General features: G+C 62.0%; 57 protein-coding genes, 1 tRNA gene and 2 pseudogenes (2 of these 60 running past the window's edge). 25 read left to right on the top strand and 35 right to left on the bottom strand.

The genetic code is table 11. From position 1 onward, the window contains the following. Positions 1-138, bottom strand: the 5' portion of a protein-coding gene (locus OKW43_RS25595; protein ID WP_429450504.1) for a S49 family peptidase. The gene continues 744 nt to the left of window position 1, outside the view; only the first 138 of its 882 coding nucleotides appear in the window; the start codon lies at positions 136-138; its stop codon lies beyond the left edge, outside the window. A gap of 347 nt (positions 139-485) precedes the next feature. Here OKW43_RS25595 and OKW43_RS25600 point away from each other — a divergent pair, with 347 nt between their 5' ends. After that, positions 486-623 (top strand): hypothetical protein, encoded by a 138-nt coding sequence (locus OKW43_RS25600; RefSeq protein WP_429450506.1) that lies wholly within the window; start codon positions 486-488, stop codon positions 621-623. Positions 624-655: 32 nt separating this feature from the next. Here the strand turns inward: OKW43_RS25600 and OKW43_RS25605 are convergent, their stop codons facing one another. Genes OKW43_RS25605 through OKW43_RS25620 form a run of 4 tightly spaced genes read right to left on the bottom strand, consistent with a single transcriptional unit; the run spans position 656 to position 5,215 of the window. Further along, positions 656-2,350 (bottom strand): phage portal protein, encoded by a 1,695-nt coding sequence (locus tag OKW43_RS25605; protein WP_429450508.1) that lies wholly within the window; start codon positions 2,348-2,350, stop codon positions 656-658. A 7-nt stretch (positions 2,351-2,357) separates the two neighbouring features. Continuing rightward, entirely contained in the window at positions 2,358-2,630 is a 273-nt protein-coding gene (gene gpW, locus OKW43_RS25610) for a gpW family head-tail joining protein (RefSeq protein WP_429450510.1), read from the bottom strand. A gap of 19 nt (positions 2,631-2,649) precedes the next feature. After that, positions 2,650-4,758 (bottom strand): phage terminase large subunit family protein, encoded by a 2,109-nt coding sequence (locus OKW43_RS25615; RefSeq protein WP_429450512.1) that lies wholly within the window; start codon positions 4,756-4,758, stop codon positions 2,650-2,652. After that, entirely contained in the window at positions 4,691-5,215 is a 525-nt protein-coding gene (locus tag OKW43_RS25620) for a hypothetical protein (RefSeq protein ID WP_429450514.1), read from the bottom strand. The genes OKW43_RS25615 and OKW43_RS25620 overlap by 68 nt, the downstream gene beginning before the upstream one ends. Before the next feature lie 227 nt (positions 5,216-5,442). On the opposite strand from OKW43_RS25620, the gene OKW43_RS25625 reads away from it, so the two are divergent. From OKW43_RS25625 to OKW43_RS25635, 3 genes are all read left to right on the top strand, one after another. Continuing rightward, on the top strand, positions 5,443-6,150 hold the full coding sequence (locus tag OKW43_RS25625; RefSeq protein ID WP_429450516.1) for a lipase family protein: 708 nt from the start codon (positions 5,443-5,445) through the stop codon (positions 6,148-6,150). Between the two features lie 92 nt (positions 6,151-6,242). Next, complete coding sequence (locus tag OKW43_RS25630; protein WP_429450518.1) at positions 6,243-7,124, top strand: DUF2971 domain-containing protein; 882 nt, start codon at positions 6,243-6,245, stop codon at positions 7,122-7,124. A gap of 301 nt (positions 7,125-7,425) precedes the next feature. Beyond that, positions 7,426-9,147 carry an SIR2 family protein gene (locus OKW43_RS25635; RefSeq protein ID WP_429450520.1) on the top strand — a complete coding sequence of 574 codons (1,722 nt, stop codon included), beginning with the start codon at positions 7,426-7,428 and terminating at the stop codon, positions 9,145-9,147. A 62-nt stretch (positions 9,148-9,209) separates the two neighbouring features. On the opposite strand, the gene OKW43_RS25640 is transcribed toward OKW43_RS25635, so the two are convergent. From OKW43_RS25640 to OKW43_RS25710, 15 genes are all read right to left on the bottom strand, one after another. Beyond that, positions 9,210-9,941, bottom strand: a complete 732-nt coding sequence (locus tag OKW43_RS25640) for a hypothetical protein (RefSeq protein WP_429450522.1) — start codon at positions 9,939-9,941, stop codon at positions 9,210-9,212. Continuing rightward, positions 9,926-10,492 (bottom strand): IbrB-like domain-containing protein, encoded by a 567-nt coding sequence (locus tag OKW43_RS25645; protein ID WP_429450524.1) that lies wholly within the window; start codon positions 10,490-10,492, stop codon positions 9,926-9,928. The genes OKW43_RS25640 and OKW43_RS25645 overlap by 16 nt, the downstream gene beginning before the upstream one ends. Next, the gene (locus tag OKW43_RS25650) at positions 10,476-11,678 is read right to left on the bottom strand and encodes a phosphoadenosine phosphosulfate reductase family protein (RefSeq protein ID WP_429450527.1); all 1,203 of its coding nucleotides are present in this window, start codon (positions 11,676-11,678) and stop codon (positions 10,476-10,478) included. The genes OKW43_RS25645 and OKW43_RS25650 overlap by 17 nt, the downstream gene beginning before the upstream one ends. Next, positions 11,675-12,406, bottom strand: coding sequence for a cupin domain-containing protein (locus OKW43_RS25655; RefSeq protein WP_429450529.1), 732 nt, complete (start codon positions 12,404-12,406; stop codon positions 11,675-11,677). The genes OKW43_RS25650 and OKW43_RS25655 overlap by 4 nt, the downstream gene beginning before the upstream one ends. Continuing rightward, the gene (locus OKW43_RS25660; RefSeq protein WP_429450531.1) at positions 12,403-13,137 is read right to left on the bottom strand and encodes a ParB/Srx family N-terminal domain-containing protein; all 735 of its coding nucleotides are present in this window, start codon (positions 13,135-13,137) and stop codon (positions 12,403-12,405) included. The genes OKW43_RS25655 and OKW43_RS25660 overlap by 4 nt, the downstream gene beginning before the upstream one ends. After that, positions 13,106-13,846, bottom strand: coding sequence for a hypothetical protein (locus OKW43_RS25665; protein WP_429450533.1), 741 nt, complete (start codon positions 13,844-13,846; stop codon positions 13,106-13,108). The genes OKW43_RS25660 and OKW43_RS25665 overlap by 32 nt, the downstream gene beginning before the upstream one ends. A gap of 86 nt (positions 13,847-13,932) precedes the next feature. Beyond that, positions 13,933-14,367 carry an antirestriction protein gene (locus OKW43_RS25670; RefSeq protein WP_429450535.1) on the bottom strand — a complete coding sequence of 145 codons (435 nt, stop codon included), beginning with the start codon at positions 14,365-14,367 and terminating at the stop codon, positions 13,933-13,935. A gap of 1 nt (position 14,368) precedes the next feature. Further along, entirely contained in the window at positions 14,369-14,875 is a 507-nt protein-coding gene (locus OKW43_RS25675; RefSeq protein WP_429450537.1) for a HigA family addiction module antitoxin, read from the bottom strand. A 544-nt stretch (positions 14,876-15,419) separates the two neighbouring features. After that, on the bottom strand, positions 15,420-15,632 hold the full coding sequence (locus OKW43_RS25680) for a hypothetical protein (RefSeq protein ID WP_429450539.1): 213 nt from the start codon (positions 15,630-15,632) through the stop codon (positions 15,420-15,422). A 10-nt stretch (positions 15,633-15,642) separates the two neighbouring features. Next, a complete protein-coding gene (locus tag OKW43_RS25685) occupies positions 15,643-15,870 on the bottom strand; it encodes a hypothetical protein (protein WP_184063986.1) in 228 nt (75 codons plus the stop codon). Next, complete coding sequence (locus tag OKW43_RS25690; RefSeq protein ID WP_429450541.1) at positions 15,867-16,358, bottom strand: RusA family crossover junction endodeoxyribonuclease; 492 nt, start codon at positions 16,356-16,358, stop codon at positions 15,867-15,869. Before OKW43_RS25690 ends, OKW43_RS25685 begins: the two co-directional genes overlap by 4 nt. Beyond that, a complete protein-coding gene (locus OKW43_RS25695) occupies positions 16,355-17,134 on the bottom strand; it encodes a hypothetical protein (protein WP_429450543.1) in 780 nt (259 codons plus the stop codon). Before OKW43_RS25695 ends, OKW43_RS25690 begins: the two co-directional genes overlap by 4 nt. 14 nt (positions 17,135-17,148) lie before the next feature. Then, positions 17,149-18,018 carry a hypothetical protein gene (locus OKW43_RS25700; RefSeq protein WP_429450545.1) on the bottom strand — a complete coding sequence of 290 codons (870 nt, stop codon included), beginning with the start codon at positions 18,016-18,018 and terminating at the stop codon, positions 17,149-17,151. Positions 18,019-18,058: 40 nt separating this feature from the next. Further along, a complete protein-coding gene (locus OKW43_RS25705) occupies positions 18,059-18,313 on the bottom strand; it encodes a hypothetical protein (RefSeq protein ID WP_429450547.1) in 255 nt (84 codons plus the stop codon). After that, the gene (locus OKW43_RS25710) at positions 18,306-19,157 is read right to left on the bottom strand and encodes a hypothetical protein (protein WP_429450549.1); all 852 of its coding nucleotides are present in this window, start codon (positions 19,155-19,157) and stop codon (positions 18,306-18,308) included. Before OKW43_RS25710 ends, OKW43_RS25705 begins: the two co-directional genes overlap by 8 nt. A 215-nt stretch (positions 19,158-19,372) precedes the next feature. Here OKW43_RS25710 and OKW43_RS25715 point away from each other — a divergent pair, with 215 nt between their 5' ends. From OKW43_RS25715 to OKW43_RS25745, 7 genes are all read left to right on the top strand, one after another. Further along, positions 19,373-19,525 (top strand): hypothetical protein, encoded by a 153-nt coding sequence (locus OKW43_RS25715; RefSeq protein WP_429450551.1) that lies wholly within the window; start codon positions 19,373-19,375, stop codon positions 19,523-19,525. A 58-nt stretch (positions 19,526-19,583) separates the two neighbouring features. Continuing rightward, entirely contained in the window at positions 19,584-19,805 is a 222-nt protein-coding gene (locus OKW43_RS25720) for a hypothetical protein (protein ID WP_429450553.1), read from the top strand. After that, complete coding sequence (locus OKW43_RS25725) at positions 19,802-20,032, top strand: DNA-directed RNA polymerase subunit alpha C-terminal domain-containing protein (RefSeq protein ID WP_429450555.1); 231 nt, start codon at positions 19,802-19,804, stop codon at positions 20,030-20,032. Before OKW43_RS25720 ends, OKW43_RS25725 begins: the two co-directional genes overlap by 4 nt. Next, the gene (locus OKW43_RS25730) at positions 20,029-20,937 is read left to right on the top strand and encodes a YqaJ viral recombinase family protein (protein WP_429450557.1); all 909 of its coding nucleotides are present in this window, start codon (positions 20,029-20,031) and stop codon (positions 20,935-20,937) included. Before OKW43_RS25725 ends, OKW43_RS25730 begins: the two co-directional genes overlap by 4 nt. Next, the gene (locus tag OKW43_RS25735) at positions 20,934-22,094 is read left to right on the top strand and encodes a RecT family recombinase (RefSeq protein ID WP_429450559.1); all 1,161 of its coding nucleotides are present in this window, start codon (positions 20,934-20,936) and stop codon (positions 22,092-22,094) included. The genes OKW43_RS25730 and OKW43_RS25735 overlap by 4 nt, the downstream gene beginning before the upstream one ends. After that, positions 22,091-22,597, top strand: coding sequence for a hypothetical protein (locus OKW43_RS25740; RefSeq protein ID WP_429450561.1), 507 nt, complete (start codon positions 22,091-22,093; stop codon positions 22,595-22,597). The genes OKW43_RS25735 and OKW43_RS25740 overlap by 4 nt, the downstream gene beginning before the upstream one ends. Before the next feature lie 179 nt (positions 22,598-22,776). Continuing rightward, positions 22,777-24,375: a recombinase family protein gene (locus tag OKW43_RS25745; protein ID WP_429451786.1), complete on the top strand. Its 1,599-nt coding sequence runs from the start codon at positions 22,777-22,779 to the stop codon at positions 24,373-24,375. Here the strand turns inward: OKW43_RS25745 and OKW43_RS25750 are convergent. Beyond that, positions 24,332-24,408: transfer RNA gene (locus OKW43_RS25750), tRNA-Met, on the bottom strand. The two genes, OKW43_RS25745 and OKW43_RS25750, sit on opposite strands and share 44 nt — an antisense overlap. Before the next feature lie 450 nt (positions 24,409-24,858). Here OKW43_RS25750 and OKW43_RS25755 point away from each other — a divergent pair. Then, positions 24,859-26,058: a tyrosine-type recombinase/integrase gene (locus OKW43_RS25755; RefSeq protein WP_429450563.1), complete on the top strand. Its 1,200-nt coding sequence runs from the start codon at positions 24,859-24,861 to the stop codon at positions 26,056-26,058. Positions 26,059-26,083: 25 nt separating this feature from the next. On the opposite strand, the gene OKW43_RS25760 is transcribed toward OKW43_RS25755, so the two are convergent. After that, positions 26,084-26,446, bottom strand: coding sequence for a hypothetical protein (locus OKW43_RS25760; protein ID WP_429450565.1), 363 nt, complete (start codon positions 26,444-26,446; stop codon positions 26,084-26,086). An 879-nt stretch (positions 26,447-27,325) separates the two neighbouring features. After that, positions 27,326-28,159, bottom strand: coding sequence for a GntR family transcriptional regulator (locus OKW43_RS25765; protein WP_312893027.1), 834 nt, complete (start codon positions 28,157-28,159; stop codon positions 27,326-27,328). A 291-nt stretch (positions 28,160-28,450) separates the two neighbouring features. On the opposite strand from OKW43_RS25765, the gene OKW43_RS25770 reads away from it, so the two are divergent. The 3 genes from OKW43_RS25770 to OKW43_RS25780 all read left to right on the top strand — a co-directional run bounded on the left by OKW43_RS25770 (position 28,451) and on the right by OKW43_RS25780 (position 31,338). Then, a complete protein-coding gene (locus tag OKW43_RS25770) occupies positions 28,451-28,732 on the top strand; it encodes a DUF4148 domain-containing protein (RefSeq protein WP_429450567.1) in 282 nt (93 codons plus the stop codon). 374 nt (positions 28,733-29,106) lie between these two features. Beyond that, positions 29,107-30,090: a LysR family transcriptional regulator gene (locus OKW43_RS25775; RefSeq protein ID WP_429450569.1), complete on the top strand. Its 984-nt coding sequence runs from the start codon at positions 29,107-29,109 to the stop codon at positions 30,088-30,090. A gap of 102 nt (positions 30,091-30,192) precedes the next feature. Next, positions 30,193-31,338, top strand: coding sequence for a porin (locus tag OKW43_RS25780; protein WP_429450571.1), 1,146 nt, complete (start codon positions 30,193-30,195; stop codon positions 31,336-31,338). 80 nt (positions 31,339-31,418) lie between these two features. Here OKW43_RS25780 and OKW43_RS25785 read toward each other — a convergent pair whose 3' ends face one another. The 3 genes and pseudogenes from OKW43_RS25785 to OKW43_RS25795 form a co-directional block, all read right to left on the bottom strand. Continuing rightward, positions 31,419-31,622, bottom strand: coding sequence for a DUF4148 domain-containing protein (locus OKW43_RS25785; RefSeq protein WP_187638835.1), 204 nt, complete (start codon positions 31,620-31,622; stop codon positions 31,419-31,421). A gap of 57 nt (positions 31,623-31,679) precedes the next feature. Then, positions 31,680-32,937: pseudogene (pyk, locus tag OKW43_RS25790) on the bottom strand (pyruvate kinase); the annotation flags it as partial. A 240-nt stretch (positions 32,938-33,177) separates the two neighbouring features. After that, positions 33,178-33,450 carry a hypothetical protein gene (locus OKW43_RS25795; protein WP_187638836.1) on the bottom strand — a complete coding sequence of 91 codons (273 nt, stop codon included), beginning with the start codon at positions 33,448-33,450 and terminating at the stop codon, positions 33,178-33,180. A gap of 265 nt (positions 33,451-33,715) precedes the next feature. On the opposite strand from OKW43_RS25795, the gene OKW43_RS25800 reads away from it, so the two are divergent. Then, positions 33,716-34,597: an ATP-binding protein gene (locus OKW43_RS25800; RefSeq protein ID WP_429450574.1), complete on the top strand. Its 882-nt coding sequence runs from the start codon at positions 33,716-33,718 to the stop codon at positions 34,595-34,597. 11 nt (positions 34,598-34,608) lie between these two features. On the opposite strand, the gene OKW43_RS25805 is transcribed toward OKW43_RS25800, so the two are convergent. From OKW43_RS25805 to OKW43_RS25820, 4 genes are all read right to left on the bottom strand, one after another. Beyond that, a complete protein-coding gene (locus OKW43_RS25805; RefSeq protein ID WP_429450576.1) occupies positions 34,609-35,637 on the bottom strand; it encodes an ABC transporter substrate-binding protein in 1,029 nt (342 codons plus the stop codon). A gap of 25 nt (positions 35,638-35,662) precedes the next feature. Then, a complete protein-coding gene (locus OKW43_RS25810; protein WP_187638838.1) occupies positions 35,663-36,457 on the bottom strand; it encodes a hypothetical protein in 795 nt (264 codons plus the stop codon). Between the two features lie 44 nt (positions 36,458-36,501). Beyond that, positions 36,502-39,408 carry a TonB-dependent siderophore receptor gene (locus OKW43_RS25815; protein ID WP_429450578.1) on the bottom strand — a complete coding sequence of 969 codons (2,907 nt, stop codon included), beginning with the start codon at positions 39,406-39,408 and terminating at the stop codon, positions 36,502-36,504. Positions 39,409-39,508: 100 nt separating this feature from the next. Next, a complete protein-coding gene (locus OKW43_RS25820) occupies positions 39,509-41,569 on the bottom strand; it encodes a PepSY domain-containing protein (protein ID WP_187638839.1) in 2,061 nt (686 codons plus the stop codon). 273 nt (positions 41,570-41,842) lie between these two features. On the opposite strand from OKW43_RS25820, the gene OKW43_RS25825 reads away from it, so the two are divergent. Both OKW43_RS25825 and OKW43_RS25830 read left to right on the top strand, forming a co-directional pair. Beyond that, complete coding sequence (locus OKW43_RS25825; RefSeq protein WP_116120106.1) at positions 41,843-42,508, top strand: response regulator transcription factor; 666 nt, start codon at positions 41,843-41,845, stop codon at positions 42,506-42,508. 215 nt (positions 42,509-42,723) lie between these two features. Then, positions 42,724-43,923 carry an ATP-binding protein gene (locus OKW43_RS25830; RefSeq protein WP_429450581.1) on the top strand — a complete coding sequence of 400 codons (1,200 nt, stop codon included), beginning with the start codon at positions 42,724-42,726 and terminating at the stop codon, positions 43,921-43,923. A gap of 18 nt (positions 43,924-43,941) precedes the next feature. Here OKW43_RS25830 and OKW43_RS25835 read toward each other — a convergent pair whose 3' ends face one another. The 5 genes from OKW43_RS25835 to OKW43_RS25855 form a co-directional block, all read right to left on the bottom strand. Further along, positions 43,942-44,826 carry a hypothetical protein gene (locus OKW43_RS25835; protein ID WP_429450583.1) on the bottom strand — a complete coding sequence of 295 codons (885 nt, stop codon included), beginning with the start codon at positions 44,824-44,826 and terminating at the stop codon, positions 43,942-43,944. Continuing rightward, complete coding sequence (locus OKW43_RS25840; RefSeq protein WP_187638842.1) at positions 44,790-45,659, bottom strand: ABC transporter permease; 870 nt, start codon at positions 45,657-45,659, stop codon at positions 44,790-44,792. The genes OKW43_RS25835 and OKW43_RS25840 overlap by 37 nt, the downstream gene beginning before the upstream one ends. A gap of 27 nt (positions 45,660-45,686) precedes the next feature. Beyond that, a complete protein-coding gene (locus tag OKW43_RS25845; protein ID WP_376776502.1) occupies positions 45,687-46,508 on the bottom strand; it encodes an ABC transporter ATP-binding protein in 822 nt (273 codons plus the stop codon). Between the two features lie 77 nt (positions 46,509-46,585). Next, positions 46,586-47,593, bottom strand: a complete 1,008-nt coding sequence (locus OKW43_RS25850; protein WP_187638843.1) for an ABC transporter substrate-binding protein — start codon at positions 47,591-47,593, stop codon at positions 46,586-46,588. Between the two features lie 206 nt (positions 47,594-47,799). After that, positions 47,800-49,227: a substrate-binding domain-containing protein gene (locus tag OKW43_RS25855; RefSeq protein WP_429450586.1), complete on the bottom strand. Its 1,428-nt coding sequence runs from the start codon at positions 49,225-49,227 to the stop codon at positions 47,800-47,802. A 518-nt stretch (positions 49,228-49,745) separates the two neighbouring features. On the opposite strand from OKW43_RS25855, the gene OKW43_RS25860 reads away from it, so the two are divergent. The 7 genes and pseudogenes from OKW43_RS25860 to OKW43_RS25890 form a co-directional block, all read left to right on the top strand. Beyond that, on the top strand, positions 49,746-50,942 hold the full coding sequence (locus OKW43_RS25860; protein ID WP_429450588.1) for a PstS family phosphate ABC transporter substrate-binding protein: 1,197 nt from the start codon (positions 49,746-49,748) through the stop codon (positions 50,940-50,942). Positions 50,943-51,039: 97 nt separating this feature from the next. Continuing rightward, positions 51,040-51,504 carry a hypothetical protein gene (locus OKW43_RS25865; RefSeq protein ID WP_429450590.1) on the top strand — a complete coding sequence of 155 codons (465 nt, stop codon included), beginning with the start codon at positions 51,040-51,042 and terminating at the stop codon, positions 51,502-51,504. A gap of 198 nt (positions 51,505-51,702) precedes the next feature. Next, complete coding sequence (locus OKW43_RS25870; RefSeq protein WP_429450592.1) at positions 51,703-52,803, top strand: PstS family phosphate ABC transporter substrate-binding protein; 1,101 nt, start codon at positions 51,703-51,705, stop codon at positions 52,801-52,803. A gap of 181 nt (positions 52,804-52,984) precedes the next feature. After that, positions 52,985-53,530: a hypothetical protein gene (locus OKW43_RS25875; protein ID WP_187638847.1), complete on the top strand. Its 546-nt coding sequence runs from the start codon at positions 52,985-52,987 to the stop codon at positions 53,528-53,530. Positions 53,531-53,628: 98 nt separating this feature from the next. Beyond that, entirely contained in the window at positions 53,629-54,726 is a 1,098-nt protein-coding gene (locus OKW43_RS25880) for a YncE family protein (RefSeq protein ID WP_429450594.1), read from the top strand. A gap of 41 nt (positions 54,727-54,767) precedes the next feature. Beyond that, a pseudogene (locus OKW43_RS25885) lies at positions 54,768-55,155 on the top strand (MFS transporter); the annotation flags it as partial. A 118-nt stretch (positions 55,156-55,273) separates the two neighbouring features. After that, positions 55,274-55,900, top strand: the 5' portion of a protein-coding gene (locus OKW43_RS25890) for an ATP citrate lyase citrate-binding domain-containing protein (RefSeq protein ID WP_429450596.1). The gene runs 672 nt beyond the window's last position; the window shows 627 of its 1,299 coding nt (coding positions 1-627); it begins with the start codon at positions 55,274-55,276; its stop codon lies beyond the right edge, outside the window.

Genomic DNA, 55,900 nt, shown 5'->3' on the forward strand with positions numbered 1-55,900 from the left:
TTTGCCGTTGGTACGAAAGAGCCGCGCGAGACCGAAACGATCCGCGAGCGCGGCCATGATGACTTCAATCTTGCCGGGCGCAATGGCGAGCGGCACATTGAAAAGGCGCGTCGCCAGGTGCGGATAGTTCACGACCATCGTGCATCTTCCGGTTTTTCGGAGTTGTCCGAGGTCTGCGTCCGGCATACATGCCTAGCATTGAAGCGTCGCCCCTCAGTACGTCCTCCGCTCACCAGGGGCGATAGGGTTGGCATGTAGTACAAAGCCCTTTTCATGGCGCGTCCCTTGTGACGCGCCATTTTTTTGCGTCCCTTCATAGCGGCGTCGTGGCACGGTCGGGCGTATCGCCATTCCGAAACCTGCAATCCGGCAAGACTGGCTTCTCTTTTCCCCAACCTCGATACCTGATATTTCTTTCGGACTGAACCTATCCGAATTTGAGACAGGAAGCCCTATCCTGTATTTGAATTTATACGGAGAAAGTCATGAGCCCCATTTCCCTGATTGAAGCGTCGCACCTCTACAGCCGCGCAGGCGTTGCACGCCATAGCCATTTCCGCCTGAATCCTTTGCGCCTGATCGCGCTCATGCGCAAGCTGTTCGCCGCGCGTCGCCAGTCCTGAACATGGCGCCCGGTTGACAAGGCAGCCGGATACTATTGCGGCAAAGGTGCTGCTTCGGGTTTCGCCGCTTCTGCGGCCGCCACGCTGCCGGCCCAGTCGGGCAGTTCAAGGCCCAGTTCCCTCATCAGCCGGATTTCGTTGGCGCGCTGGTGAAGTACTTCCTCGTAGTCGAGTCCCTGTTCTGCGCATTCGCGCTTGAGCGTCGAGAGCGCCGCGTCCATACCCATGACGGCACCGGCCTTTTCCTTCGTCGGATCGATCCAGCCGCGAGCCACGCCCATCCATGAACAGCGCGCGTAGGCTGCGCGTGCCTCGATGTATGGCGGTGCGCCTGCGGGTAACGGCAGTTCACCCCGGTCCATTGCTTCCCACAGCCAAGCGCCGTAGAACGGCGAGGCGAAGTTCAGGCAGAACTCGTCGCGCCGCCGCGTGAGGGTCTTCCACGCTTCGAGCAGTGCGGCTCGCGCGCTGCTGTAATTCGTCTTGCTCCAGTCCTGCGAAAGCTGCTCGGCACTCAGGCCCAGCACCGCCGCAATCACGCGCTGCATCTCGTGCGCGAAAGTCTCGAAGTTGCCATGCGGGTGGGCAGCCGACACGCTTTCGAGTGATTCGCCGGGCGCGAGCGTGGGAATACGCGCGCCGTTGAGCATCGCGGGACGCTCGTCAGCCCACCGCGCACGCAATGCCTGATACAGCGGCAGTTCCTCGCCTTCACCTGCGCCAAGCGCATCCTGTACCAGCGCCGGATCGTAGGGCGACGTGACGTAGGTGCCGAACGTCGCGGCAATCGTCGCCGCCTGTAGCTCGACGCCGTAATAGCGCGCGAGCATGCGCGCGTGCAGCAGGACCGGCGTGAATACGCCAAGCCCCCGATGCTGGCCGGCGCGGTCGCGGTCAAAGTCGTGTAGCACGCGCAGCCAGCCGTCCTCGTCGCAGCGCTCGATACGCTCCCAGGTGTTCGCCTCGACGGCGAGATACCAGTCGTTCTGGTGCGCCTCGCGGATGTGATACGCGAGCGGTACGCCGTAGTCGTCGATCTCGACGCCGCCGCGCAGGTAGCGCGAATCAATCGCCTGATACGGATTGCTCAGACGGTCAGGGTCCACCAGCAGCAGCGCGGTCGCGTAGTCCGCGCCGCCGTAGCCGACGCGCGCAGGCAACCAGTAGATGAGCCCGAGCCCTTCACCGTCGATCAGCTTGTGACGCATCGCAACCCGGAACTGCTGTCCGAGCGTAAGCTGTCGCGCCACGTCGTTGTAGTGCGCGGGGTTCTCCGCATAGCCGCGCCAGAGTGCTTCCGCCGTGCGCCGGTATTCATCGGCCCAGGTGGCGTCAAAGGCGTTGATGCCGGTACGCAGTGCCAGCGCCCGGTAATCGGGATTCGCTGACAGCAGCAGGTTGGTGCCGATCGTGTTATCGAGAATGCGGGTAACGCCGCCATTGATCCAGCCGTCATTGCGGAACAGGTCGCGCGAGCGCGCGACCATCCAGTCACGGAATAGGTTGATCTCCGAGTCGGGCGACCGTATCCACGGCAACCAGTTGCCCATCTCCTGGGCAAACCAGTCCGCGGCGTCATACGGAAACTGGTAGCCCGGCAACCCGAGGCCGCTGCCTGGCGAGGCCAGCACGCGTCCCGGTTCCGACACGTGCGCGCTGACCGTGCCGCCACGCCCCGCGACCGGTTCGGGGATCGGCTGGCCGCTTTCGTCAACGATGACGCCCATTGCTGGCTCAGAAGTACGGCGTGACCGGACGGCGGCGGTTGCGGCAGAGCCCGCGCAGCGCATCGATCTGTGTCTGCACGCCGATGATGGCCTGCACCAGATCGGCGATATTGGTCTGCGTGTACGCGATGGAGCGGCTACCGTCTGCCTGCGTGTACGACGCGGACTGCGCCCTGGTGCCCGACACCAGCGCGAGATACGCCTGCTGCATGCTCGCAAGCTGCCTTTCGAGCGCACCAAGCGTCATCCCGTCGAGGATGCTCAGACGGTTGCAGGGCATGGCAGCTTGGTTGTGCGATTCAGGCAAGACGCTGAACGAGCGAGGTCCGCATACGTGCGGTTGAGGGATAGGGCCGGTGCGGCGTCGGCGGCACGTCTGGCGGCGGCGTCCACGCCTTTACTGCGTCCGCGCGCCGGTTCAGTTGCAGACCGAAGAACAGCAGTCCGCAAAGCGCGCCATACGCATACACGCGACAGTCGAGCGCCTCATTGGCACGGCCCGGTGGCAGTTCCCACACGCGATAACGTCTGCCTCCCGATTCCCGGATCACGATACGCTCGGCGGTCAGTTGCGCGTAATAGCCAATGTCACGGTCTGCGGGGAAGTGCATGTAACCCGGTCCCGGCGTATCGAGCAGCAGCCGCTGACGGATCGTGTCTTTCGCCGCGTTCACGCCGAGAAGGATTGGGCGATAGGTTCTCTTCGTGCGCGACGTGGGCCGCTTCGACGGCCATACCGGATTGCGCTCGCCGCCGCGTGCCGATTCGCCCTTGACTGCCCAGATGCGACGCCCGATGCGCGCCGCGCAGAACTGGTACACCGCCTGCGTGTGATGCCCGCCCGAATCGATGCATGCGGCCATAATCTCGAAGGGGCGACCATCGGCGCGATGCCAGATGCGTTTCAGATACGTGTCGATGCGCGCCTGTGTGTGCGCGTCTGAAAACTCGCCCTCGATGATTTCGTAGTCGATTGACCAGCTTTCCTCGTTGCGGCCCCAGCCGACGACTTCGAGCTCAACGCGATAATCCTGCACGTCCGCGCCCACGACCAGCACGGCGACACCATCGGGCACTTCAGCCGCCCATATCTCACCGCGAGCGACGACCGCTTCAGCGGAGAGCGCGCGACCGGTACGCGGACGGTACGGGAGTCCCATCTGTGTATTCCACCAGGCCTGCAGCCTTTCCTCGTCGCCCTGCGCGTCGATCCAGCGCGCGGCGATATCGGCGGGCCGGTCGCGCGTCCACGGGCTCAGGAGTTTGGATGCCTGGAATCCGGCGTGCGCATTGTCGACGCTCCACGCGCCGCAGGTCGGACACTTCGCGCGGTAGACGGCATGACGTTCCGATTTCCACCAGTCCCACACCACACCTGCCGGGTCCGGGCGGTCGCGCGTTTCATCGCTGCTCCGCCAGGCGCGCTCGTATGCGTCGAGCGGCACATGCCGCGCGCCGCAGCACTCGAACACCCGCGTCTGATGCCACCGTACGGTCTGCAAGGCGGTAAGCCGTTCGGACTCCGACCAGCCCGCGCCGCACGACTCGCAGTACACGCGCGCGGTCTTCGTGCGATGCCCGGTCACATTGCCCTTGTCGTCCTTGCGCTTCTCCCACTCGACGTGGCGGAAAAATTCCAGGAACTGACGGTGCCCGCAATGCGGACAGGCCACGCTCGCGCGACGCTGGTCCGACTCGCCGTAACTGGCTTCGATGCGGCTTTCCTCGGTGACGGTTGGTGAACAGGTCCGCACTGACAGCCAGTTCGCGAACGTGGCGACGCGTTCCTCGGCGAGCGCGATAGGGTCGCCCTCGCGCGTGACCGGGTACTTGTCGATTTCGTCCGCGAGAACGAGCCGGATCGGGCGGCGCGCGAGGTTATCGGGACTGCCCGCGCCCGCGAGCGCGAGGAAGCCGCCCGGAAACGACTTGAACAGCAGCGTTTCCTCGGCGTTGCGGGTCTTCGTCGTGCCCACACGTTCACGCAGCACGGGCGTGACCCGGACCAGCGGTGTAATGCGTTCCTTGCTGAACTGTTCGGCCGCGGCTTCCTTCGGTTCGAGCAGCAGCATCGGGCACGGATCGAGATGCGCAAAGTAGCCGAAGACGTTTTCGATCAGCGATGTCTTGAACAACTGCGTGTTCACCATCGCGGTGATGACATGCACGCCCGGCTCGGTCACTGCGAGCATCGGCCCGCGTGCAGCTTCCACGGTCCCGGTCGTCCAGCGGCCCGACAGGCTGCCCGATTCCTTCGCGAGTCTCCTGTAGCGGTCAGCCCATGCCGGAACGCTCAGACGTGGCGGCGGGGTCCAACCGCTGCGGCCGACACGTCGAAGGTCATCGGCCTTGTTCTGCGTCGAAGCGCGGTTCAGGCTCCCCGAGGTCGGCAAGCTGCTGATGAACATGCGCCGCCAGTGTGTTCGTTAGCCGGTCAATGTCGTCCAGACCGAAAGCCATTGCGATGAACGGCGCGACCTTCGCGGGCCACGCAAGCCACGCGTCGCGCTGCTCCCGGCATAGCTCGAACACGACGCCCCTCGCGACGGCCAGCTCAACCAGCGCGCCGGATTTCTGTTCGTATTCGAGGCGGCGCAGCAGCGCCGTCCAGTTCTCTTTCAGGCGCAGCGCTTCGCCGTAGGCGAGCCCCTTTGCACTTCCGGCTGACTGCAAAGTGTCCTTTGCGTTTTCCTTTGCGCTTTCGTCAGGCCGCTCGCTCGCGCGCCAGCGGGTACCGACGAGCGCCGGGTCCATCAGGCCGTCTGCGCGCTTCGCGAGCCGTCCCTGTTTCAGCGCCTGATGAACAAGCGTGTCCGAAACGTGCTCGCGCCGCGAGAACTCGCGGATTGAAATGCCGACAGCCACGGTGCAAAGACTTTTTGAAACGTGTAGCTACAGAAAGAACGGGATCGCGCAATTTCCCCCAATTTTCGAGGGGGTAGGAAGGACCCGCCGCGCCTTGACGCGCAGCCGGTTACAATCGTCCGAATCGGCCAGTTTGCGGACATGACGCGTCTCTCGTCCAGCGTGATGCTCGGACGCTCTAACGGCTGGCCCGCGCTTGGCAGCAGTCGTAGACAAGGACGCCCGTCATGGACGAAAGAAAAGAAGATCCCCAGTTTTACCTGGAACACGCGCCTCAGGGGACCCCGCTTCACAACAAGAATCTTCGGTTCACAGCGATCATGTCGCAGATGGCTTACAGCCTCGAAGAACACAGCGGTAAGCGCTTCGCAGGCGGCGAACTATCGCATTTCAACTTCGGGATCGTACGCGGGTTAGCTTTGGATAGCCCGAGTGTCCTCGTCATCGCTTTTGCAGGTTCGCAGACATGGAAAGACTGGCTGTCGAATCTCGACATGCGGAAGGTGCGCACTCCTTTCGGGGGTGTCCATTCTGGTTTCAGTCGCTCGTTCCAAGATATCGAACGCGAGGTGCTTCCGTACATCGGAGCGCTATCGATGGTCAACAAGCCAATCGTGATCTGCGGTCACAGTCGTGGCGGCGCGCTGGCAACACTCCTTGCGGCGATCCTCCATCACCATGGGACGCCCGTGCATTCGGTGTATGCATTTGGCTCACCGAAAGTCGGGGGCCCAGACTTTGCAAAATATTGGCAGGAAACTGGCATTCCGCTCTCTCTGGTGGTCTACGGCAACGACCTGATACCCACCCTGCCGCCTTCGTCGTGGGGAGAATGGCTACGACTGGTTTTCTACGTAATTCCCGCCAACCTTATTTTCTGCGTCCCGCCAATGCTACTGAGCAGAGTCTTCAAAAAGAAGCGGCCCGGCACGTGAGTTCAAACTGAAGCTTAAGCGCTGCCCGAGCGACCTCGCAGTGCTACCATCGATCGGAATTCAACCGCTATCCGTACCGAGAAGGCCGATCAATGAAACTGAGGCATCGGGTCAAGCAGAAAGCGAAATCAGTTCCGCGCATCCACGCAAGAACGCGCACGCCGGAATACCTCTACAAGTACACGCCGCTTCGCGCGACAACCGACCAGCCGGAGAAGCAACGGCAACTCGATGCGCTCCTCACAACACCCGAACTCTGGCTCGCTGCGCCATCCACGTTTAATGACCCGATGGATTGCAAGCCCAAGTTCCGATTCTCCGGCGGAACTCCGCAGGCACGCGAGAGATTCCGTCAAGTGACAATCTTCCGCATGGTCAAACGCGATCATTCTCAGGCGGCAGGTGATGAACTTAGAAACCTCATGGAGGAATATTCACGAACGCGGCAAGACATCGATTCTCGCTTCGAAGCGGAAGCTGACCTCGCTATCACAGAGGCTATACAAAGCATTGGTGTCCTCTGTCTGTCAGAGCGTCCGAACGATCCTGTCATGTTCTATCACTATGGCGACAAGCACGTCGGCATGTGTCTGAAGTTCAGAACCGACGGGTTCCTCAGAGGTGTTGAGCCGGTGATGTACAGCGAAAACTATCCCGTAGTTGCATTTTTTGACGATTCGAACCATGAAGAACAGTTCGAGAGAATATTTCTGACCAAGTACAAGAGTTGGGAATACGAACACGAGTGGCGGTACGTCGAGGCAAACCTAGACCATGAAAACCCGCAGCGTCTGCGCAATTACCCGCCTGAACTGCTTAGCGGGGTAATCTTTGGCTACAAGATGCCGCAAGCTGATCGGGACTACGCCGCCGATCTTTTGAGAAATCGGGCTTCGAGGGTGGAACTGCTCGAAGCGCGGTTGGATCGCAACCACTATCTGTTGGACATCGTACCTTACACCCCCACCAATTAGCCGCGCCGTCCTACTTCTTCAGCGCGCGGACGCTATCTCGCGCCCGAGTTCCCTGCCGAGCACCCGGCCGATGCTTCCGAGCGCGACTGTATGCACGCGCTCGGCTATGAGCGGCGGGCAGGCCTCGGGCATTCCACGCGCTCCATGCGCGGTAAATTGTCCCCAACTCGGTGGCCCAGGTGTGTGATTCGACACCATCGCCTGATTCGTTGACAATTGCATGCAACGGCTTATTTAGTCCGAGACCATCAAGGCAATTCTTAATCAATCACAGCTTCCACACCATATTGTTGGAGACCGCATGCTCGATTCGATTGACGCACTAGCGTTTGAAATTCAAGCTGGCAAAGGCATGTTTGCGCTTCTGCTGGGTTCAGGTATATCGCGTACCGCAAAAATCCCTACCGGCTGGGATATCACACTAGACCTGATTCGCCAGGTTGCCGCCCTGAAAGGTGCCAATCCTGAACCTGATCCGGAAAAGTGGTATGGGGAGACCTTCGAGAAAGCGCCGGATTATTCGGATCTGCTGGACTTGCTTGCGACAACCCAAACTCTGCGGCAACAGGTGGTTCGGTCATACATAGAGCCAAGCGACGAAGAACGCTCACGCGGCGAGAAGCGCCCGACAGCCGCTCATCGCGCTATCGCTGATCTGATGGCGAAGGGGTACGTGCGGGTGGTCGTAACTACCAATTTTGACCAGCTACTGGAACAAGCCTTGAGCGAAGCGGGAGTAACACCAACTATCATCGCTTCCGCAGATCACGTGGCAGGAGCGCTACCGCTTGTACACGCCGGTCCGACAATCGTGAAGGTTCACGGCGATTATCTCGATACTCGCATCCGTAATACTGTCGCGGAATTGTCTAGCTACGACCCTGCTCTGGACAAACTTCTCGATCGAATCTTTGATGAGTTCGGCCTGATAGTTTGCGGATGGTCAGGCGAATGGGACATCGCGCTGAAGGCCGCAATCGACCGCGCACCTTCACGCCGCTTTCCGATGTACTGGGCGTCCCGAGGCGAGCCAGGCGCCAGCGCCAAACTTCTGCTTAGCAGACGCGCAGGTAGGCTTGTCCAGATTGATGGCGCCGATGAATTCTTCGAAGCACTAGAACATCGAGTCCTAGCGGTTGAAACTATCCGGCAGCCGCATCCGTTATCTGTTGATATCGCCGTAACGATGCTCAAGGAGTATCTACCTGAGGAGCGTCACCAGATCAGACTTTATGACCTGCTCACGGGCGAATTCAATCGCACGTTGGAACGGCTGAATAGCTTGCAATTTGACCTGTCGTCGGTGGATGCCAAGGAGGCCGCGAGACAAGCTTCTCAATACGCGTTGGCCACACAGCCTCTTGTGGCATTAGCGTTCACTGCAGGAATGTGGAGCAACGACCGGCAAGCAGAACAATGGCTGACCTTCATTGTCGAGTTAGCAAATCGAGGTAACCGTTTGAGCGGAACTCCAGCTTTGATTCGCTTGCGATTGCTCCCCGCATCGATAGTATTTTACGCTTTCTGCTTTGGCGCCATCGTCGGCCGAAGATTGCCCTTGGTTGGCAAATTAGCTGGAAAGATGGTCATTCTCAACTCAGAAAAAACCGTCTTGGGCGACGCTCTTAACGTTTATGCCGTAATTTCGGATGGAACCGACTTTTTGAAGCAGTTGCCCGAATATGCCAACAAGCGCCTGCCTGAATCTGATTTGATAGCCAAGAGTCTGCGTTTGGTGTCGGGGCAAGTGCTGCGCGAATCCGGCGAATTTGAACATGCTTTCGCGCGTTTGGAAATGGCATTGGCGTTTGGATACGCAGAACGTGCCATCGACCAGAATTTCTTCTGGGTCCCCCCGGGATTGTACTTGCTCAACCGTTCATTGCGCCTGTCCATCACGGATGCATGGCGCGAGGACTTCAACAGGTATGAGTTTCAGAGTGATCTGAGTGTAATGGGTGCGTTGACGCGTAAACCAGACTTCGATACCGTCTCGGCATTTATGAACAAAGTGCGATTGTAGGTACTGCACCACGGTCGCTCTGAGGCCACTCCCAGGCTAAAGTCTTACCGTTGCCAATGCGGTCATCGCGCGCTCGCGACAGCCCTCGCGAGTTCCTGACCGAAGACGCGGTCGAAGTTCGCCTGCACGACTGCTTCTGCGCGCTCGCCAAATTCGAGCCGCTTCTTCGTTTCGACCGGCGCACGGAACGCAACGAGCAGGCGAAGCCGGCCGGTCGTGTTCGCGTCTTTCGCCAGCCGCTTGTGTCTGCCCCTGAGCTTCGCGGGCTGCGCAACGTCCCCGGTTATGTCCGTAGCATGTTCGCGGAGAAATCGACGCTGCCATAAACCGTACACCGTGCCGCGCTTCGTTTTGACGCTTCCCATGAACACGTCAGGCCGCCCCATGTACTTGCGGATCGCGTTGCGCGGCAGGTTGCCGTACTGGTTCGCCGATGCGCCGGCCGGAACGAGATTCGCAGGCTTCTCGCCAAGATACTGCACGCCGCCGAATTCATAGGGTGCAAGGTATCGAGCGGCCTTGTCGCGGATATAGACGCGTGCAACGGGCGTTCCCTTGCGCGCGGGCTGCACGGCCACCGAGTTGACCGTAAAGGGCGTCGGGTTGTCAAATACCTGCGGTAGTGCGTTCTTTTCGGCGTCGGCGGCGAGCTTCGCCAGTTCGGTCACAGTGCGTGCTTCGGCAAAGGGCAATTGCCGATAAGCCAGCGCTGAGAGCTTGCGCGACACGGCCTCAATGTTCGAGCTGATCGACAGTTCAAGCATCGATACACGCAGCGTCAGGACGGAATCCACGCGCGGCCGAACTCCGCTTTTGCGAGGCGCTTGCCAACGCGTTCAGGCATGCCGGAACGGTCTGCAAGTCTGTCTACTTCCTCCGGTTCCATGCCAAGTCCACGCTCGATCTCCGGTACCGGTACACCTGCCTCGATGATCGTGCGGACAATCCCGGCCATCGGTAGAACAGCGTGCGTGCCACGGGCGCGGTTGTGCCGGATCGTGGACATCATGCGGTGCACCCGATCGGCTCCAATCTCCGCAGCCGGAACGTAGCCGCCATACCGTTCGCGGATTCGCGGATCACCAGAAACCAGCCAGCGATGATAGCCGTCGATCAGGACGTAACCGCTACTGTCTTTCAGCACGACAAGCGGCTGCGTGAAGCCATCCTCGAGGATCGAGAGAACCAGCAGTTCGAGTTCCAGCGGGGCAACGCGGTTGGGGTTGTAGTCGTTTGCGCGCACGCAATCGCGATGTACCCATTTCACGCGAGAGACGGCAGCGCGTTCGATAGCGCCGCGCACGTCATCCTGTAGCGGGGAAGCTGACTCAATAGCGGGTGCCATCGTTGTCGTTTTCCATTGCAAGCAGTTCTTCGAGCGTCACCCCCCGTCGCTTCTGCTCCGCTCCGGCAAGCGTGACCAGCCCACCAGCCTTGCGGTTTTTGAAATCGCCCTTGAGCGCGATCTGCGCGAGCGCGCGCCACGATACGCCGCTCATCGGATCGGCTCTTGTGTCGTCAATGGGCCGCTTCGTCTTGCGCTGGTGAACTTCTATCGCGCGCTTGAGGGACAGTGCCACGCGCGAGCGCCAGGGTTCATCGTACAGATTGATGATCCGCCATGTCCATTGCCGCCACGTCAGACCTTCTGGCGGCTCGCGCAGGTGCGTACCGTAAAGCTCGGTCAGCGCATAGCGTGCCGCTGTCGCGGCGCCTGGCACGCGAGCGGTCATGCGGTGCCACAGATCGGGGTAGCAGATCGCCCAGGTGTGCAGCAGGTTGAGCGGTTCTTCGCCAAACGGCGGGCAGACGCGCTGCTGGGCATGCGCCAGACCCATCGCTTCGAAGCGGTCATACGTGCGGTTGTAGTCCCAGCCGAAGCACGACGGCGCGACCCATACATCCTCGAACCGCCAGTCGTATATCGGATCGCACAACCAGACGTTACGCGCGTTGGGGCTCTGATGAATGTAGTTATCGACGCGCGTCCGCATTGTCATCCGTAACCGGCGCAACGATTCCTGGGTGCGGATGCCACGCAGCATCGCGACGGTCTGGGACTGGCCCGCGAATGGCAGGTGGCTACAATCGGGGATCATCATCCCCCGCGCGAAACCCGGCATCGTCGCCTCAGCGCACGCCGGCATCGGGCGTACCCATTTCTCCCGCTCGTCGGGATTCCAGCAGTACCAGTACGGCTGCTGCCGCGAACAGGCGTTTCGATGCTTGATTGGCACGCAATACCAGGTGAGCGCGATATTGGGCTGGGCGCGCACGCGCCCTACATAGTCCTCTGTGTCGGGCGAAATGCACTCCTCGTCATAGAAGTGAACCTCTAGCGGCAGGCGTCCGGTCTCGCGAGCGACCGAGAGCGCGAGATGCAACACGACGGTCGAATCCTTCCCGCCCGAGAACGAGACGACGATCCGGTCGAACCGGCTGTACAGATGCCGGATACGTTCCAGCGCCGCATCGTGAACAGTATCGTCCACGTAATGCCGGTCCAGCGTCACACGCGCCTTGCCGCTCATGAGCGTTCCAGTGTCGCGTCGCCGGTCGTGCGGATCGCGGCGAGATTGCGCGCTGATACGCCGTCCACGATGGTCCGGTTAATCATCGGGTGATCGTCGTCGGTAGGCCCGCAATCGGAATCCGGGTGATACGCGAGCACGCGCATTTCGTCGCCCCGGTCGGTGGCGAAGTGATGCAGGCCGTTCGCATGGATGCAGAAGATCATTCCCGCTTCGAGCGCGATGCGGGCATCAGCGCCCGCATTACGTGCGACGCACGTCCCGCGCCCTGAGAGAACGAGTCCAAGCCGGTCCGATGGATGCGTATGGGCGGTTTGGAAAACACCTGCGGGGAAGTACAGCAGGTTCAGACAGGGATCGCCGCAGCGAACCGGCTGGACCAGCGTGGTATCACTGCACTGGTCGATATAGCGCAGGCGGCCCCTGTGTTCGACGGGACCGCCGATCATGAACAGGCCGCGCCAGCCAGCGCGCCGCATGATGACTCCGCGGCTGCTCCGTGCAGACAGCGTGAACCGGCCCGGGACGCAGAAGTACTGGCCGGCGTGCAGCATCCACGCATGGCCGTTGTGCTGCAGGCGCGCTGCCCCCTCATGCACGTAGCCGAAGTGAGTCGCCAGCGGCTCAGTCATAGCGAGGTCCTCTGTCCACGCCTGCAATGCGTCAGCCAGATAGCCATGCTGCCAGCCGTAAGCCGTGAAGGCGTGAGTTGGCGCGTCTGCGGTCATGGGTTCAACCATTCGCGAGCGATCAGTACCAGCGCCGCACCGCTATCGGCTGCGCCGCGCGTCCTCGCGTGGGCAATGGCGTCAAACAGAATCTGACGGTCAGCGACCCGGACCATGCAGGAAAAGACGGCGAGCGAACCGGCTGCATCGCTCACGGCCGAAACACCCTCAGGGCTGACGGTAGCGTCAGCGGCTGTACTGACAGGAGTCCGTTCCCGCGTATCGGCGTTCGCGCCTGCGAAACCGAATTCCGTCAGGTCTGCGACTTGGCCAATCTGCGCGGCGTGATCGAGCCGGAGCCTGTCTGTATCGTCAGTCAGCCGCGCCAGATCAGCGTCAGAGAAACCGAGCAGATCGGGCTCGAAGCCCTCAGCGGTGAGTAATCTAAGCTCCTGCGCGAGCAGTTCCGTGTCCCATGATGCGTTAAGCGCGAGCTTGTTGTCCGCAATCCGGTAGGCGCGCTTCTGGGCCTCGCTCCATCCCCGCGCCACGATTACGGGCGCATCGTCCAGCCCGATCTGGCGCGCGGCCAGCAGACGCCCATGTCCGGCGATAATTTCGCCTAACTCGTCAACCAGTACGGGAATCGTCCAGCCAAATTCACGCAGCGACCCTGCAAGGCTCTCTACCTGCTCCGGTGGATGACTGCGCGCGTTGCGCGTCGCAAGCTGCAGCCGCGCAAGCGGCCATCGCTCCACGCTATCTGCAGGCCACGGCGGCTGCTTCTTCATTCGTGACGTCTGATGCGGATTCGTCGCGTACGATTCCCGCTTCACGCAGGAGCGCGTCAATGCGCCCGAACGCTGCGTCGAACTCACCACTGTTCTGCCGCGTGCCGCTCAGCGCAGCGCTGAGGATCGCAGTATGTTCGGCAACGGTCTGCCGGTGTACGCCGCAGCGCTGCGCGAGGCTTATCTGGGTCTCGGCGGTATGCGTGAGGATATTGGCGACGAGCGCGGAGCGCAAACGGATGTTCGGGACATGACCGGTAAAGAGCGGCGCAGTATGTGCGATGACCAGCGCGAGCGCGCCCGACCATTCGGGATTGGGGTAGTGCCCCGCGCAGCAGGGGCGATGACAGGCGCACGTCAGATTACGGGGTGCGTAGCTGACCACCAGCAGCGCGCGCTGCGGGACCGTCAAACGGTCCAGCCGATAGCGGATACGCGCGGCCTGCGCGGTGGCGTCGGTACCGGTCAGCACCGTGTCGCCCGATGGCGACTGATGCAGTACGGCGAGCGACGACGCGCCACCGCGCAAGACGGCGTGCGAGAGCGCATCACGCAGCGCCGCTGCGGTACCGATATAGGTGTCTTTCATGGGCAAGCCGTGTGGTGAAACCAGGCGCGTAAACGAAAAAACCCGCTCGAGGCGGGTTCCGGGTGCAGTTCGGCGACTACTAATCTTTGCATATATTCGACTGTTTTTGCCGGTTGTCAAGTAATTTCAATCCGGCCCACCAGCGCGCCTGGCGTCAGGAACGCTCAGGCTTGCGCTCGGCGGGCCTGGACTGGTGCGCCAGATCGCTAGTCGATAGCCCTCAGGATGAGCGAGTTCTCGTCATGCTCGCATGCGTACTCGCGTAGCGCGTAATACCGGTCAACAAGGTCGTCATAGTCGCCGCCCTGATCGTGGATCGTCCATATCAGCCGGTTGAGCACGAACAGGCTGATCGTGATTCCGGCAGCGTCAGCGGTCATTGACGCGTCGAACTGATTACCCTCGACAATCAATGTCATCCGTTCCGGCGCGCGGGGAGCCAGATAGAAACTGCCGTTCGATAGCTCGTAAAAATTCCAGGCCCCGTGCGCATACTCTGGCGACAGCTTGCCCGCGTAGGAGTACACCATGTTCTCTGCGATCGGCCATAAAAATCTGCCAATCATTTTCGGGAGAAACCTCAGGCGACGACTTTCAGGGACCAGTTTCGCAACGATTTCAGTCGGCTTTTTCCTCGCCATCTCACGCCCCCTTGAAAGCGACGACAGGGGTCTGCTCGACGCGCGCCAGGGGAACGATCGACGCGAGCACGTCGGACAGTTCCTGAGTCTCCTGGGCGATTTCATACGCAAGCTGGTAGTCCATCCAGGTCATCGCATCGTCCCCGAAGAACACTGCGAGGCGAACCGCCGTATCAGCCGTCAACCGGCGCTTGCCCTCGATGATCTCGCGGATACGGCGCGGCGCAACGCTGATCGCTTTCGCCAGCCTGACTTCAGTCACGCGCGCGTCGGCGATTCGCGCAGCGAGCGCTGCGCCAGCCGTCTGAGGAAGAGATTTTCCACCGCTGGACTGGCTCGATGCAGGCGGCGTCGGCGCTAACGTTGTCGAGGTCTTTTCGGCAGGCGTCGGCGCGGCCTTCGCTACGGGCGTCTTGTCGGCGGTCGCGACGTTCGTCGCGGGAGGCTTGGCGGCGGGTGTCGGCGCGACCTTCGTCGTCGGAGCTTTTGCAGCCGCCTTCGCCGCCACCGTCGTTTTTGCCTTCGGCTCAACCACACTCGCGGCCATCGTTTTCGTTGCCGGTGCTTCCGCTGCTGCCTGTTCTACCGGTGCTTTCGTTGCGGCGTGGTTCGTGGTGGTCTTCGTCGCTTTCATCGGGAATCCTATCTAATAAGTGGGTAATTACAAACAACTGCATACCCACCTTAAGGCGACCGCGCAGGCCTGTCCAGAGGCAAACTTCGGCCAGACTCAGACTTCTTCCGAGGCGGCAAGGATGCCGCGTTGACGGGCGAGGATTGCAACCGGGGCGGCGAGGATTTAGTGTCCGCTGGCAAGATTTGATACGCGGCTGATCGCGTCCCGCTGGTCTGCTCCCGTATCCATTCGAGCGCGGCGCGGTGCGCGTCCCGATACGAGCGCGAAGGATGGTCGCCGCGCTCGATTCCCTGACGGTAGGCGCGGCCAATCCACGCTCTCAGATCGTTCGACAGCGCGTACCAGTGTCTTCGGCATCCCCACGTATTGTGCGGGACGATCTGTTCGCAACCGGGCCACGGACAACGGTGCATGGCTATGTGCTCTCAGCCCTGAACACTTCGCCAAACACGATACGCAGGTCCTCACCCTTGCATGGTCTGCGTCCGTACCACTTGACCGCACGTGCCGCGCATTCATCAGCCCGCGCCTTCCATTCGCCGCCGCGCCGGATCGCTTCCGCGCGCACCTGATCGGCGAGGGTCACGCTTACGAGCGGCGCGCATTCGGCGACCGGAAATCTGTTCACGGCTTCCCACTCAGTGTGTCACCGCGCCGGATTGCTGACGCGGGTCCGCTGGTTCCGCACCCACCAGCGCGGCGCGTGCAATCCGCGCGATATCCGGCAGCGTGAGCGCGCTCGTCGTGCCTTCCGCGAGGTCGGCAATCAGCGCGAGCGCTTCGCGCAAACGTGCAGCGTCGTGCAATGCGCGGTGGCGCATCTGGTCGGAACGGATCACTCTGACCTCTCTCTGTCGCAGGTTCATGGCGTGGCCTCCATCGATAGCGCGTGCGCGAACGACAGCACGCACTGCTGTGCTGCAAGCGGTTCAACGACGACCTCGGTGCGCGGATTGGTGCGGTCGATGCCGTGATAGACGTGTTTCTCGCGCACCTGCCTGTCGTTCCTGTAGACGCCGGCCTGTACCAGCTCGCGCACACTGGCACGACCGGCCTTCACCCTCGCATAGCGGTCCTGCAGCACGTCGAGAATCACGGATTCATCGAGGTCCGGCCGTTCGGACGCGTAGAAAATCCGCAGCGTGACGCGCACCGGGCCGGTCAGTTGGACGCGGCACAGCGGCGGAATCTGCCGCAGCGCGTAGCACTCATAGGCGCGCGCCTTGTCCGACTTGATCGACATCGGCCGCGAGCGGATGCGGTTCGCGTCATCGCGATAGCGACGCGAAACGATTTCGCGGCTGTTCGCCTTGCCAGCGGGTTCGCCCAGGATCGTGAACGCAATCGCGCTCATGCTGTAACCTCATGCGGCTCTTCGTCGTCTTCGCCCGGCACGCGCGACGGCATGATGTCGGCCAACGTCCCGCCAAGCACTTCGAGCGCGACACGCCAGCGCTCGCGCTGCTCGTCCGCCGCGTTCACGACATACGCCCGGCCTGCTGGCGAGCGGATCGCCTCGAGTGCAATCCGCACGGCTTCAGGCGGCGGCGCGTTCGCGGGTTTCGCGGCGATGCCGTCGAGCAGATCAAAAGCCCAGCGCGCGGACGGCTCGCGTGTCGCGAGCGGCGCGAGGATGGCACGCATGCGCGCTACGCACTCCCGGCTGGACGCCAGCGGACGCCTTGCCATGCCGCTGCCGGTGCCGTCCTGTACGGCGAGTTCGCGCAGGCCTTCTCGCACGGCGTCGAGCAGGAAGCGCTCAAGGCGCGCGAGCCATTGCGGTGTGTTCGGACGGCCAGCCCGGTATGGCGAAGCATCGCGTTCGTCAGGCAACAGGTCCGCATAGCCAGATTCGACAAGGCGCTGCTGCACCTCGCGCCGCACCAGCGGCCAGCGTTCCGACACAAGCCCCCGGCGCACGTCAACCACCGAGCGATAGACGGCGAAATGACCGCGAATGATGCGCGTCACGACATCGTTGGCGCCCGCGTCGGCTTCGAAGTGGCAGAAGCAAAGCCACTTGCCCGCGCGGCCAACCGTCCCGAACAGCGGGCAGCCGTACGCTTCGCAGAAGCCCCAGCGCGGATCGCGCGCCGCCTCGGTGCCGTTCGCCTTGCTGTCGTCGTCCACGTTCGCACCTTCGCCTAGTGCAGCCGGTTCTGTGCCGTCTGAATCCGCCCGATGAACGCCTGCATGCTCTCGCCTGGCCGTGCCGCCACGATGCCGAGTTCGCGCGCCAGCGCGTCGAGCGCGGGGCCATCGAGCGACCACAACCCCGCGCCGTTGCGTGCGCCGTTGCCATGCGGCGGCCCGGGTCCGCTGTGCCGCTCGCGGTCGAGCCATGACGCGCGGAATCCTGCCCATGCGCGTTCGCAGCACGTCTGTAATGCGTTGTTGAGCGACATGCCGGCCTTCGCAGCTTCGCGCTCAATCCCCGCGATGGCCGTTTCGGTTACGCTCGCGCGTTTGCCACTGCGAAGGGTCAGCCAGTCGCTTGCGATCTGCGGATTAACGCCGAGGGATACAAGACGCGCCTGCGCGTCGAAGCGCGAAGCGCGTATGTTTTTGTTTTTAGGTTTTATATTTCTATTCTTCTCTTCTCTTATCTTGGGTAACGTTTTGCTAACGCCTGTAGCGTTACCTGAAGCATTAGCATCAGCGTTTCCCTGAGCGTTAGCAGCTTTATGCCGATGGACGCGAATCGCAGTGTGGGCGCGCTTCTTCGCGGATGCGCCGGTGTGCCAGTCAAAATGCGGCATCGAAATGCCGTCATCGTCAATCGTCAGCCAGCGAACGGAAATCATCGCGTCGGCGAAACCGGTAACGCCCGCTGTGTCATCGACTAACGTTTTGGTAACGCTTCGAGCGTTACCGTTTTCGGTGTGTTCATCGAACCACCGCCACACGCGAAACAGCTTGCCGAAAACCGCGTCGCGGTCCATCGACAGCATTGCCGCTATTGCCCACACTTCGGGCTTGTCGGGCGTGTTGGCTTCGATCTTGAGCCAGTTCATGACGCGGACCTCTCGGCAATACCTTTGAGCATCGCCATGTTCAGCGTTGTTCTGCCTGCAACGCCTCATGGATCGAAAACAGCAGATCGCTGGCCCTCGTACCGGAGGCATCGCGCAGCAACGCGCGTGAACGCGCATCCTGATCGCGCAGCGCAGCAAGACGGCCGCCAACGTGACGTGCAATGTTCTCTGCGTCGCGCAGAACGACGCGCGCCGCGCGCTCATAGTCGTCCAGCGTGCGTGCGCGCCTCGCGACGCGGATAGCGAAACTTCCCTTGATTCCGGAATCAGTCATGGTTTGCCCCTTCCAGCATTGCGCACAGAAACGCGGCCATCGCCGGCACGATGCGCCGCATGTCGGCCTGCATGGCGTCCGTCATCGCGTCATAGATCGCGATGGGATTCTTCGATAGATACCCGTCGCTTTCGAAGTCGCGCACGCGCCCCCATATCCAGAGCACGTCCTCGGGAATCCGGTTGATAGTCGCCGCGACATCGTTGCGAATTTCGCGGACAAGCGCTGCTGTTGAGGGCTTCCCTGCAGGGTCGCGCAGCGCGTCCTCGAACTGCGCTTCAGGAATCGCGGCCAGCTTCTGCCACTTCGAAGACTGATCGCGCGTTACGCCAAGATCGGCAAGCGTTTGCGGGCGGGAAGGTGTCGAATCGTGCGACACCTTGGGCGACGCGTTCGCCGGATTGACATTGCCTTTCGGCGTCGCCCGCATTTCCGCTTCGGCAAGTTCTTTCAGCAGCACGCCTGCGCGGCGTTCGGCGCGAAGGCGGATTGCGCACGCCTTACGTTCGGCGTCGGTGTTCTTCGCCTGCCTTGCATAGACTTCGAGCGCGAGTGCCCTGTCGCGAAGGTCTTTCACTTCATCGACGCGATGGCATTCCGCAATGGCGGTACACATTGCGACGTAGCGTGCATCGACCAGCGCCCCGGCGCGGGCGGTCATGTTGCGGCGCACGTCGATAACCGTATCGCGTGACGCGCTGGTCAGCCTGGCTATCGCCGTGTTGGTCGCGGTCGGATCGGCTTCGATGGCCTGCCGAATCGCGTCGCGGTTGACCTTGTAGCTGCGCGGGTACGTCTTGCCGTCCGAGCCGGTAAGGCGCGCTCCTTGATCGGCTGGATTCATCGCGTCGTCCTACGGTGTCGTCACCCCGGGAAAATCGTCTGTCGCAGTAAGCATGACGAATTCCTTTACTGGATTCACGGACTAAAAATTAGGCGTAAAAAGGCATCCCGTCAATTACGCTTACTTGTATTAAGAGTGCATGCAAGTGCATGGAAGTACACAGATGTCTTTTATAAAAAATCAAGGGGATAGGTGCATTCACTTAGGAAAATTGGATGTTTCAACCATTATCGTCAGGTTATGTAAATTCATCCTCGACACCCGCCGCGCAAGCTCCTGATGCGTATGAGAAGAAAAAATCAACGGCCGTTCTGAAAGCGGCAACTGATAATCTTTTTTGCGGCAGTGGGTTTTCGCTTTTTTCTTGAATTCAACCCGGCTTGACGCCTATCTTTCGATCCATGTTATTTCGACACGGAGCAAATTGTGTCAACCGCATTTATCGAACACTGGTCAATTCCGCATGAAGAAGGTGGGGAAAACCATATTGTCCGGTCGCCAGATAGCGAAGTGGCTTACGCGCACGCCTTGACTGTCTGTGATTCGATTCGCTCGGCCCGGTCGCCGGTCATCACCGGCCAGTATCGCGACATCGAAACGGGTCTATGGACAGTGTTCGTCCGCGTCCTGCCGGGTCCGCAGCAATGAGCGCATACGACTTCTCGCTGCTTGCCCGGCAGCCAATTGCGGAGCTTGGCCTGTCCGTACGGATCGCCAATCAGCTTCGTGCGGCCGGTATCACGTCGATAGGCGAGTTGTGCGAGCGTCGTGCGCGCGACCTGTTGCTGATTACGCACGTTGGCCCGGATTCTGTTCGGGCCGTTGTGGACGCGCTGACGCAACGCGGTCTTTCACTCAGGGAATTAGACCCATGAATGCAAGGGACGACTGGCTTGCGGAGCGCCGCAAGGGCATCGGCGGCAGCGACGCCGCCGCCGCTATCGGACAGTCGCGCTATCAGACAGCCTATGAGTTGTGGCTGGACAAGACCGGGCAGACAACAGGCGAGCGCGAAGACAACGAAACAACCCGCTTCGGCCGGGCGATGGAAGCCATCGCGGCCGATATGTTTGCGCATCGCACGGGTGTGCGTCTGCGCCGTCGCAATCAGATCATCCGACACCCGAAGTACCAGTTTATGGCTGCGTCCGTAGACAGGCTCGTTGAAGGTCGGCGCGAAGGCTTCGAAGCGAAGAACGTCAATGCGGATTTCTTCCGCTTCTCCGGCGAGTGGGGCGAACAGGGTTCGGATCAGGCTCCGGTCGAATATCTGTGCCAGTGCCATCACTATCTGACGGTACTGAACTACGACGCCTGGCACCTAGGCGCGGTTGTCGGTGGCAACCGTCTTGTCACTTACACCATCGAGCGCGACCCCGAATTTTCCGAACTGCTGATCGATCAGGAAATGACGTTCTGGACGTTCGTGGAAACCGGCGAGCCGCCGCCTTTCGACTACTCGCACCGGCATGCGGTTGAAATCCTGAAGCGCCTTTATCCCGGCACGACCGGCGAAACGGTCACGCTCGACGCCGCGCTGATGGACTGGCACAACGTTCGAGTCGGAGCTGATGAGCAGGTCAAGGCGTACCAAGCCGTTAGCGACGGCGCACGCGCCCACATTCTGCACGCAATGGGTGAAGCCGCAATCGGCCGACTTCCCAATGGTGGCGCGTACAAACGCAAGATCGTCCACCGTCCATCGTACAGCGTTGATGCGTGCGATTACACGACGCTGACGTACAGCAAACCGAAGGAAGGAAAGGAGGTTGCCGAATGATCGCAACAGTTGAAGAGGAACCGCGCACCCTGAAACGGTTCGAATTGAACCCCGACATGCTTGGCTACATCGAGCGCTTCGCGAATCTGATGGCGACGGCTGGCGTCACCGTTCCGGAACCGTATCGCGGCAAACCCGGCAATTGCGCAGCCGTGACGATTCAGGCGCTGCAATGGGGTATGAATCCATTCGCCGTTGCGGCAAAAACGCACTTCGTCAACAACCAGATCGGTTACGAGGCGCAACTCATCATCGCGGCTGTCAATACATCTGGCCTGCTGGTGGATCGCATCAACTGGGACTGGTTCGGCGATTGGGAAAAGATCGTCGGGCAGTTCGTTGAACGCGAGTCGAAAACGAAAAAGAATGACTACGGCGAGCCTGTCCGATACCGCGTGCCTGCATGGAACATCGAGGACGAGGAAGGCGTTGGGGTGCGTTGCTTTGCGACGCTCAGGGGTGAGCGCGAACCGCGCGTGCTGACGATCCTGATGAAGCAGGCGCGCGTGCGCAACTCGACGTTATGGGCGGATGACCCGAAGCAGCAGATTGCCTACCTGTCCGGTAAACGCTGGTCCCGGCTTCACGCGTCCGAAATTGTCTTTGGCGTGCGCACGCCTGACGAACTCGACGTGGTCGACAACGGCATGCGCGACATGGGGCCAGCCGAAGAAGTCAGACGGGAATCCGCGGCCCATGGATCGTCGCGCACAAGCAGCGTCAAGGAGCGCATGAAGAAGAACGCGACTACACGCAATGCGGCGCCGACGCTTGACGAGGTTCTGAAGGCCATTGCGGAAGCAACGAACAGCGGCGAAATGACGGCGGCAGGCGAACTTGCTACGAAGTTGCGCACCGATCAGGAAAAGGAAATCGCGCGCACGGCATACAGCGACAAGCTGAGTGCCGAACGCGCAGCGGCGCACGCGCAACCCGCGCAGGACGATCCTGCTGACGCAGGCTCGAAACGTGATCGCGGCGACGAAGTGGCAGCAATGACGTTCGCCCAGGTCATGGACGCGCTGGAAAAAGCGGAAACGCTCGACGCGCTCGATGTTGCCGTCGACCTGATACGCACCGTGCCGGACGAAGGCCAGCGCGAAGAGCTGGAAGAGTTCTATCTAGCGAAACGTCACAGGATGGAGAGTGAGCAATGATGCATTTTGAAAATCATCCTGTCAGGCTTGAACACATCAACACGCGCGTGGAATTTCACGGCGAAGAGGAACGGCTTGCGCTCGACCTGACCATCAAAGCGGACCTGCCGAATACTGCGCTCGATGATATGTCGCCGACGCTGCGCGGTTCGCTATATGAGGCGGATCGGCAAGCCGATATCGTTGACCCGGACAGTACGCCGGTACTGCGAAACCCACAGCTTGGCACGCTGCATTGGGCGGGCAAATTTGCGGGCGTAAAGCTCGCGCTGCGTGACGAAGACGACAACGGTCTGGCCGAATTGCACTTCATGGACGCGCGTCTGGATCGCGTTCGTTTCCAGCCGAAGGACGGGGGCACCTGTTCGTTCGTATGGCACATCCATGTGTACCCGGACGACGAAGCGACAACGGCTCACACGGTCTATTTTCTGCGCCGGCCGCACACGCTTGGAACAATGGACGTGCCCGATCCGAACGGCCTCGACGACGACCAGGAATGAACCGGACAGCGCCCGGATTCGGAATGCGCTGAAAGCCTACAACGAATGTGGAGGCTAAAATTGTTGCGGGACAAGCATCCTGAAGCATGGCAAGCCCTGATAAATCTTCTCGCGCGCAGCGTAGCGCGCGACATGGTACGGGGTTCCCGAGCGGCGAACAACACGGAGAACGAATCGAAATGCGAGTGGCAATCTATGCCCGCTTCTCAACGGACAAACAGAAAGAAACATCGGTCACGGACCAAATAAACGTATGTGCGCGTCGCGTTGCGACGCTGGCTGAGTGCGAAATTGTTGCCCGTCATTCGGACGAAGGTATCTCGGGTGGGACGCGGGTCGAATCACGTCCTGGCGGCAAGCAGCTGATGGCCGACGCGATGGCGGGCCGGTTCGATGTACTGGTCGTCGAAGCGCTGGACCGCCTGTCGCGCGATCAGGTCGAGCAGGAAACCATTCTGCGTCGGCTTGAGTTTCGCGGTATCCGCGTGCTCGGCGTGTCCGATGGCTACGATTCAACCTCGAGTAGCCGCAAGGTGCAGCGGACCGTTCGCGGCCTTGTCAACGAACTCTATATTGATGATCTTCGCTGCAAGACGCTGCGCGGGCAGACCGGCCAGGTGGATCGCGGGTTCGTCGCAGGTGGCAAAAGCTACGGCTACGACCTCGTCAAGGGCGAGCATGGCAGCGATTACCGCGTCAACGACGAACAGGCGAAGTGGGTGCGGTTCATCTTCGAGAAGTTCGCGGCGGGCTGGTCCACCTTCAGGATATGCGACGAACTCAACGGCCTCGGCGTGCCGTCGCCGCGCAACACAACCTGGATGCGTTCCGCGCTGTACGGCTCACCGCGCAAGGGTTCCGGCATTCTCAATAACTCGGCCTACATCGGTATCTATATCTGGAACCGCTCGCAGTGGATAAAGGACCCCGACACGGGCGCGCGTGTACGCCAGGACAGGCCGGAAAGCGAATGGAAAACCGAACGCCGCGACCACTACCGCATCGTCAGCGATGACCTCTGGCACTCAGTGCGCACGCGCATGGGCGCGGATCGCCTGAACGCCGGGACTTCGGGGGCTGGACGCGCGCCGCGCAGCCTGTTCGGTGGACTGCTGCGCTGCCCGGAGTGCGGCGGGGCAATGGTTTCAATCAACCAGCGTTACTACGGCTGCGTGACCCGAAAGGAACGCGGCCTGCAAGCGTGTCGCGGCGTGAACATTTACCGCACCGAAACCGACGAACGATTGCTCAATATCCTGCGCGATGAACTGCTGTCCGACGACGCCCAGGCAGGTATTGATTCGGCCGTGCGCCGATATTTCGCGAACGAACAGGACGATGCGGCCGGATCGGCCAGGGAGATTCGAGCGAAGGTAAGCACGCTCGACCGGCAGATCGAAAATCTGACGCAGGCGCTGGCAGAAATAGGCGTTTCAGCGGCCCTGATGGAACGGCTGAAAAAAGCGGAAGGCGAGCGTGAGGCGCTTACCCAGGCCTTGACTCGAACGAAGGTCAACAGCGAACAGTTCGCAGAAATTGCCCAACGCGCGAAAGCACGAACAACAGAACTCAGGGAAGCGTTATCGGGGGAATCCGTCGATGAAGCGCGGCAAATAATTGCGACGCTGATGGGACCGATAGAGATACAGAAGAAGGACGGTGCTTACTTCGCGTCCTATGAAGACGTTTCCGAACAACTGCTCGTCTGTGCTGCCGGAAATCAGTCTCGAATTGTGGTTGCGGGGGTAGGATTTGAACCTACGACCTTCGGGTTATGAGCCCGACGAGCTGCCAGACTGCTCCACCCCGCGTCAGAGAAAAAGATTATATAAGGTCGCTGGCAAAACGTCAAACCTCTGGGCAGAACTTTTCTCAAACGACGTCGTCAGGCGAAAGTTCTTCGCGCGCTAGGCGCGGCGTGATGATCAAGCTCGCTTATCGAGCCTCGCGATGCTGGAACTCGAGACTCGATAAACACGCGTGAGCACGGGAACGGCGTGGGCGACGTAACAGGCGCCGGTTTCGACCGGCGCGGCCCCCGCTATAATCGGCCTTGCTCTCATCACGCACGCATCGGATATTTCCGTGAAAATCGTCACCTGCTATCTTCATCGATGACCGAGGATATCCGCAGAGTTCCATGAGACGGCTGGAAGCCCAGCATCTACAAGGATTTCAGACCATAGACATCCAAAGAAAATCTGGGCTGTCCAGGCTAAAACTGTATATCGTTCTGTATATCGCCTGCCCGATATACGGCCATGCATTCCTACCCAACCAAGCTGTCGGACGCCGCGTGCAAGAACTCGAAGCCGCGCGAGCGCAGCTACACGCTTGCAGATGGCGGCGGACTTCACCTACTCGTCAAATTCAATGGTGCGCGCCTGTGGCAATACCGCGCGACCGTTCTGGGCAAGCCCGTTCTGGTGTCGCTTGGGCAGTACCCGGACGTCGGACTATCGGAGGCTCGCCGCAAGCATCAGGACGCCCGCAAACTGGTAGCCCTTGGCATTCATCCGACCGAGGATCGAAGGCGCCGAGAAACGGAGCTGAAAATTGCAGAGCGGAAACGCCAGGTCGGATCATTCCGAGCTGTATGCACTGTCTGGCGCGCACGTACGGACGGCTCGTTGCGCCCCGCCTCTATCGCTCAACGCGAGCGAGAGATAAACAAGCACCTGATTCCGAAGCTGGGCGATCGCCTGATGGCAGACGTTACGCGATTTGATTTGGCGGAGTTGCTGCGGGACATATCCGCCCGCACGCCTGAAGTGGCGCACAATCTGCGCACATATCTGAGTGCAATATGGGAGCATGCCGCCGACCACGGGATGGTGGCCGCCAACATCGTCCCGCTGAAGCTGACCGGCAGAGGGCCGAAGGCGAGCCACGCCGCGCTAAAGACTGCACGCCTGGGCGACTTCCTGCGCGCCCTGGACGCCGACCCCGCTGACCTACAGGGGAAGATCGCAATTAAGCTCATCATTCTGAACGCCGCGCGCAAAAGCGAGGTAATTGGCGGTCAGTGGGTGGAAATCGATTTTGACGCTGCCGAGTGGCGCATCCCACCTGAACGCATGAAAAGTGGAAGGGAACACGTCGTGCCGTTGTCGCGTCAGTCCGTTGCGCTTCTGCGCGAGCTACGTGCCCTATCTGGCGAGGACGTAATGTTTCCGAACAGGCGTGACCCCAAGCGCCCAATGGCAGGCCGGAGCATCAACAATGTAATGGATCGCATGGGCTTCACGGAAGAAGCAAAGCCGCACGGTTTCCGCACGCTGTTCAGCACATACTGGCACGAAGCCTTGGCACCGAACGACGTAATCGAACTGTGCCTGTCGCATAGCGTCGGCTCTACGGTAAGCCGCGTTTACAATCGCGCGCTGCTGTTAGAAGAGCGTCGCGAGTTGCTGCAGCGCTGGGCCGACTTAATCGATAACTTGACACAGGTGTCCGTCTAATCCCGCAATTACACGTGAGCACATATCAAAGCGATACGCGTGTGGCCCGGAGAGTGCCCTGATTTACTTTATTCGTGCGAGGCGACGGTGCGGCATCGCCTCGTGCAGATTCTCTTATCGGCTGCCGGGGTGGCTTGCTTTTCTTCGATGGATATAACGCGTATTTGACAGACCCAACGCTAAATTCGACGCCCTTGCCTCTCGCATGCTCAACGATTTCTTCCAGCGTATATCCCTTTTCCTTCACCGCGCCGATCACCACCCGTATCTCTTTCATCGCATCGGTGATCGAGACGCGCTGCTCAGCCTCCGGCTTGACAGGCAGTGATTCGAGAGAGTGGACAAGCTGATCCCATTGCGCACGTGTATAGCTCTTCGCAACAGGCATAAGTCGCTCCATCCCGCTTTCTTCAATTCATCTTGTCCACTCGGGAAGGCTCCGTCAATACCCGTTTTTAGCTAAAATTTCGCTGCCGGAATGCCGTGGAATTAGTGAGATTGTATCGGAATAGAAAAAATATTTTGGTGTGTCGGCCACGTGCGACAGACTCCGATAGATAGCCTGAAAAAAATTCGGAAGGGATGTAGGTAGACATCACAACTGCCGACAGCAACACGACAAGCGCGCAGATTTTTCCTCTTACCCTACAGACTCGCGACAGCCCCGCCTGCACACTCTCGGGAACAACCTCACGGATTTTGGAAACAGAGCAGGCTGCCGAAGCAGGATCGATCTCACCGATTCGGGGCATTTGATTGCCGACTGCAGCGGCACGCCTCGCGGACATCGGGCATACAGCTATCGACCATGGACCGGACTACCACGCAGGAACCGACCTGCACCGTATGCAGACTCGATCAATCGACATCACAGACTCGCGATGAGGAGGTATGCAGTCCAGCAACAGAAGGCCAGCAGACTCATGGCGTGTCGCGCCCGGACTCCCCTGGCTACCTCGCGGAAAATCACGGTCGACCTCGCCGAAAACGTTTGGATTGGGGCATTAAAAACAACATAAAAGCGAGGGATGGCAGGATAGGCTTTCGCCGGTTTTGGGCGCCGCGGCGCGACAAGCGAGTGTCGTCAAATGATCCGTCTAGCCGAAGCCGTCGCCTTCCAGCGCGCGAGATATTCCGTCATCAATTGGAATGTAACGTATCCATCCAAAACCGAAAGTCGTCTAGCCTTGTCGCCGTTTGCCGCCACTCGTCCATGGACGACGATTCGTCGGCGCATTGCTCCACGTCTGGTTATTCATCGAGTGCACTAGGGGTCCAGAATGGGCCACGCGGTGGGGATGTTCGAAAGCACCTGTGTGGCTTCCAGTTCATACGACCTGGTTACCTTGCTCTTCGAGATGGTGCCTCGCAACTTCGGTGGTGCATACGGAGCACTGTGAGGCTCCAATGCGGTACGGGCGCGTTGCAGGCGCTCGGTGGTCAGCGTGCGGACCTCCGCCCTGCTTCCTTCTATGTGCCACCCCAATAACTCGACGGCGCGGTCCGCCGCGGGATCACGGACGGCCGAGAGAATCGCAATGTGTTCGTCGTAGGTGTCGTCGATGCAGTCGCCATAGACGAGATCGAGCCGCCGCACCACGCGGATGCGGTCGGTCACGCGCTGCATGGCCGCGCTCAGCTCGGCGTTGCCGGCAGCGACGACCAGCGCCTCGTGAAACGCTTCGTCGAGCGACACCATCTCTCGGCCGTCGCGAACCCGCTGCCTGTGAGGAACGTCCCAGATTCGGTCGAGTCGGTCGAGCATCTGCAAGGCGGTCGCGGACAAGGTGCCGTCGACCCCAAAGAGCCGGCTGACCGAAAACGTCTCGATCAGCTTGCGCATTTCGTATAGATCTTCGAAGCGCTTGAAGTCGATCGGCACCACTTCCCAGCCGCCGCGCACATAGCCGTGCATCAAACCGTCGCTTTGAAGACGCTGCAGCGCCTCGCGCGCCGGTGTGCGCGAAACGCCGAAGCGGTCGGCGATACTGCCTTCGGTCATGCAATCGCCGGGCAGCAGGCGCAGCTCGAAGATATCGTCGCGCACGCTGAAGTAAACACGGTCAGCGCGCGATGAAGGAGAGCGGGTTGTGTCTTTCACGCATGGGCCTGGAATGAACGGATCATTTCGGCAGTGACTATCGGTCAGCGTCAATACATCCGTCAAGACGAATTTCATGGCGCGCCAGGTGCGGCAGAGCCCGCAGCCATCATCCCACACCGCAATATCGCCAAAGGCAGAAAGAAGATATCAAAATCGTAATCAGGCTGTCAGTCTGGGAGCAACGTCAATTGACGACAATGGGCTCATCGGTGCATTGCGTCGGGCATGCCCTGATGGGATCCGATCAACGGGCCGATTGGCAAATTCCTAGAGACTTTGGAGAAAACCGTGAAAAAGACAACTCATATAGCGATTGGCGCGCTTGCGTGCTCGATCGCGATGAGTGCCTTGGCGCAAACGCAGCCCACTGGCAAAACCCGGGCGGAGGTTCGCGCGGAACTCATCGAGGCGCAACGGGATGGTCTGGTGCCTACGCCGAAGTACGACTACCCGCCAAGCGAAGCTGCGATTGAACGCAATAAGGCACTGTATGCGATCACTCACAATGGTGCAGAAATATCTCCTGTTTCAGCGGCGCCAACGCAATCTTCTAGTGAAACGGTGCAGTGACAAGCTCGCCAGGAATGTCTGCGTCTGCGCGCGAATGTCAAACCTGGAGTCGAAGATGACTTTATTGAACATAGCAATCCTTTCCGCTTTTCTTCTTGCGCCCGTTGAGGTCGCCTACGCACGTGATGGACCTCGTGAAGAAGGATTAGGGTAAAGATGCAATGCCCGCCTCGGACGCACACGGACCGGCAAAGCCGGCGATTTCGGAAGACCGCGCAGTCTGTCGGCGGGCAAACGTGTGTGACGTAGCGTAAGGTCAATGGGCCGCGCTGTGAAGCGAGGCGCATCGTTCATGCGCAGGCATCTGTTCTTTCCAACCCAACGGCTCGCGAGCGAGCTAGCCTAAAATTCCCCGACCGCTGCGAAACGATTCCATGAATCAATTAGCCTCCGTTCGCATTTTCGCCAAGGTTGCCGACTGCCTGAACTTCGCCGAGGCGGCGAAGCAGCTTGGTATCTCGAATTCAGTCGTCACTCGCAGCGTGGCGGTACTCGAGCAACATCTCAGCGTGCGCCTTGTCAACCGGACCACTCGCCGGGTGTCGCTGACGCCTGCCGGCCAGTTGTATCGGGAGCATTGTGGCGAACTGCTCAGGCAGCTCGCGACGATGGACGAATGCATGGCAGCTGCTGCCGGTCAACTCGCCGGATCTTTGCGTATTGCGGCGTCTTCTTTATATGCTTCGACCGATCTGCCCGAAGTACTAGCGGCGTACCGGGTGCAAGAGCAGCGTACGCAGTTCGATCTGACCGTATTCGATAACATGGCCGATGTCACGGTGGCAGACTTCGATGTATGCTTCAGCGCCGAGCGCCGCCTGCGTGATTCGTCGCTGGTTTGCCGGCCGCTCGCACAGACGCGGGACGTAATTGTCGGGAGCCCCGCGTACTTCGCACGTCGGCGGCCGCCACGCACCCCCGAGGAGCTGTCGTCGCATGATGTGCTGGTCGCGTCGGACGCGCCGAGTCGTTACTGGGAATTTCGTGACAAGCATGGCACGCAACGCGTAGTGGTACGGCCGATTCTGAGCATGCAAAACCCACTGCTCATAAAGCGCGCAGTCCAGGCGGGCCTCGGCATCGCCCGGCTTTCGCGCTCGCTCATTCAAGGTGAGCTGGCAGACGGCTCATTAAAGCCAGTGTTCGAAAACATCGAATTGTGCGGCGACGCGCGGACAGTGTGGGTGCTCTATTCCGGACAACCGTACATGGCGGTGGCGCTCCGCAGTTTTGTCGATTTCGTGGTAGAACGTTATCGCCAGAATCCACGTGAAGACAAGCGCGAAACTGTCGTTCCCGTGGGAGCGGCACAACACCATTTCAGCAATACTGAACTGCAGTGGACGGGCATTTTGTAGGTCCTAAAGTGCAAATACCTTTCGTCAGATCCCGGCTCCACGCACCGGCGCGCGAGCTAGATCATGGCGAGGTACTCAAGCAAACCTTAGGAATCTACACTCATGAAGCGACTCCTCATTACGGGCGCAGCGATCGGTTGCACGATCGTCCCGATGGCCGCGCTGGCGCAAAGCAGCATCACGCTGTATGGCCTGATCGACGAAGGTCTGAACTATACGAACAATACTAAGCAAGGTTCGGCTGTGCAGATGGAAAGCGGCTTTGCACAAGGCAGCCGATGGGGCGTGAAAGGCAGCGAAGATCTGGGCGGTGGCACGAAGGCCCTCTTTCAGCTGGAAAATGGCTTCGACGTCAACTCCGGCGCACTTGGACAGAGTTCGCGCATGTTCGGCCGGCAGGCGTACATCGGTTTGAGCAACACGAAGCTCGGGACCCTGACAATGGGCCGTCAGTATGATTCAGTCGTCGACTATCTCGCCCCGCTTACGGCGAACGGCAATTGGGGTGGCTATCTGTTGTCGCATCCGTACGACAACGACAACACAGACAATTCGTTCCGACTGAACAACAGCGTGAAGTACACCAGTAACGCCTACGGCGGCTTTTCTTTTGGCGGTCTGTACGGTTTTAGCAATCAGGCGGGTGGCTTTGCTGACAACCGGTCGTATAGCCTCGGCGCACAATTCGTCGCTGCCAACGTTTCAGTCGCAGCGGCGTACATGCAGATCAACAACCCGGGCGGAAACTCCGGTGGGTCGCTTGCAGCCGATGACACGAATTTTTTCGCGAGTCGCCAACAGGTGTGGGGCGCCGGCATTAACTACACGATCGGCTCTGCAATACTCGGCTTCGTATATAGCCACACGGCGCTTAATAACGCGACGGGCTCCGTCTATGTCGGCAACTTCGCGAATACGGCAAGCAGCCTGAAGTTCGACAACTTTGAATTGAACGCGAAGTATCAGTTCCTGAAGAATGCGTTCGTCGGAGCGATGTATAACTACACGTTCGGTCACTTCAATAGCGCCGCCGGCGATTCGAAGCCGACGTGGCATCAGGTTGGACTGATGGCGGACTACAACCTGTCGCCGCGTACTGACGTGTACGTGCAGGGTATGTATCAGCACCTGACGGGCGGCAGTGCGTCCGCGGCGCCGCTCAACACGGCGTTTATCACGGGTGCAGATTCGCCTTCGACGACAGCAAATCAGGTCATCACGCGCGTAGCCATTCGCCACCAGTTCTAACCGGTTCGCGCTTCATCGCGCCATCCCACGCCCACGCATCGAGAGTCCATACGTGGGCACGCGTTCGTCTTCCCTTTGCATCAGTCAGACGTGACGCCCCAATCCGTCGGGCTCGCAGAGGCGAACGCAGTCGCGCTAAACGGGTCGTTCTGGTACTCGATTGCATGAAGCTCCTTGTTGCGGCCAAGTCTTGTGGCTGGCGGCGGATAGTTGTTCTCCGGTACCGGCAAGAGCCCATCGGCCTGTGCCTGCACCAGTTGCTGGTGTACTTCGGCGCGCGTCATTCCCGGATTACTTTTAAGCGTGCGCTACTAAAATAGACCCATTACCCAACTTAACGCTCACGCCATTGCATCGAGCTTAGCAATTTGCAGGAGATTGGTCGTCCCTGATTCCCCAAATGGCAATCCCGCTGCAATCACCACCGAATCACCTTGACGCGCAAAGCCTTCGCTCGCTGCCGCTTCGCAAGCGAGTTCGATCATCTCGCCGACGTCGTGTGCGTTTCTAAACGGCAACGCGTGGACACCCCAAACAAGGGCGAGTCTGCGAGCGATCAACACCGAAGGTGTCATCGCTATAATCGCTGTGGATACCCGCTCTCTAGCCGCGCGAAGGCTCGTGAATCCCGACGATGTGTACGTCACGGTAACCGCGGGCGCGATTATCCGAACGACTTGCCGTAAGGCGCAACAAATTGCGTCTGCCGTTGTTGACTGCGCCTTGGTATGTGACGCATCGATTCCGGTTCGATACTCGGGATCGCGTTCGACCCGTTCAATGATCCGATTCATGACAGACACCGCGTCCAACGGAAATCTTCCACTAGCCGATTCTGCAGAAAGCATGACAGCGTCCGCGCCTATGTAAATAGCGCCCGCCACGTCGGAGGTTTCCGCTCGCGTTGGAACCGGCGAATTTGTCATCGATTCGAGCATCTGCGTTGCGACGATGACGGGCTTTCCGGCTTCCCGACAGCTCCGGACGATTCGCCGCTGCAATTCGGGGATCTGTTCCGCAGGCAATTCGACCCCAAGGTCTCCCCGTGCCACCATAATCCCATCGCAACGCTCAATGATTTCGTCGAGATGGTCAATCGCAAGCGGCTTCTCAAGCTTCGCCATGATCCACGCCCGATCGCCGATGATGGCACGGGCTTCGTCAATGTCTTCCGGGCGCTGCACGAATGAGAGTGCAACCCGGTCGACCCCGTTCTCGAGCCCGAAAGAAAGGTCCTCACGATCCTTGCGGCGATATAGGCAGCATCGCGCCTGGAACATTGACCCCCTTCCTGTCCGAGATCCGACCTGCGACGATGACGGAGGTTTCGGCGAAGTCACTACCTTTCGCTTCTACACGCAGCTTCACCTTGCCGTCATCGAGCAACAACTCAGAGCCTGCTTCGATTGCGGCAAAAATTTCAGGGTGCTGCAAAGGCGCGCGTTCGCTATCGCCCGGTGTCGGATCCAGGTCGAGCCGAAACTTTTGGCCGACCTAAAGCTCGACCGCTCCGGCCTGAAATGTTCCAAGCCGAAGCTTCGGTCCCTGCAAATCCAGGAGGACGCCGACCGGCCGACCGGATTCCTTTTCGAGGTTTCTCCTGGCGGCTCGCGGGGCGGGCGCCGAGATCGCCATGGTTTGCGTTGGCACAGGCTCTCGCTCTACAGCTCTCATCGAATGACATGCCGGGTTTGTTAACCGAAGCACCGTATAGCTCGATTGTGAGACCGGCGGCGCAAATCATGAACTAGCGTCGTTCCGGCGTGACTCGCAGTCACTGCGATCCTCACCTGGATCGGCACACTTTTCGCAGATCAGCCGTTGCAGTGAGACTCGCCATCATCCATTGCAATCGCAGCTCTGCGGCATGCACAGCGCGGCGAAGCGCATCGCGGGACTCGCTTCGGTGGGCGGGAATACGCACCACCCACCATTGTCATTGCGGAAGAAAAACATCGACAGCATGCCGGTCGGGCGCCGCGTCTGCACCAGTGCATAGCGCCGCCGGTTCGCCGGCGTGTGCCCGAAGCGCATGACGCGGACGGGGTTCGCCAGTCCCAGGCCAAGCCACTTGTCGACCAGCGAGTGCAGGGAGTTATCGGCGGCGCGCATGACTGCTCTCCTTCGGCTGCAATGGATATACCGTGCCTTGACCCGGTGGCAGCGAACGCTCCTGATGGTGCGGGAGCGCTTGCACGGCAAAGATCCGAACTGCTGACCACGATCCAACAATAGCGACGCCGGATAAACACAATCTGAAATCTGCATTAAAAAATTTAAGGAATTCTTAGGGTTGCCTTTAATGCGCAGCCGTACTGTGCCTCCAACCTAACCGAGCGACCCGTTCCAGGCGCTCGCGAGACCGCCGCGCATCGCATTGCTTTTTGCGGCGAGACGCCAGTGCCCGCATTCAATTCCGGTCACGCACTCGATCGAGGAGATCGTGTCCGGCAACCTGAGCCGGCGCCTGCCGGTGCATACGCAACACGACGACGTCGGAAGGCTCGTGCGCGTCGTCAACGGCATGCTCGACGAGATCGAGCGGCTGATGCACGAGGTCAAGGGCGTATGCGACGCGATCGCGCACGACTTGCGCACGCCGCTCACTCGCCTGCTCGCGGGGCTCGAACGAGCCCAGAGGCGCGCACGGACCGAGGCGGACTATCCTGCGGCCATCGACGACACGATCGTCGAGACGGGCAGCCTCCTGCACACATTCAATGCGCTGCTGCGCATTTCCGGGATCGAGTCCCACGCGCGTCAGCAGAGTTTCGCCCTCGTGGATCTCGCCACGGTCACCAACGACGTCGTCGAATACTACGAACCCACCGCCGAAGACAAGCGCGTCACGCTCGACTACCACCGGGCGCCGGACGGTCCGCTCGAACTGCATGGAGACCGTGACCTCCTGTTCGAAGCGCTGGCCAATCTCATCGACAATGCGATCAAGTTCGCGCCGGAAGGCGTCCATCTATCGATCCAGCCGTTTCGCGACGCGACGGGCATCGGCATCACGATCGCCGACGACGGCCCCTGGCTCCCGCCCGAGGAGCGGCAGGCGGTGCTGCGGCGGTTCTATCGCACGGAGACGAGCAGGCATACAGCCGGCAGCGGCCTTGGGCTCAGCCTCGCCGCCGCCGTCGCGACGATGCACGGGATGGCGCTACGCTTGAACGACGTCGCGACCGGCTGCAGCATCGCGCTGTATGCGCCGCGCGGACGGAACGCAGCCGCACGCCGGCCGCCCCCGCGCGAATAAAACGCTTCTGCTCAGTGCAGCGTACGCAGCGCTTCGTCGACGAACGCATTGGTGTAGGTCCGATCGACCTTCACCGACCCGTAAGCCGGATTCGCCGCGGCGAGCACCTGCCACTCCTTCGTCGCGCCATCGTCCGGCATGCGTCCGTCGTTCGCGAACATCGGGATCTCCTCCTTCAACACCTTCAGATAAGCCACGCGGTCCTTGCCGCTGATCTCCGGCGGAATGACAGCCAGGATCTGCTCGGGGGAATGGGAATTGATGTACTGCAGCGTGCGCACGAACGCGCCGGCCAGGTGCCGCGCAATCTCCGGATGCGCCCGAACGCGTGCGCCCGACATGTAGACCGTGCTCGACGGAAACAGCGTGCCCAGACTCCGGCGCGTGCCGTCGACCGACGTCAGGTCCGCGAACACCGTGGCCACGCCTTTCGACTCATAGAGATCCCCGTCGGGCGTCGGCGCTACGACGAAATCAGCGCTTCCGTCACGCAGCGCGTCGACATTCTTCTCCTTGCCGTCGGTTCCGAGCCGCGTGTAATCGCCGATGCCGTGACCGCCCGCCAGCACGAGCGCGTTCGCGACCGTGCTCTTCGACGACCCGGCGCCGCCCGCAATGAAACGCGCGCCCTTGAGGTCAGTCGCGCTCTGGTATTTCTCCCTTGCCTGGTTCGCGACGAGCACCTTCGCGCCCGGCGTCACGCCGAGCGTGACAACGGCCTGCGTATCGATGCCGTGCGCCTGGTTAACCACGTTGTGATGGTAGTAGGCGACCACCGCGTCGACCCGTCCGTCATTCAGCATGTCGGCCGTCGACACGTCGTCGCGGATGTTCATGATAGTCACGGCCATCTTGCCGTCGTTCAGATAGCCGAGACGCTCCGCCAGCACCACAGGGAAATTGCGGATGGCCTTGATCTCGTCGACGAGCAGGACGATGCGTTGCGGCGCCGCATCGGCAGCGGGCGTGGCCGGTTCGGCGGCGATGACCTGCCCGCCGACCAGGCAAGCGGCAACGAGGGTAAGTGCGATTTTTTTCATCGGATCTTCCTTGCGAGCAGACAGCTCATTGACTTACGGCGATGGGATCGGCGATCACCACCTGTTCTTCGGTGCGCACGTTCTTCTTGCTGTCGCTGATCGCTTTCCATTCAGGGTTGTGCGTCAGGCGCTGGCGGACTTTGTCCACCACCGCCTCGCGCGCGCTGAGGGCCGCCTCGTCCTTGTACTGCAGGAGTACCATCGCGGTCCACTGGCGGCCGGCCGGAAACTGGCTCGTATAAAGCGAATAGCTCGACAGCACGCCCTCGTCCATCCATCCCTTGAATTGCGGAATCACATAGGCGTCCGCGTACTTCTCGTAGTCGCCGGCTGAGACCAGTGTCTTGTACGGGATGACCACGTAGACCGGATTCGCCGCCTTCGCGTCGAGCGCCTCCGCACGTTTGGTATCAACCGGCGTCGTATGGATTGAAGTCGTCACCGCGAGCGCCTTCGCGGACAGCGCCGCGGGCTGCGCCTGCTCGAGCGTACGCCAGCGGTACAGGTCGTCGGGCGTCGCGAACGTCAGCAAGGCCATCGCGTCCCAGTTGTCCGAATCGGCATAGCGATTGAACAGCAGGCTGTATTGCCTGATTCGCCCGTCGTGCTTCCAGCGCGCGAGCTCGCGCGCGGTCGACTGCGCCAGCTCGTGGCGCAACGCGGGCCGGTTCGCGGGCGCGGTCTGGTAGGTGATGATCAGCGACAGCGCGTCGTTATCCGACGGCTCTGTCGCCCGCGCCGGGCTGGGGGGCAGCATGCCCGCCAGTACGACCGCGATGGCGAAGATGCGGCCAATGGCCCGAATGGAGAGAAGATTCATGATGATTCGATGAAGGTTGGGCATGGAAAGGGCTCTACGTTTTTTCAGAAATCGATCTTGGCCACCATCCGCACGCTGCGGTCCATTCCTGTGCCAAGCGTGCCGGTCTGCACCGAGTTCCAATAACGCTTGTTGAACAGGTTGTCGACGGCCACCCTGATGTCGACGTGCTTGCCGGCGATCCGGGTCGCGTAGCTGGCGCCGAGCGAGTAGATGGTGTAACCGGGGATGTAGCCCTGGTTCTGCGGGTTCACCGGGCGCTTCGTGATGAACGATGCACGCACCGTGAGCGACAGGCCGGGGAGCCAGAGCGGACGGTGCGTCAGTGCGATGTTGCCGATCCACTTCGGCGTATTCTCCGGCGTACGGCCCTTGATCGTCATGTCGAATTCCGGCTTCTGGACTGCGTGCAGGTACTGGACGGCTTCGGACAGCGACCACTGGCGCGAGATGTCCTGCGTGAGCACGGCTTCCGCGCCCCGGTATTCGATCGTGCCGTCGTTGGCGAAAATCTGCGTAGCCGGATTGGTCACCGCGTTCGCGCGCGTGATGTCGAACACGGACGCACTGAACTGCAACCACCTGAAGTAGTGATCGCGCACGCCGAACTCGTACTGCGTCGACACCGCGGGCGCAAGGACCTGGTAGGCGTTCTTCGCGTTTGCGGGGGCGACGCCGCCATCCTCGATGCCTTTCATGTAGCTGGCGAACAGCGTGGTGGTCGGCAGCAGGTCGTAGAGAATCCCGAATGCCGGAGACCCGACCCAGGTCGCTGACGACACCACGCCGTCGTTCGACGACGACCGGCTCTCGCGGAAGCCGAGCAGCAACTTCCACTTCGACCCGACGCCGATCATGTCGTAGGTATAGAGGCCGGTATCCGCGTTGACCTGCTTTGGCAGCGACGTGTCGGGATGGGTCGGCACCGGAGTGGGCAACGGGATGGGATCGAAGATGTTGACCCGCACCGGCAACACGATCGTGTTTTGTCTGGGTGTCTCGGCGATGCGCTCGCTGCGCGACACGCCGAACGTGATGTCGTGCGAGAGCGGACCCGTGGCGAATTGACCGAGCAGTTCTGCCCGCTTGTACTTGTTGAAATAGAGCTGCGTCACCTCACTGACGGTCGGGATGCCGCCTGCCCCGGTGAACACGTTGTATCCGCCGATCCGGGTCGTCGAGCGCGAGCGATCCGAATCCGACTGACCGATTTCGACGAGCGCCTTCCAGCCGGGCGCAATGTCGTAGTCGACCCGCCCCTGGACGTTCGTCGTCTTCGCGGAGAAAACCGCCCACGGGCCCGACAGCAGATTCCTCGGATCGGGCACGCGCGGCAACGTGATGTGTCCGTTGACCGCAGTCGGCAGGCTGATGCTGCCCTGCTCGACGACGTCCTTCCGATAGATCTCGACATCGAACTGGAAATGCAGGCGGTTGGTGACCTGCCAGTCGGCGCCAACGCTGCCGAACCAGCCGCGCCCATTCGCACCGTGCACACCATTTTCGAGGTGCGTATCGGATGCGTTCACGCGGAGGCCGAACTGCTTTTCGCTGCCGAATCGATGGCTAACGTCGGCCGCGACGCCGAACTGCCCGAACGAGTTGCCGAGCAGCGCCACCGAGGCGACGTCGTTGTCCATCGGCGCGCGCTTCGTCACCATGTTGAGGATGCCCGCGGGGCTTGCAACGCCGAACATCAGCGCGTTCGCGCCCTTCAGCGTCTCCACGCGCTGCTTGTCCTCCGCCGGCACCGACATCACGTTCGCGGTCGGCAGGCCGCCATTGAGCCGGTAGTTCGCGAACAGGTTGACCTTGATGCCGCGAATGCTGGCCGCGTCGGCAGGGCTGCCCGACGAGTTGGTCGGCGCGACGCCGGCCTGGTTCTTGACCGCGTCGGTCACGCCTTCCGTCGCCGTCTGCAGCGCGCCGGCGCCCATCACCTCCTTGGTCATCGGCAGCGATTGCTTGTTGCCGAGCGCCTCCGCGTCGAGTCGCGCCGCAATCACCGACGTCGCCGGCACGAGCTGCCTCGGTTCGTACAACGCCGCGGCATCGCGGATCCGCCCTCGCAATTCATCCCGGATCTTCTCGGCCTTCTTCACGAGCACCTCCTGGTCGTCGCCGACGCGGTACGGCATCACCACGCCGAGCGCGCCGATCGTAGCGCCGCCGGCGTCCTGCAGGGGCAGCTCCACTTCGAGGCGATCTCCTTCGCGGCCGACCTCGACATGCGGCTTGCCGGTCTCGATGACACGCCGGTCGTCCGCATCGGCAGGCTTGCCGATGCGCCCGATGTTCGACGCGATGATCGGATAGTCGCCGCCCCCGCCCGGGCGCGCCACGTGCATCGCGAGCACCATCACGTCGCGGCGCTTGCGGATCAGCTCGTCGACGAGCGTCTGCGCGTAGGGATTGTCCGGAATGCCCGTGCTCGGGAGCACCGGATCGAAGAGTTCGTTCCCGTAGCGGATCTGCCGGCTCAGCTCGTCGCGGATGAGTGCGCCCGCCCGGATCAACGCCTCCTTGTCGAGCCCCGACCCGGTCGGATACGGGAACGTCACTTCGACTGCGCCGATCACTTTGCGCGTGACGTCGAGCAGCGGCAGATGCACCTCGACGTTCTGGTCGGCTCGCTTGTTCACTTCCACGAACGGCGTACCGGTCTTGACCACGTCGAGATCGTCGGGGTCCGACTTTCTGCCGATCCGGTTCGCGGACTTGGCTGCGACGATGACGCTTTCCGCTCCTCCGGGGGGGCGCATATGAAGATCCAGCTCGACGAGCTCCGGGTGCAGCGCGACCGTGCGGTCCACCAGCTGCTGCGCATAGAGCGTCGCATGTCCGGGCCGCGGCGCGAGTGCATTCTCGCGCGTGCCGCCGTCGGCCTGCGCGTAGAGCGCCGGCGAAAACAACGCCATGACGGCCATTGCCACCATCGTTCTTCCAATCACCACGGTCTCCTCCAGCTTGATTGGATTATTGGTCTTCGATCCGGTCCGGCCGCGGCGGGCATCGCGCCCGATGGCACGATGCCCGCGTTTGCCCCGCCGCTCAGATGTCCAGCACCAGCAGATCCCCTTTCGCGCGCGAACAGCAGGGTGTGAAATGTCCGTGCCGCTCCCGTTGCACGGCGGTCAGCACGCAGTCGAGATGGTCGACTTCGCCGACGATCACCCGCGTGATGCAGGTGCCGCAGACACCCTGCTCGCACGACGTCGGGATCCTGACGCCGTGTTCGGCCAGCGACGCGACAACGGACTTGTGCTCGGGAATCCGGTACACCTTGCCCGTGCTGACGAGCTGCACGTCGAACGCATGCGTCGCCGTGGGCTTCTGCGCAATCGACGCGAAGCGCTCGCAGTGCAGCTGCGGCTCGGGCCAGCCGCGATTCCGTGCGGCGCACAGCACCGCATCGATGAACCCCGCGGGTCCGCATATGTACAGATGCGTGCGAGGCGACTGACTGTCGAGCACGCGCTCGATGTCGAAGCGTTGCTCCGCGTGTTCGTCGCTGAAGTGGAACCTGGCCCGGCCGGCGAACGGCGCCCGCACGAGCCGCTGCACGAACGCCGCGCGCGACTGCGAGCGTGCGCAATAGTGCAGCTCGAAATCGGCGTGGCGCCGCGCGAGCCGTTCCGCCATGCCGAGGATCGGCGTGATGCCGATCCCTCCCGCAAGCAGCAGCGAACGCGGCGCGGTCTCGTCCAGCGCGAAGTGATTGACCGGCACACCAATGTCGAGCAGATCGCCTTCGTGAACCCGCTCGTGCATGGCCGCCGATCCGCCGCGCGAAGCCGCAACGCGCAGCACGGCGATCAGGTAGCGCCGCCGCTCGCGCGGATCGCCGCACAGCGAGTACTGGCGCACGAGACCGTCGCCAAGATGCACGTCGATATGCGCGCCGGCCGCGAACCGCGGCAGTTTGCGTCCCGCCGGATCCGTCAATTCGAACGCGCACACACCGTCGGCCTCGACCGTTTTCTTCGCGACGCGCACGGTCAGGCGTGCGTCGCTCGCCACCGGACGCCACGTGCGCCGCAGGACGTTCCGGACGCCGGTGTAAGCGAGTACCGGAACGCACAGCGCGCCGAACAGCAGCAACAGTTGCCCGAATACACCGCCAATCGCGCCGGTGTGCCACGACAACGCCCAGAAATACAGCTTGTGCCCGACGCTGCTCCGCGAATACGGAACGAACCGCAGCACCTTGCCCGTGTATGCGTCGATGAACAACATCGTGCGTGCATTCGGATGCGGCGCCGCGCGATCGATCAGGTACATCTCTACCGGGTCACGCGATTTCTCGGGGATGTGCAGCAGCGCATCCTGCGGGCCGGGCGACAGTGCCTGTGCGGTGCGCCAGGAGCTTTCGAGCGTTTGCCGCCTTGCGCCGTTCGCGGGCACGGCCGATTTCGGCGGACTGGCGGGCTGCGGTGAACCGGTGATCGCATAGATGCCGTGCGCGTACCAGTCGAACGCCCACGGCAGCCCGGTCAGCACCGTCAGCAGCAGGATCGCGCTGGCATAGAGACCGATCGTCCGATGCAGCCGATACGTGAATGCCTGTCCTCGCGCGCCGGTTCCGGTCGTGAACGCGACTCGCCAGCCGTGACGTGAGCGTGGCCACCAGAGCGCGATGCCGCCACCGATCATCAGCATGCCGAACAGGAGCGCGCTCGTGCCGGTAATCACGTTGCCGTGCTTCATGAAGCGGAACTGATGAATCTGCTCGAGCGTGCCGAGCAGGCCACCGTAGCGCGAGCGTTCGCCCAACACGTCTCCAGTGCAAGGATTGAGGTAGACGAACACCTGATCGGTGAAGCGCACCATCGCGGACGGCATGCGCGGCGCATGGTGCTTGCCGGCGACCAGCCGAATGTAGTCGAGCGTCGCCGACGGCCGGGATGCGGCCGCATTCGCGGTCAATGTGTCAAGCGGTACGCGCGCCGCGCAGGTCGGCACCGTCAGCAGATCGCGATTCAGCACCGGCTCGAGGCTGGGCCGGAATGCGATGGATGCACCCGTGATCGCCATCAGGAGAATCACGACCCCGACGGTCAGGCCGCACCAGCGATGGATCTGCAAGACGAGCGGACGGAATGCGGGTTTCATGGGTTGCCTAGGCGACGACTGTTGATGTCCATCATCTTTGTCGGCGAACCTGAATGAAGTCTGAATTCAGCGCAAAGTCGGGGTAAGTCCCAACTCATTGCGCGTGACTTATCGCCCCACGACCCACATGCGCGCTTCCAACCCGAAACAGACGCGAACGCTTCCTGAATCTGCGTTCAGAAAAATCGGGAAAACCCCCGCTGGGCCATGCTTCGCTTGTCACGGACATCCGCTTGCGCTAGCCTGAAATTCCCTCGCGTTCGCGCTTTTATCATGAAGATCCTTATCCTCGAAGACCAGCGCAAGCTCGGCCTGTACCTCAAGCAGGCGCTAAGCGAACGCGCGTATACGGTGACGTGGGTTGAAAGTTGCGCCGAGGCGCGCGAAGCGCTATGCGAGTCGAGCTATGACGTCATCGTGCTCGATCTCGGCTTGCCCGACGGTGATGGCCTGGAGCTGCTTCGCGAATGGCGCGCGGCCGGATTCAATGAGCCGGTGTTGATCCTCAGCGCGCGCGACGCCGTCGAGGATCGCGTCAAGGGCCTCGATGTCGGCGCCGATGACTACCTGCCTAAGCCGTTCAGCCTGGAAGAACTGCTCGCGCGCATGCGCTCGCTGCTTCGCCGCCAATCGTCCGTCAAGGAAACCGTGCTTCAGCATGAGGGCATCAAGCTTGACCTGCTGAGCCACACCGTCCATCTGAACGGCAAGCCGATCGATCTCACCAGCCGCGAGTTCGCGTTACTGGAGGTCTTCCTGCAGAATCCCGGCCGCATCCTGACCCGGACGCTGATAGCGGAGAAGATCTGGGAATCCCATTACGACGTCGACACCAACCTGCTCGACGTTTACATGAGCCGGCTGCGCGGCAAGTTCGAGGCGCCGCTCGGCAAGCCGCTGTTCAAGACGGTGCGCGGCGTCGGTTACCAGCTGCTATGAAATCCATCGGCGCGCGGCTCGCCATCTGCTACGTACTCGCTTCGACTGTCACGTTCGCGTCGCTGTTTCTTGCCGGACGATACTTCATCGAACATCACGCGATCCACGCGCTGGATCTGCTCAACCAATCTGAGTTCGAACAGATTCGCGCCAGCCAGACCGCGCTCGGTACGAAGCTGTCGGAGGCGGAGTTGCGCAAGCGTGTTCAGGCGATGATGTCCGACAAGCTCGAACTGTTCTTCACCGAGATTTACGGGACGGCTGGGACGGTGGTGTTTCGCTCCCCGGGCCTTCACGGTCGCGATATCGCTCCGTCGCCTCGTCATCAGGCGTTCAATGCGAATGTTGAAGGACTGGGTGAACTGCGCGCGGGCAAGTTCGCGCTCGGACCGTACACGGTCGTGGTGGCAACGACGAAAGAACACGTACGCGTGGTAATGACCGCCTATGAACATGCTTTCTACGGATTGCTGATCGTCATGATCGCGATCAGCAGCGTGATCGGCTACGGCTTCAGCCGAATGGCGCTGCGGCCCCTGCGGCTGATCCAGGACACGGCCGACCACATCCGCTCGGACAATCTGAGCGAGCGCATTCCGTTGTCAGGCGCGCGCGACGAGATTTCGGACCTGGCGCGCCTGCTCAACCAGATGTTCGACCGTCTCGAAGCGTCGTTCGACCAGATCCGGCGGTTTACAGCTGAGGCCTCCCACGAACTCAAGACGCCCCTGACGCTCGTGCGCCTGCAAGCCGAGAAACTGGTCGTCGACGGTCAGTTGACGCCAGCGCAGGAACAGGCGGTGCAAATTCAGATCAAGGAACTCGCGCACCTCAACCGCATCATCGAGGACTTGCTGTTCCTGTCGCGCGCCGATGCACGCGCGATTTCGCTCGATCTGAGGCCGCAGGACCCGGAACCGTTCCTGCAGAACTTCGCGCAGGACGCCCACGTACTCGCCGAACACCGCCAGCAGCGCTTCTTCCTGACCCATCACGGCAGCGGACAGGCCGCAATCGAGTCGAAATGGATCCGCCAGGTGCTCCTGAACCTGCTCAGCAACGCACTGGCGGCCTCGTCTCCGGGAAGCCGCGTCACCTTGCGTTCCACGCTGGTGAACCAATGCTGGCAGGTCCGCGTGGAGGATGAGGGTCCCGGTGTAGCCGCCGAACAGCGCGAGCGCATCTTCGAACGCTTCGTGCGCATCCATCGTCCGGGCGGCGAAGACAAGGGCAGCGGCCTGGGCCTCGCCATCTGCCGCAGTATCGTCGAGCTGCACGGCGGCCACATCTTCGCGGAGGCCGGGCCGGACGGCCGCGGGTTGTCGATGGTCTTCGAGATTCCCGCCGTCACGCCGTCCGACACCGCCGGCAATACCCCCTTCAAAGCGCCGCTCCATTCCACCGACGCCGCCTGAGCATACAGCGGGCGCGCGTCACAGGTCGAACTGATAACCGACGTAATAGGAGAAGCGATTAGTGTCGCTCACGTGAGCGAGGCCGCGCCCGACGGAGACCAGGATGCGGTCGTGCTCCGTCAGCCCGTAGGTGCCGCCGAGGTTGAAGCCAATCGCGGACGGATCGTCCTTGGCCGCCGCCCCGGTGTAGAAGACCTCGCCGCCAAGCTGAAGTCGTTCGCCGAACTTGCGCAGGACGGCCCAACCGCCGGTCCAGTAACCCTTCCGTCCCGCATGGCGGTTGACGACGTATCCACCACCGCCGAACGTCGTCCAGTTACCGATCGTCTTCTGCATCCACAGCGGTAGCAGCACGTGCGCGTGGCCGTCGCCGAGGCCCAGGTGGTCGTTGCCGGACGGCAGTGTGACGCGGGGCGCGAACGCGACCTGCGGACGCCAGCCCGCCTCGTCCTCGGTGATGAAGCGGTACTTCGCGCCCAGTTCGGTATCACCGAATCCGTAATGGGTGCGATCTCCGGTTTCGTGCATGAACGCCATGCCGACCGTCGCGTTGATCTGCAGGTTCTCCACCAATCCGTAGTTGATCTCGAGGCCCGGCAGCGTGCCGCTGTGACTGCCGGCGCGCACGGTGCCCGACGCGGCGGCATCGATTTCGAAATGCCCCCGTTCGACGGGTTCCGGATCGTCGGTCACGAACGGCGGGCCGGCAAGCGCGCCATGGCAAACCAGGCATGCGCCGAAGGCGAGCGCCGCCTTGACGAATCGCGCATGATACGGGGCGCGGTACGCGGCCGACTCCGGATGACAGGTGGACGACATGAGGCCGGTTCTCTTGATCGAAGGGTGGCCGGCGCGGCGCGCGGGGATCAGTGGCCCGCGTCGGAGAACTGCGGCGGGCGCCATTTCAGGAGCTTGTTCTCGAGCCGCGTGAGCACGAACTCCGCACCCAGCGCGACGACGGCGAGCACGATCATCGCGGCGAACACGCCGGCCGCGTTGAACGCGCCCTGCGCGGTCGAGATCAGCAGCCCGATCCCTTGCTTCGAGCCGAGAAATTCACCGACCACGGCACCCACCAGCGCGAAGCCGAAGCTCACGTGCAGGCTCGCGAGAATCCAGCTCATCGCGGCTGGCAGGACGACCGTGTAGGTCACCTGCTGCTTTGTCGCCCCGAGGATATGGGCATTGGCGATGAGATTCCGGTCCGCTTCGCGCACGCCCTGGAATGCGTTCGAGAACACCACAAAGAACACCATGACGAAGGCCAGCGCGACTTTGGACGCCATGCCGAGCCCCAGCGCGATGATGAACACCGAGCCGAGCACCACGCGCGGAATCGAGTTCGCGACCTTGATGTAGATGCTGAAGACGTCCGCTAGCAACTTGTTGCGGCCCAGCGCGATCCCGGCGAACACGCCTGCCACGCTGCCGATCAGGAAGCCGAGCCCGGTTTCCTCCAGCGTCACCAGCACTTGCACCCAGAGCGGGCCTTGCGAGGTTCCCTCGGTGAGCCACTGCCAGATCTGCACGGCGATCAGGGAAGGCGTCGAGAAGAAGAAAGGATCGATCCAGCCCACCCGCCCGGCGAGTTCCCATCCGCCCAGCGTGACGACCAGCACCGCGAGCCGCAGCACATACACCAGCGTCTGGCGCCGACGTATGCTTGCCTGGGCGCGGACTTCCACCTTCCGCAACTCGATCTCGTTCGATACGGCTCCTGCCATCGGGGTATTCATGTTTTTCCTTAGCGCGCCGCCAGGCGCTCAGATGTGGACCTCGTCGCGAAGATCGTTCCAGATCTGCCGCGACAGTTCGATAAAGCGGGGGGAATAGCGCGCTTCCGCGACATCACGCGGGCGCGGCAGGTCGATTTCGTACGACGTCTTGACGGTCGCCGGTCCGGACGTCAGCACGAATACCTTGTCCGCGAGCGCGATGGCCTCCTCGATGTCGTGCGTGACGAACACCACCGATGCGCCATTCACGCTCCACAGATGCAGCAACTCGTCCTGCATCAGCATGCGTGTCTGGACGTCGAGCGCCGAGAACGGCTCGTCCATCAGCAGAATCTCAGGTTCGTTGATGAAAGTCTGAGCCAGCGCCACGCGCTTGCGCATGCCGCCGGAGAGCTGGTGCGGATAGTGGCGTTCGAAACGAACCAGACCGACGCGGCGAATCCATTCCATCGCGCGCTCGTAGGCCTGCCCCTTGTTCTCCCCGCGGTACAGCGGACCGGCCGCGATGTTATCGAGCACGCTCTTCCATGGGAACACCGCGTCGGACTGGAACACGAAGCCGATGCGAGGATCGATGCCGGTGATCGGCTTGCCCCAGATCCTGACCGCGCCGGCGCTCGGCGCGGCAAGGCCAGTGATCAGACTGAGCGTAGTGGACTTGCCGCAGCCGGTCGGGCCGACGACGGCGCAGAACTCGCCCTTCGCAACGCACATGCTGAAGTTCTGCAGCGCCATGATCGCTTTACCCTCCGGGCTGACGAAGCGGCGGCTGACACGATCGAGTTCAATCGCAGGAACGTCGTTCGACGCAGCGGCGGGATACGGCATGGTTGCCTGGGAGGCTGTCATTGGATTGCCACCTTTAGGAGACTGGATTCGACGAAACGCCCGCGACGGCTCGCTGCCGGGCCGTCACGCGGGCGCGGCTACTTGACCTGCGCGGCGTTGACGAACTCGGTGGTGAAGGTCTTCGACAGGTCGATCTTGTGCCCCATCACAGCTCTATCAAACGACCCGAGCACCTTGAGCACGGTGGGCGGCCCCGATTCCGGCATGCGGCCGTCGGCGATGAACGACACCTTGCCGTTGGCCAGCGCCTTCATGTATGACGCGCGGTCCCCAGCGTAGTAGTCGGCGGGCATCTGGGCGGTAATCTCCTCCGCGCTGTGCGTATTGATGTAGCGCAGCGTCTTGACGAACGCGTTCGCGAGTTTCTGCACCGTCGCCTTGTGCGACTGTACCCAGTCGTTCTGCATGTACAGACTGGCCGCCGGGTACAGGCCGCCGAGCCACTTTTGCGTGCTCTCGGGCGAGCGCAGATCGACCAGGACCTGTGCGTCACCGGTGTTGACGAGGCGCGAGACCGTCGGTTCGGTGGTCATGCCGCCGTCGATCTTGCCCTGCTTGATCGCGGCGATGAACGTGTTGCCCGCGCCAACGGGCAGCGCCGTCATCTCCGACGTCTTCACGCCGTGCGACACGCCGAGGTATTGGGTTAGGAAGTTGGTCGACGAGCCAAGCCCGGTCACGCCAAGCGTCAAGCCGCGGAAGTCGGCGGGCGACTTTACCTTGCCGGCGAGCTTCGACGAGATCAATTCGACTTCGCCAGGCGTGTGGCTGAACTGTACGACGGACTCGATGTACTTGCCTTTCGACTGCAGGTCGATCGTGTGGTCGTAGAAGCCGACGACGCCCTGCACTGTGCCGGCGACCAGTTCGTTCTCGGCATCGACGCCCGCTGCCTCGTTGATGAGTTCGACGTCGAGGCCCTGCTCCTTGAAATAGCCGAGCCGCTCGGCGAGCTTGGCCGGCAGATAGATCTGCTTTTCCATGCCGCCGACCATCAGGGTGAGTTTCTCGGCAGCATGCGCGGCCGGAACCAGGGTGCCGAGCATCAGCGCGCCAGCGGCGATGCGCAGGACAGTGTGTTTCATGGGATGTGCTCCTCCGGTTTCGATAGGTATGGCGTACCGCCATCCATGTGGCGTTCGCGCCGTGTCCCGGATCGGGACAGATGGGCTCACGGAACGGCTTCAGTTATACGGGGCAACCTTAAAATCAGGCTGAACGGAAAATGAATCTCCATTCAGGGACCGCCGGCGCCGCACGCGACGCGCGCCGTGACCGATCCGCGCGGCGCCTACCTGAGCTTCGCCAGCTCTTCGCGCGCCTCCGCCGCGTTCAGCGGGAAGTACGCCGAATAGCGCACCGGTTCCTGGCCGTCGCGGCTCAGGATGTAGCGCAGGAACGCATTCACCGGCGGCGTCAGCGGACGGTTCAGGCGGATGTACATGTAGCGTGTGAGTGGATACTTGCCGCTCGCCGCATTCTCGGCATCGAGCGCATAGAACGGCTCGCCGTCCCGGCGCGCCACCGTCAGCGTCCTGAGTCCGGGGCCGCCTTCCTCGAGTCCGCCAAAGCCGATCGCGCCCGGATTCCCAGCGATCGCGCGCGCAGTGTCGTCGATCGATCCCTCGTGGACGGCGCTGTTCCACGCTCCGCCCGCCAGCACCATGACCTGCATCGACATCGCGTTCGGCGCGACGTGCTGCGGGATGTAGATCGTGATCGGACGATCGGCCCACTCGCCGGTCAGACCAAGCTGGCCCCACCGCGTGATACCCGGGTTCTGCCGCAGGATCGACGCCAGTTGCGCCAGCGTGATGCCGTTGAGCGGATTGTCCCGATGCACGAAGATCGCCTGGGCCGTGGTCCGCTGCGGCGTGTCGAAGCCGCCGCGCGCGACCCGAATTTCGAGTGGTGCCGCGTGACGGATTTGCGCATAGACAGCCCGCTCGTCCGACCAGAGTTCGCGGCCCATCGGTGCCATTCCGGTGTCGCCCGCGAGCAGCGCGTGAAACCCGTTCAACGTCCCAAGGTGTTCCCATCGATTGCCCTTGCGTACGGCGGGCTGTACGCGCGTGAAGCCGTCGATCCATGTGTCCATCAGCGACTTCATCCCGTCGCTGCCGACGCTGTCGATCGCGCCGTGCAGGCCGGCCACAGGACGATAGACGGCCAGGTGCGCGTCAAGCGGCGGCAGGAAGCCGTCGAGCTTCGCGCGTTCACGCGCGGCCTGCGCGGCGGTGAGCGGCGCAAAGCGTTTCTGCGCTGCGACGATCGCCTGACCCTCGTCGCTCAGCGCAAACGCCACGAACGCCTTGACCTTGGGCGGCAGCGGCGCGCCGGGACGCCGGTTCACGGCGAGATAGGCCGCCTGCCCGTCGAGGCTCGCGACGCGAACGAACAGCGGCGACTTCATCATGTCGCCCGCGAACTGGTGCGCGTACGGTTGCAGCTCCGTCGGCAACGGCTCGCGCGCGAGCGGTGCGATATCGGCGTCGCCGAACATCAGCGCGCCGAATGCGGTCGCACTGCCGGCGTGCCGCCAATGCGGCCCGCGATGGATCCCCGGCTGGCGTCGCTCGAAGGCGGCCAGCCACGCGTCGAGCAGCGGCCCCATCGCGTCGTCCCCGACGCTGCTGAGCGTTCCGCTCAGGTTCGGGAGCGATCGATAGGCCGGCAAGCCTGCAACGGTATCGGCCGCCTGCGCAATGCACGGCGGCATGAGTGCCAGACAGGCCGCAAGCAGGAGGCCGGCTCCGGTACGACGAGGGCGCGCCGCGGGCGCGCATGCATCCTGCGAGCGCAATGGCCGGGACGAGCATGACAGGAGCGGCATCGATGACGATGCGCGCCGCAATGGAGAATCGAAAACAGGCACGGGGGTCTCCTGCCGGATGTGGAGAATGGCGCGCAGCGGCCCGGCTTCCGGTCAGGAACGCCGCCCCGCCATCGCGCCCGGAGAAGCTGCCCCGACGGTACGGTGGCACGCTGAAGCCAACCTGAATCGATGCTGAAAATTCGTTCATGCTCGGCAAGGCGTTCCATGAACGGATTTTCAGGATGTCTTCAGATTGCGTTCATCCGGCGACACTATCGTTGGACGCATGGCATGGGCGCTGCGCCGTTCGCTGCATCTCGCGCAGGCCGGCGCGATCACCGCGTTTCAACTTTCGCGCCGCCTGCCTCAAAATGGAGCGGCAGTGGAATCACGCACGCTTTGCACGAAGGAGGAGACATCTCGTGAATCGAAACCAACCCCGTTGCGGGACAAACCGGCGCATGCCGCGCCGCCGTTCGGCTCGCCTGATCATTGCCACTGCCGCGGCGTCGATCTGGGCGGTGGGCGCCGCGGGCGCCGACACCCCATCCACGCCGATGGTCGAGTGGGTTGTGCCCGCGCTCAAGACGGTGGCGCCGCAAACCAAGGAACAAGCCGATGATGGGATGAAGGTCGGACGCGCGCTGGCCGAGCCGGAAATCCTGCAGCCGCGCCTCGACTCGGCCCTGCCCGACTACCAGCCCCGCACCGACCTCAAGCTCGCCGGCACGTTCAGGGGCGCGGCTTCCGACGTGCTGCCGTCGCTCGTCAACCGCTGGATCGAAGGCTTCAGGCAGTATTACCCGAACGTCGACATCCGCATTTCCCCACCGTACGCGGGCAGCCTCGGCGCGAAGGAGCTGGTCGAGGAGAAGCTCGACTTCGTGTTCGTCTCGCGCGAGCTCAAGCCGGACGACGTCACCGACTTCAAGGCGAAGTTCGGCTACGGCCCGCTCAGCGTACCGATTTCCGGGGGCTCGTACCGGCATTTCGGCTTCCTGGACGCGATCGGCTTCTTCGTCAACAAGGACAACCCGCTGGAAAAGCTCAGCTACGACCAGATCGACGCGCTCTACTCGCGCACGCACCTGCGCGGCGGCAAGCCGATCAAGACCTGGGGCGACCTCGGTCTCACCGGGGAATGGGCGGACAAGCCGGTGCACGTCTACGCGATCAAGCCGTGGAACGGGTTCGAGGAGTTCATCCGGCAACGCGTGCTGAGCGCCAACGGTCAACGCGGCGAGTGGCGCGACGACATCCATTACGACAAGCTCGTGTTCCCGCTCGCGAAAGACGTGGCCGACGATCGCTACGGCATCGGATTCTCGGGCATCGCCTATATCGACGCGCCCGTGAAGATGCTGCCGCTTGCCGCATCGGACAACGGTTCGTACGTCGCGCCGACGTACGAGAACGTCGCGCTGGCGACCTATCCGCTGAGCCGGCTGATCTATTTCAACACCAACAAGGCGCCCGGCAAGCCGCTCGATCCGGCCATCGCCGAGTTCCTCCGCTACGTGCTGAGCAAGCAGGGCCAGCAAGCCGTGATCGATCATGCGATGTACGTGCCGCTGCGCGCGCAGCAAGCGGATAGCTCGCGCGCGATGCTCGCCAACTGACCGCGCGCCGCTCGTCTCCCCCTCGCCTACCCGGCGGGAATGCGCGTGCCGGTCCCGCGCATTCCCGCCGGGCGGCGCCGATTCCAGGAGTGTCCACATGCACCGACCCATCCGCGCCGCCACGGCGGCGCTTTTGCTCGCCTCGGCCGTGTCTGCATACGCCGCCACGACCGCAGCGCCCTACGCGCAGCAACTCGTCGATACCACGCTGGCCGCGCATCCCGAGCTGACGATCCTCGCGCTGCACGTCACCCCGCCGACGGGAAGCGACAACGTCATCATCGCGTCGAACATCGGCCGTATCGGCAAGTCCGCCGATGCCGACGACCTGGCCGTGCTCGACAGCGGCCAGCCCCGCGTCGAGGTGACGAAAACCGGCGATCTGTCGGTCGAGCTGCCGATGCGCGACGCCAACGGCAAGACGATCGGCGTTATCGGCTCGACATTCCGCTACGCGCCGGGCGTCGATCGCAACACGATCGTGCGCCGGGCCGAGCAGGTGCGCGACGAGCTGGCCGGAAGCACGCCATCGCTCGCGGCGCTGTTTCAACCCACGCACTGACTGGCGTCGTCTGTCTGAAAATCTATTAAGGATACCTTCAGGTCGGGTTCAGCTTCATGGCCCACCATCGTGGCAAGGCGAAAGCATCGCCGATGCACGACGCGCGTCGGCCGGGCCGACCCACCCCGATACGCAGCACACAACGAATCGTCCCGCCGAGGGCGAACCCACGAGTACATCTTCAATCAGGAGACGCACATGAAACAGACGCAGAGGGTTGGCGGGTTGCGCAGGTCTGCGGCGGCATCGGCCGCGGCAGTGATCGGCATCGCGGCGCTGGGCGCGCTGACGTCGCCGCCGGCATTCGCCCTGAAGTACGCGGCCGTCGAGCATCACCTCAAGGTCGACCCGTCGATACCGATCTGGCAACCGGGCGAAGTCCAGTCCGTGCCGGAGGAAGACCTGCGTCTCGTCGGCGCTGACGTAATGGATGAAATCACGCTGGGGTGGATCAAGATGTATCGCAAGGCCTATCCGCGCCTGAGCGTCACCATGGAAGCCAAGGCGTCCGGTGCCGGCGGCCCGGCGCTGACCAACGGCACGGCGGACCTGGCGCCGGTCGGGCGCGAATTGCTGCCGGCCGAGGAGCAAGCCTTCGTCGACAAGTTCGGCTATAAGCCGCTCGCCATTCGCGTCGCGACAGGCAGTGTCGGGTCGCTCGGCAAGACGGCGACGTCGGTCGTGCTGGTCGACAAGGACAATCCGATCAAGGGATTGACGCTGGCCCAGCTCGACGCGATCTATTCGAAGACCCGCAATCGCGGCCACGCCGAGATCACCACGTGGGGCGACGTGGGGCTCGGCGGCGAATGGGCCGACCGGCCGATTCACCTCTACGGCCTGAAGCCGGTCAACGGCATCGAATACTTCCTGAAGCTGAACGTGCTGGAAGGCGGCGAATACAAGGAAAACATCCAGTTCGTCAAGGGCAAGGGCTTCACGCATGCGTTCACGGTGGCCGCCGAGGACATGGCGACGCACCCGGGCGGGCTCACGTACGCACTGCTGGCCAACGTCACGCCGAACGTGAAGGTCGTGCCGCTAGCAGCCAGCGAAGGCGGACCGTTCCTCGCGCCGACACTGCAGAACGTGTACACGCACAAGTATCCGCTCTCGCGCTATGTGTACATCTTCGTCAACAAGAAGCCCGGCGAGCCGCTGCAGCCGAAGATCAAGGAATTCCTGAAACTGGTGTTGAGCCGCGAGGGACAGGACGTGGTCGCGAGAGAAGGCGTCTATATCCCGTTGACACCGGCCGTCGTCAAGGAAGAGCTGGCGAAGCTCGATCAGGCGGAGTGACCATGCGACGCGCGAACGCGCAACCGGCGCCAGTCACCGTGACGGCAACGGTCGTTGCGACGACCTCCCCATTTCAGGCTGAATTTGCGTTCAGATCGCGTTAACGCTCGTTCAAGGTGGCGAGCCTACACTCGACTCGCACCTGCTTCCATAACGCCCATCGGGCAAAGAGAGGAGAGACATGAAGATCCTGACCAAGACCCTGCTCGCCGCGACGCTCGGCCTCCTGTCGGCTTCCGCGCTGTATGCGGTTGACACCGCCGTCGCCGCGCCCGAACCGCACGCCAGGAACTGGACGCCGCCGAGCGCGAAGATCGTTGCTCAGAAACTGTCCGAGCAAATCATGCAACAGCATCCCGAGTTACTCAGCGTGACTTTGCACGGCGTTCCTCCGGGTATGCAGGATGCCTACACGATGTTCGCCGGTTCCTACCTCGAGCGCATCGGCAATGCCGACGATCCGGACGACATCGACATCTCGAAAAAGGGCATCACGATCGTCGACCCGCGCTGGCATCGTCCCAATGACACGGTCAAGAAGTTCGTGATGATGCTGCCGCTGCGCGACGCGAGCGGCCAGAACGTCGGCGAGATCGTGCTCGCGTACAAGAACGACGGCGCCAATGCAAAGGGCGAGACCGCCTTCTTCCTCGCATCGACGGGCCTGCGTGACGCGCTGCAGAAGCAGATCCCGAGCTACGCCGCGTTGTTCGAGCCCGCGAAGTAGCCGCGCGCACGGCCCGCCGTGCGCTTGCAATGCCTCGTCCCCGGCGCGCCGGGGACGAGGCTGTATTCAACGAGCCATCTCCATTCAGGAGTCTGACCATGCGTTTGCGAATTTCCGCGATCGTCTCTCTGACGACGCTCGCGGCCCTGTGCGCGACGCTGCCGCACACTGCCTACGCGGCGGCGCCCTCGGTCGATGCAGCCAGCCCGGCGGGCGCACCTCTGCGGCTGATCGGCAGCACGGCGCTGCCGGACTACAAAGGCGATTTCGACCACTTCGCCGCCGACGTTGACGGCGGGCGGCTGTTCCTCGCCGGCGAAGACGGCGCCACGCTCGAAGTATTCGATCTCGGCAGCGGCAAGCATTTGCGCACGGTCAAGGGTTTCGACCAGCCCCACGCCATCTTGTACCTGCCGGACCTGAACCGTCTGATCGTCACCGACAGCGGCGCCGGCATGACGCGCATCGTCGACGGAACGAGCTATCGCGTCATCGGTTCGATCCAGCTCACCGTCGGTGCGGACTCGATGCGCTACGACCCGTCGCGCCGTCACATGTACATTGTCACGGGCGGTAAAAACGCCGAGCCGAAGATGACGCAGACGATCGTCTCGGAGGTCGATCCGCGCACGGGCAGCCACGTCGGCGACGTGAATTTCGACACCGACTTTACCGAAGCGATGGCGGCCGAGCAGCGCGGCCACCATCTCTTCGTCAACGTGACGGGCAAGAGCACGCTCGCCGTCGTCGACAAGGCGACGCGCCAGGTGATTGCGAACTGGCCTATCCATGGCGCGGAACTGAATGCGCCGATGGCATTCGACGAGACGCATCGACGCCTGTTTGTCGGCACGCGCAAGCCGTTCAAGCTGCTTGTGCTCAATGCCGCGAACGGCAACACGATCGCGACGTTCGACGCGCCCCAGCGCACGAACGAAGTGATCTTCGACGAAGTCAACCAACGCATCTACATGGCCGGCGACGACTATCTTGGCGTGATCCAGCAGAAGGATCCCGGCCATTACGAGGAAATCGCACGCGTGCCGACGGCCAAGGGCGCCAAGACGGCGCTTCTGGTGCCTGCGCGCCACTGCCTGTATGTCGCGGTCTCGCCTGGCGAATCAGGCGCTGGCGGAAGGCTGCTGCGCTTCGATGTGTTGCCGGGCACTGGCGTGAAGACGCCTGCCGGAAAGTAACTGCTTGCCACAGCTCGTCTAAATCCCAGAGCTCCACATCCGCGGGGGTCCTGATGCGACCACTCGGCGCCATCGAGCTTGGGGCGTACATCGACGAAGTCGGCCGCCGTAAGGGGCTCCTCGTGACGTTGTCGATCATGGCGCGCGGCACGATCCTCATTGCATGAGTGCCGGGGTGTACGACGATCGGCATGCTCGCGCCTGCTCGGGTGTTGGTGGGACGACTTCTGCAGGGCTTTTCGGCCGGCGCCGAGCTCGGCGGCGTCTCGGTGTACCTTGCGGAAATGGCGTCCCCAAGCCGCAAAGGCCGAGCCAGCAGGTCGCCATCGTGGTCGCAGCGGCGCTCGGCTATTTCGTTAATAGCTGGATGACGGCGAATGAGATCGGCGCGTGGGTTGGCGTATTCCGTTCTTCATTGGCTGTGCGATCGCCGATCGCCGCGTCCCGGCCAACCGGCATCTCACGACTGGGTTCACCGCTGTCCGCCCGCAACGTGCTGTTTTGTAAGCAGGCGAAGTGCATTGCTTAAACTTCAGGAGACATTTCCATGCAAATCACCGGTATGTTGCACGGCGCGCGCCTGCTGCAATTCGTCGGATTTCCGGCCAGCGAAATCCTGGGTCCGAGCGCCAGCGAAGAGGAAGTCAAGGCGCTGATCGACCGTCATCGCCAGATCTTCATCAAGCCCGTCTTCAAGGGCGGAGTCGGCAAGAAGGGCAAGGCAGGTTTGCTTGGCCGCGCGACCGACCTGAAGACCGCGCTCGCGGAAAAGGAGCGGCTCTACTTCGCCGAGCATGCCGTCGGCCACATCAAGGCGAAGGCGAATGGCGTCACCTTCGAAGCCGGTGTGCCGGCCACGCACGAAGTCTACTTCTCGATCACGGATTCCACCCGCTTTCGCGCGCCGACAATGACGCTTTCGCACGTGGGCGGCATGGACATCGAGGAGGTCGACCCGAAGCAGGTGGCGATGGTGCCGTTCGACGCGCTGACCGGGCTGAAGGCGTTCGTCGTAGCGAATGCACTGAGCGAGATCGGCGCGCCGAAGGAGATCATTTCGCCGCTCGTGCAGCAGTTGCCGAAACTCTGGGAACTCTTTCACGACTTCGGCATGACGACGCTCGAGTTGAACCCGATCCGCATGCGCGAGGACAGGCACGGTCGCCTTACGCCG

Origin of the sequence: Paraburkholderia sp. WC7.3g (genome assembly GCF_050436345.1) — a bacterium.
Lineage (GTDB): Bacteria > Pseudomonadota > Gammaproteobacteria > Burkholderiales > Burkholderiaceae > Paraburkholderia > Paraburkholderia podalyriae.

Excerpts from the sequence above, each read along its gene's own strand:
- OKW43_RS25600 (WP_429450506.1), top strand. The coding sequence starts at position 486 with ATGAGCCCCATTTCCCTGATTGAAGCGTCGCACCTCTACAGCCGCGCA.
- OKW43_RS25605 (WP_429450508.1), bottom strand. The coding sequence starts at position 2,350 with ATGGGCGTCATCGTTGACGAAAGCGGCCAGCCGATCCCCGAACCGGTC.
- gpW (WP_429450510.1), bottom strand. The coding sequence starts at position 2,630 with ATGCCCTGCAACCGTCTGAGCATCCTCGACGGGATGACGCTTGGTGCG.
- OKW43_RS25615 (WP_429450512.1), bottom strand. The coding sequence starts at position 4,758 with ATGTTCATCAGCAGCTTGCCGACCTCGGGGAGCCTGAACCGCGCTTCG.
- OKW43_RS25625 (WP_429450516.1), top strand. The coding sequence starts at position 5,443 with ATGGACGAAAGAAAAGAAGATCCCCAGTTTTACCTGGAACACGCGCCT.
- OKW43_RS25630 (WP_429450518.1), top strand. The coding sequence starts at position 6,243 with ATGAAACTGAGGCATCGGGTCAAGCAGAAAGCGAAATCAGTTCCGCGC.
- OKW43_RS25635 (WP_429450520.1), top strand. The coding sequence starts at position 7,426 with ATGCTCGATTCGATTGACGCACTAGCGTTTGAAATTCAAGCTGGCAAA.
- OKW43_RS25645 (WP_429450524.1), bottom strand. The coding sequence starts at position 10,492 with ATGGCACCCGCTATTGAGTCAGCTTCCCCGCTACAGGATGACGTGCGC.
- OKW43_RS25650 (WP_429450527.1), bottom strand. The coding sequence starts at position 11,678 with ATGAGCGGCAAGGCGCGTGTGACGCTGGACCGGCATTACGTGGACGAT.
- OKW43_RS25655 (WP_429450529.1), bottom strand. The coding sequence starts at position 12,406 with ATGACCGCAGACGCGCCAACTCACGCCTTCACGGCTTACGGCTGGCAG.
- OKW43_RS25660 (WP_429450531.1), bottom strand. The coding sequence starts at position 13,137 with ATGAAGAAGCAGCCGCCGTGGCCTGCAGATAGCGTGGAGCGATGGCCG.
- OKW43_RS25670 (WP_429450535.1), bottom strand. The coding sequence starts at position 14,367 with ATGGCGAGGAAAAAGCCGACTGAAATCGTTGCGAAACTGGTCCCTGAA.
- OKW43_RS25685 (WP_184063986.1), bottom strand. The coding sequence starts at position 15,870 with ATGAACCTGCGACAGAGAGAGGTCAGAGTGATCCGTTCCGACCAGATG.
- OKW43_RS25690 (WP_429450541.1), bottom strand. The coding sequence starts at position 16,358 with ATGAGCGCGATTGCGTTCACGATCCTGGGCGAACCCGCTGGCAAGGCG.
- OKW43_RS25700 (WP_429450545.1), bottom strand. The coding sequence starts at position 18,018 with ATGAACTGGCTCAAGATCGAAGCCAACACGCCCGACAAGCCCGAAGTG.
- OKW43_RS25705 (WP_429450547.1), bottom strand. The coding sequence starts at position 18,313 with ATGACTGATTCCGGAATCAAGGGAAGTTTCGCTATCCGCGTCGCGAGG.
- OKW43_RS25710 (WP_429450549.1), bottom strand. The coding sequence starts at position 19,157 with ATGAATCCAGCCGATCAAGGAGCGCGCCTTACCGGCTCGGACGGCAAG.
- OKW43_RS25715 (WP_429450551.1), top strand. The coding sequence starts at position 19,373 with ATGTTTCAACCATTATCGTCAGGTTATGTAAATTCATCCTCGACACCC.
- OKW43_RS25725 (WP_429450555.1), top strand. The coding sequence starts at position 19,802 with ATGAGCGCATACGACTTCTCGCTGCTTGCCCGGCAGCCAATTGCGGAG.
- OKW43_RS25730 (WP_429450557.1), top strand. The coding sequence starts at position 20,029 with ATGAATGCAAGGGACGACTGGCTTGCGGAGCGCCGCAAGGGCATCGGC.
- OKW43_RS25735 (WP_429450559.1), top strand. The coding sequence starts at position 20,934 with ATGATCGCAACAGTTGAAGAGGAACCGCGCACCCTGAAACGGTTCGAA.
- OKW43_RS25740 (WP_429450561.1), top strand. The coding sequence starts at position 22,091 with ATGATGCATTTTGAAAATCATCCTGTCAGGCTTGAACACATCAACACG.
- OKW43_RS25745 (WP_429451786.1), top strand. The coding sequence starts at position 22,777 with ATGCGAGTGGCAATCTATGCCCGCTTCTCAACGGACAAACAGAAAGAA.
- OKW43_RS25755 (WP_429450563.1), top strand. The coding sequence starts at position 24,859 with ATGCATTCCTACCCAACCAAGCTGTCGGACGCCGCGTGCAAGAACTCG.
- OKW43_RS25760 (WP_429450565.1), bottom strand. The coding sequence starts at position 26,446 with ATGCCTGTTGCGAAGAGCTATACACGTGCGCAATGGGATCAGCTTGTC.
- OKW43_RS25775 (WP_429450569.1), top strand. The coding sequence starts at position 29,107 with ATGAATCAATTAGCCTCCGTTCGCATTTTCGCCAAGGTTGCCGACTGC.
- OKW43_RS25780 (WP_429450571.1), top strand. The coding sequence starts at position 30,193 with ATGAAGCGACTCCTCATTACGGGCGCAGCGATCGGTTGCACGATCGTC.
- OKW43_RS25785 (WP_187638835.1), bottom strand. The coding sequence starts at position 31,622 with ATGACGCGCGCCGAAGTACACCAGCAACTGGTGCAGGCACAGGCCGAT.
- OKW43_RS25795 (WP_187638836.1), bottom strand. The coding sequence starts at position 33,450 with ATGCGCGCCGCCGATAACTCCCTGCACTCGCTGGTCGACAAGTGGCTT.
- OKW43_RS25805 (WP_429450576.1), bottom strand. The coding sequence starts at position 35,637 with ATGAAAAAAATCGCACTTACCCTCGTTGCCGCTTGCCTGGTCGGCGGG.
- OKW43_RS25810 (WP_187638838.1), bottom strand. The coding sequence starts at position 36,457 with ATGAATCTTCTCTCCATTCGGGCCATTGGCCGCATCTTCGCCATCGCG.
- OKW43_RS25820 (WP_187638839.1), bottom strand. The coding sequence starts at position 41,569 with ATGAAACCCGCATTCCGTCCGCTCGTCTTGCAGATCCATCGCTGGTGC.
- OKW43_RS25825 (WP_116120106.1), top strand. The coding sequence starts at position 41,843 with ATGAAGATCCTTATCCTCGAAGACCAGCGCAAGCTCGGCCTGTACCTC.
- OKW43_RS25830 (WP_429450581.1), top strand. The coding sequence starts at position 42,724 with ATGTCCGACAAGCTCGAACTGTTCTTCACCGAGATTTACGGGACGGCT.
- OKW43_RS25835 (WP_429450583.1), bottom strand. The coding sequence starts at position 44,826 with ATGGCGCCCGCCGCAGTTCTCCGACGCGGGCCACTGATCCCCGCGCGC.
- OKW43_RS25840 (WP_187638842.1), bottom strand. The coding sequence starts at position 45,659 with ATGAATACCCCGATGGCAGGAGCCGTATCGAACGAGATCGAGTTGCGG.
- OKW43_RS25845 (WP_376776502.1), bottom strand. The coding sequence starts at position 46,508 with ATGACAGCCTCCCAGGCAACCATGCCGTATCCCGCCGCTGCGTCGAAC.
- OKW43_RS25850 (WP_187638843.1), bottom strand. The coding sequence starts at position 47,593 with ATGAAACACACTGTCCTGCGCATCGCCGCTGGCGCGCTGATGCTCGGC.
- OKW43_RS25855 (WP_429450586.1), bottom strand. The coding sequence starts at position 49,227 with ATGCCGCCGTGCATTGCGCAGGCGGCCGATACCGTTGCAGGCTTGCCG.
- OKW43_RS25865 (WP_429450590.1), top strand. The coding sequence starts at position 51,040 with ATGCACCGACCCATCCGCGCCGCCACGGCGGCGCTTTTGCTCGCCTCG.
- OKW43_RS25870 (WP_429450592.1), top strand. The coding sequence starts at position 51,703 with ATGAAACAGACGCAGAGGGTTGGCGGGTTGCGCAGGTCTGCGGCGGCA.
- OKW43_RS25875 (WP_187638847.1), top strand. The coding sequence starts at position 52,985 with ATGAAGATCCTGACCAAGACCCTGCTCGCCGCGACGCTCGGCCTCCTG.
- OKW43_RS25880 (WP_429450594.1), top strand. The coding sequence starts at position 53,629 with ATGCGTTTGCGAATTTCCGCGATCGTCTCTCTGACGACGCTCGCGGCC.